This window comes from Corallococcus sp. EGB (assembly GCF_019968905.1).
Lineage (GTDB): Bacteria > Myxococcota > Myxococcia > Myxococcales > Myxococcaceae > Corallococcus.
Genome location: NZ_CP079946.1, coordinates 9027246 through 9082048, shown reverse-complemented (window position 1 = coordinate 9082048; position 54803 = coordinate 9027246). Strand labels below are relative to the sequence as shown.

52 protein-coding genes (2 of these 52 cut by a window edge) are annotated in these 54803 nt (G+C 70.6%); 23 read left to right on the top strand and 29 right to left on the bottom strand.

Annotation, left to right across the window (positions count from 1 at the left end; translation table 11 throughout):
- Together KYK13_RS37160 and KYK13_RS37155 are read left to right on the top strand one after the other, a co-directional pair.
- A protein-coding gene (locus KYK13_RS37160; RefSeq protein ID WP_223639827.1) for a non-proteolytic archaemetzincin-like protein crosses the window boundary here: on the top strand, positions 1-32 show its 3' portion. It extends 526 nt beyond the left edge of the window; the window shows 32 of its 558 coding nt (coding positions 527-558); its start codon lies beyond the left edge, outside the window; the stop codon is at positions 30-32.
- A gap of 133 nt (positions 33-165) precedes the next feature.
- The gene (locus tag KYK13_RS37155) at positions 166-1128 is read left to right on the top strand and encodes a hypothetical protein (RefSeq protein ID WP_223639824.1); all 963 of its coding nucleotides are present in this window, start codon (positions 166-168) and stop codon (positions 1126-1128) included.
- Here the strand turns inward: KYK13_RS37155 and KYK13_RS37150 are convergent.
- Genes KYK13_RS37150 through KYK13_RS38980 form a run of 3 tightly spaced genes read right to left on the bottom strand, consistent with a single transcriptional unit; the run spans position 1125 to position 2330 of the window.
- On the bottom strand, positions 1125-1661 hold the full coding sequence (locus KYK13_RS37150) for a hypothetical protein (RefSeq protein WP_223639821.1): 537 nt from the start codon (positions 1659-1661) through the stop codon (positions 1125-1127). The two genes, KYK13_RS37155 and KYK13_RS37150, sit on opposite strands and share 4 nt — an antisense overlap.
- Complete coding sequence (locus KYK13_RS37145; RefSeq protein WP_223639818.1) at positions 1658-2188, bottom strand: DUF3592 domain-containing protein; 531 nt, start codon at positions 2186-2188, stop codon at positions 1658-1660. The genes KYK13_RS37150 and KYK13_RS37145 overlap by 4 nt, the downstream gene beginning before the upstream one ends.
- Positions 2189-2195: 7 nt before the next feature.
- Positions 2196-2330 (bottom strand): hypothetical protein, encoded by a 135-nt coding sequence (locus KYK13_RS38980; protein ID WP_255654119.1) that lies wholly within the window; start codon positions 2328-2330, stop codon positions 2196-2198.
- Between the two features lie 188 nt (positions 2331-2518).
- Here KYK13_RS38980 and KYK13_RS37140 point away from each other — a divergent pair, with 188 nt between their 5' ends.
- Positions 2519-3007 (top strand): ankyrin repeat domain-containing protein, encoded by a 489-nt coding sequence (locus KYK13_RS37140; RefSeq protein WP_223639815.1) that lies wholly within the window; start codon positions 2519-2521, stop codon positions 3005-3007.
- An 86-nt stretch (positions 3008-3093) separates the two neighbouring features.
- Here KYK13_RS37140 and KYK13_RS37135 read toward each other — a convergent pair whose 3' ends face one another.
- Complete coding sequence (locus tag KYK13_RS37135; protein WP_223639812.1) at positions 3094-5307, bottom strand: (Fe-S)-binding protein; 2214 nt, start codon at positions 5305-5307, stop codon at positions 3094-3096.
- A gap of 458 nt (positions 5308-5765) precedes the next feature.
- Between KYK13_RS37135 and KYK13_RS37130 the strand changes: the two genes are divergently transcribed.
- The 4 genes from KYK13_RS37130 (at position 5766) to KYK13_RS37115 (ending at position 10931) form a co-directional block, all read left to right on the top strand.
- Positions 5766-5930 carry a hypothetical protein gene (locus tag KYK13_RS37130; protein ID WP_223639809.1) on the top strand — a complete coding sequence of 55 codons (165 nt, stop codon included), beginning with the start codon at positions 5766-5768 and terminating at the stop codon, positions 5928-5930.
- A 510-nt stretch (positions 5931-6440) separates the two neighbouring features.
- Positions 6441-7790, top strand: coding sequence for a VWA domain-containing protein (locus KYK13_RS37125; RefSeq protein WP_223639806.1), 1350 nt, complete (start codon positions 6441-6443; stop codon positions 7788-7790).
- A gap of 167 nt (positions 7791-7957) precedes the next feature.
- Entirely contained in the window at positions 7958-10279 is a 2322-nt protein-coding gene (locus tag KYK13_RS37120) for a protein-disulfide reductase DsbD (protein ID WP_223639803.1), read from the top strand.
- 64 nt (positions 10280-10343) lie between these two features.
- On the top strand, positions 10344-10931 hold the full coding sequence (locus KYK13_RS37115; RefSeq protein WP_223639800.1) for a redoxin domain-containing protein: 588 nt from the start codon (positions 10344-10346) through the stop codon (positions 10929-10931).
- Between the two features lie 59 nt (positions 10932-10990).
- Here KYK13_RS37115 and KYK13_RS37110 read toward each other — a convergent pair whose 3' ends face one another.
- Positions 10991-11971 carry an oxygenase MpaB family protein gene (locus KYK13_RS37110; protein WP_223639797.1) on the bottom strand — a complete coding sequence of 327 codons (981 nt, stop codon included), beginning with the start codon at positions 11969-11971 and terminating at the stop codon, positions 10991-10993.
- Between the two features lie 158 nt (positions 11972-12129).
- On the opposite strand from KYK13_RS37110, the gene KYK13_RS37105 reads away from it, so the two are divergent.
- Positions 12130-12366, top strand: coding sequence for a hypothetical protein (locus KYK13_RS37105; RefSeq protein ID WP_223639795.1), 237 nt, complete (start codon positions 12130-12132; stop codon positions 12364-12366).
- A gap of 25 nt (positions 12367-12391) precedes the next feature.
- Here the strand turns inward: KYK13_RS37105 and KYK13_RS37100 are convergent, their stop codons facing one another.
- The 6 genes from KYK13_RS37100 to KYK13_RS37075 form a co-directional block, all read right to left on the bottom strand.
- Positions 12392-13120, bottom strand: coding sequence for a phytanoyl-CoA dioxygenase family protein (locus tag KYK13_RS37100; RefSeq protein WP_223639792.1), 729 nt, complete (start codon positions 13118-13120; stop codon positions 12392-12394).
- A 71-nt stretch (positions 13121-13191) separates the two neighbouring features.
- Positions 13192-14106, bottom strand: coding sequence for a S1C family serine protease (locus KYK13_RS37095; protein ID WP_223639789.1), 915 nt, complete (start codon positions 14104-14106; stop codon positions 13192-13194).
- Between the two features lie 12 nt (positions 14107-14118).
- A complete protein-coding gene (locus KYK13_RS37090; RefSeq protein ID WP_223639786.1) occupies positions 14119-15009 on the bottom strand; it encodes a S1C family serine protease in 891 nt (296 codons plus the stop codon).
- 107 nt (positions 15010-15116) lie between these two features.
- The gene (locus KYK13_RS37085) at positions 15117-15980 is read right to left on the bottom strand and encodes an ROK family protein (RefSeq protein WP_223639783.1); all 864 of its coding nucleotides are present in this window, start codon (positions 15978-15980) and stop codon (positions 15117-15119) included.
- Complete coding sequence (locus tag KYK13_RS37080) at positions 15977-17170, bottom strand: glycosyltransferase (protein ID WP_223639780.1); 1194 nt, start codon at positions 17168-17170, stop codon at positions 15977-15979. Before KYK13_RS37080 ends, KYK13_RS37085 begins: the two co-directional genes overlap by 4 nt.
- Entirely contained in the window at positions 17171-18673 is a 1503-nt protein-coding gene (locus KYK13_RS37075) for an asparagine synthase-related protein (RefSeq protein ID WP_223639776.1), read from the bottom strand.
- A gap of 144 nt (positions 18674-18817) precedes the next feature.
- Here KYK13_RS37075 and KYK13_RS37070 point away from each other — a divergent pair, with 144 nt between their 5' ends.
- Positions 18818-20731, top strand: a complete 1914-nt coding sequence (locus KYK13_RS37070; RefSeq protein WP_223639773.1) for a RecQ family ATP-dependent DNA helicase — start codon at positions 18818-18820, stop codon at positions 20729-20731.
- Between the two features lie 70 nt (positions 20732-20801).
- Entirely contained in the window at positions 20802-21596 is a 795-nt protein-coding gene (locus KYK13_RS37065; protein WP_223639771.1) for a radical SAM protein, read from the top strand.
- On the opposite strand, the gene KYK13_RS37060 is transcribed toward KYK13_RS37065, so the two are convergent.
- The 7 genes from KYK13_RS37060 to KYK13_RS37030 all read right to left on the bottom strand — a co-directional run bounded on the left by KYK13_RS37060 (position 21597) and on the right by KYK13_RS37030 (position 30816).
- Positions 21597-23645 (bottom strand): ATP-binding protein, encoded by a 2049-nt coding sequence (locus KYK13_RS37060; RefSeq protein WP_223639768.1) that lies wholly within the window; start codon positions 23643-23645, stop codon positions 21597-21599.
- 140 nt (positions 23646-23785) lie between these two features.
- On the bottom strand, positions 23786-24796 hold the full coding sequence (locus tag KYK13_RS37055) for an aldo/keto reductase (protein WP_223639765.1): 1011 nt from the start codon (positions 24794-24796) through the stop codon (positions 23786-23788).
- Between the two features lie 87 nt (positions 24797-24883).
- Positions 24884-26185: an AMP-binding protein gene (locus KYK13_RS37050; RefSeq protein ID WP_223639762.1), complete on the bottom strand. Its 1302-nt coding sequence runs from the start codon at positions 26183-26185 to the stop codon at positions 24884-24886.
- Positions 26182-26745 (bottom strand): hypothetical protein, encoded by a 564-nt coding sequence (locus KYK13_RS37045; protein WP_223639760.1) that lies wholly within the window; start codon positions 26743-26745, stop codon positions 26182-26184. The genes KYK13_RS37050 and KYK13_RS37045 overlap by 4 nt, the downstream gene beginning before the upstream one ends.
- Entirely contained in the window at positions 26745-28454 is a 1710-nt protein-coding gene (locus tag KYK13_RS37040) for a M48 family metalloprotease (protein WP_223639756.1), read from the bottom strand. The genes KYK13_RS37045 and KYK13_RS37040 overlap by 1 nt, the downstream gene beginning before the upstream one ends.
- A complete protein-coding gene (locus tag KYK13_RS37035; protein ID WP_223639754.1) occupies positions 28451-29278 on the bottom strand; it encodes a hypothetical protein in 828 nt (275 codons plus the stop codon). Before KYK13_RS37035 ends, KYK13_RS37040 begins: the two co-directional genes overlap by 4 nt.
- Positions 29275-30816, bottom strand: a complete 1542-nt coding sequence (locus KYK13_RS37030; RefSeq protein WP_223639751.1) for a MoxR family ATPase — start codon at positions 30814-30816, stop codon at positions 29275-29277. Before KYK13_RS37030 ends, KYK13_RS37035 begins: the two co-directional genes overlap by 4 nt.
- 117 nt (positions 30817-30933) lie before the next feature.
- Here KYK13_RS37030 and KYK13_RS37025 point away from each other — a divergent pair, with 117 nt between their 5' ends.
- From KYK13_RS37025 to KYK13_RS37005, 5 genes are read left to right on the top strand one after another with little or no spacing between them, the layout of a single operon-like run.
- The gene (locus KYK13_RS37025; RefSeq protein ID WP_223639748.1) at positions 30934-32226 is read left to right on the top strand and encodes an AAA family ATPase; all 1293 of its coding nucleotides are present in this window, start codon (positions 30934-30936) and stop codon (positions 32224-32226) included.
- 40 nt (positions 32227-32266) lie between these two features.
- On the top strand, positions 32267-32884 hold the full coding sequence (locus KYK13_RS37020) for a hypothetical protein (protein ID WP_223639745.1): 618 nt from the start codon (positions 32267-32269) through the stop codon (positions 32882-32884).
- Positions 32885-32904: 20 nt separating this feature from the next.
- A complete protein-coding gene (locus KYK13_RS37015; RefSeq protein WP_223639742.1) occupies positions 32905-33231 on the top strand; it encodes a hypothetical protein in 327 nt (108 codons plus the stop codon).
- A complete protein-coding gene (locus KYK13_RS37010; RefSeq protein WP_223639739.1) occupies positions 33228-33650 on the top strand; it encodes a type II toxin-antitoxin system death-on-curing family toxin in 423 nt (140 codons plus the stop codon). Before KYK13_RS37015 ends, KYK13_RS37010 begins: the two co-directional genes overlap by 4 nt.
- Positions 33647-34942: a hypothetical protein gene (locus KYK13_RS37005; protein ID WP_223639737.1), complete on the top strand. Its 1296-nt coding sequence runs from the start codon at positions 33647-33649 to the stop codon at positions 34940-34942. The genes KYK13_RS37010 and KYK13_RS37005 overlap by 4 nt, the downstream gene beginning before the upstream one ends.
- A 4-nt stretch (positions 34943-34946) precedes the next feature.
- On the opposite strand, the gene KYK13_RS37000 is transcribed toward KYK13_RS37005, so the two are convergent.
- The gene (locus tag KYK13_RS37000) at positions 34947-35576 is read right to left on the bottom strand and encodes a response regulator transcription factor (RefSeq protein ID WP_223639734.1); all 630 of its coding nucleotides are present in this window, start codon (positions 35574-35576) and stop codon (positions 34947-34949) included.
- Between the two features lie 122 nt (positions 35577-35698).
- Here KYK13_RS37000 and KYK13_RS36995 point away from each other — a divergent pair, with 122 nt between their 5' ends.
- Entirely contained in the window at positions 35699-36883 is a 1185-nt protein-coding gene (locus KYK13_RS36995) for a S41 family peptidase (RefSeq protein ID WP_223639730.1), read from the top strand.
- A gap of 4 nt (positions 36884-36887) precedes the next feature.
- Here the strand turns inward: KYK13_RS36995 and KYK13_RS36990 are convergent, their stop codons facing one another.
- A complete protein-coding gene (locus KYK13_RS36990; protein WP_223639727.1) occupies positions 36888-37964 on the bottom strand; it encodes a dipeptide epimerase in 1077 nt (358 codons plus the stop codon).
- Between the two features lie 201 nt (positions 37965-38165).
- Here KYK13_RS36990 and KYK13_RS36985 point away from each other — a divergent pair, with 201 nt between their 5' ends.
- Positions 38166-40157, top strand: coding sequence for a PAS domain-containing protein (locus KYK13_RS36985; RefSeq protein ID WP_223639724.1), 1992 nt, complete (start codon positions 38166-38168; stop codon positions 40155-40157).
- Positions 40158-40178: 21 nt separating this feature from the next.
- Here the strand turns inward: KYK13_RS36985 and KYK13_RS36980 are convergent, their stop codons facing one another.
- From KYK13_RS36980 to KYK13_RS36970, 3 genes are all read right to left on the bottom strand, one after another.
- Positions 40179-40874 (bottom strand): suppressor of fused domain protein, encoded by a 696-nt coding sequence (locus KYK13_RS36980; protein ID WP_223639722.1) that lies wholly within the window; start codon positions 40872-40874, stop codon positions 40179-40181.
- A 95-nt stretch (positions 40875-40969) separates the two neighbouring features.
- Positions 40970-42157 carry a GNAT family N-acetyltransferase gene (locus tag KYK13_RS36975; protein WP_223639720.1) on the bottom strand — a complete coding sequence of 396 codons (1188 nt, stop codon included), beginning with the start codon at positions 42155-42157 and terminating at the stop codon, positions 40970-40972.
- A gap of 94 nt (positions 42158-42251) precedes the next feature.
- Positions 42252-42662, bottom strand: a complete 411-nt coding sequence (locus KYK13_RS36970; protein ID WP_223639718.1) for a helix-turn-helix domain-containing protein — start codon at positions 42660-42662, stop codon at positions 42252-42254.
- Between the two features lie 108 nt (positions 42663-42770).
- Between KYK13_RS36970 and KYK13_RS36965 the strand changes: the two genes are divergently transcribed.
- Together KYK13_RS36965 and KYK13_RS36960 are read left to right on the top strand one after the other, a co-directional pair.
- On the top strand, positions 42771-43628 hold the full coding sequence (locus KYK13_RS36965) for an SDR family oxidoreductase (protein ID WP_223639716.1): 858 nt from the start codon (positions 42771-42773) through the stop codon (positions 43626-43628).
- A 49-nt stretch (positions 43629-43677) separates the two neighbouring features.
- Complete coding sequence (locus KYK13_RS36960) at positions 43678-44535, top strand: SDR family oxidoreductase (RefSeq protein WP_223639714.1); 858 nt, start codon at positions 43678-43680, stop codon at positions 44533-44535.
- Positions 44536-44543: 8 nt separating this feature from the next.
- On the opposite strand, the gene KYK13_RS36955 is transcribed toward KYK13_RS36960, so the two are convergent.
- Both KYK13_RS36955 and KYK13_RS36950 read right to left on the bottom strand, forming a co-directional pair.
- Entirely contained in the window at positions 44544-44924 is a 381-nt protein-coding gene (locus tag KYK13_RS36955) for a DUF3969 family protein (RefSeq protein ID WP_223639712.1), read from the bottom strand.
- Between the two features lie 81 nt (positions 44925-45005).
- Positions 45006-45803 (bottom strand): acyl-CoA desaturase, encoded by a 798-nt coding sequence (locus KYK13_RS36950; protein WP_223639710.1) that lies wholly within the window; start codon positions 45801-45803, stop codon positions 45006-45008.
- A 279-nt stretch (positions 45804-46082) separates the two neighbouring features.
- Here KYK13_RS36950 and bioA point away from each other — a divergent pair, with 279 nt between their 5' ends.
- Positions 46083-47414 (top strand): adenosylmethionine--8-amino-7-oxononanoate transaminase, encoded by a 1332-nt coding sequence (gene bioA, locus KYK13_RS36945; protein WP_223639708.1) that lies wholly within the window; start codon positions 46083-46085, stop codon positions 47412-47414.
- 128 nt (positions 47415-47542) lie between these two features.
- Complete coding sequence (locus KYK13_RS36940; protein WP_223639704.1) at positions 47543-48991, top strand: FAD-binding oxidoreductase; 1449 nt, start codon at positions 47543-47545, stop codon at positions 48989-48991.
- A 10-nt stretch (positions 48992-49001) separates the two neighbouring features.
- On the opposite strand, the gene KYK13_RS36935 is transcribed toward KYK13_RS36940, so the two are convergent.
- From KYK13_RS36935 to KYK13_RS36920, 4 genes are all read right to left on the bottom strand, one after another.
- Positions 49002-49595: a sensor histidine kinase KdpD gene (locus KYK13_RS36935; RefSeq protein ID WP_223639701.1), complete on the bottom strand. Its 594-nt coding sequence runs from the start codon at positions 49593-49595 to the stop codon at positions 49002-49004.
- Positions 49596-49610: 15 nt separating this feature from the next.
- A complete protein-coding gene (locus tag KYK13_RS36930) occupies positions 49611-50108 on the bottom strand; it encodes a hypothetical protein (RefSeq protein ID WP_223639698.1) in 498 nt (165 codons plus the stop codon).
- A 278-nt stretch (positions 50109-50386) separates the two neighbouring features.
- Positions 50387-51001, bottom strand: coding sequence for a DedA family protein (locus KYK13_RS36925; protein WP_223639695.1), 615 nt, complete (start codon positions 50999-51001; stop codon positions 50387-50389).
- Complete coding sequence (locus KYK13_RS36920) at positions 51001-52083, bottom strand: AI-2E family transporter (RefSeq protein WP_223639692.1); 1083 nt, start codon at positions 52081-52083, stop codon at positions 51001-51003. The genes KYK13_RS36925 and KYK13_RS36920 overlap by 1 nt, the downstream gene beginning before the upstream one ends.
- Positions 52084-52497: 414 nt before the next feature.
- On the opposite strand from KYK13_RS36920, the gene KYK13_RS36915 reads away from it, so the two are divergent.
- Positions 52498-53019: a hypothetical protein gene (locus tag KYK13_RS36915; RefSeq protein WP_223639690.1), complete on the top strand. Its 522-nt coding sequence runs from the start codon at positions 52498-52500 to the stop codon at positions 53017-53019.
- A gap of 48 nt (positions 53020-53067) precedes the next feature.
- On the top strand, positions 53068-54803 hold the 5' portion of the coding sequence (locus KYK13_RS36910) for a S9 family peptidase (protein WP_223639688.1). It continues 322 nt past the right edge of the window; the window shows 1736 of its 2058 coding nt (coding positions 1-1736); its start codon is at positions 53068-53070; the stop codon falls past the right edge of the window.

Sequence of the window (54803 nt, the reverse complement as noted above, 5' to 3'; positions counted from 1 at the left end):
GCCGCAACGAGCTGAACCGCCTCAACCGCTGAAACGCTCCGTGCGCGCTCCCGGATACGGGCGCGCGTGAATGCCCCGTGTGCGTTGACGTCCTGTCCCGCGGGCCCTGTAGTGTTCGGGCAGGAAGCACGTGTGACAGGGCCGGCACAGCGGGAGAGACAGCGAATGAAGGGCATGCGGCGATGGCTCGGGGGCGTGGTGGCGGTGGGGTTGTTGGGGGCGTGCGAGCCCCTGGACGCGGGCGGTGGTGGCACCATTGGCGACGTCCTCTTCGACAAGGGCTTCGTCTTCGTACGCGATGACCGGAACGTCTACGTGGTGGACGACGACGGCGACCCCAACAGCCCGCAACGGCTGACGACGGGTGGCGGCGCGTACACGCCGTCCATCTCCAAGAACGGCAACAGCGTCGTGTTCGTGCAGCGCTCCGGCAGCACGTCGTCCATCCGGACGGTGCCGACCTCGGGCGGCCCGGTGGCCACGTTGATCAGCAGCAACGACGCGGCTTGCGGCGGCTGCACCAACTTCCGCGGGCCCACGTTCAGCCCGGATGGGCGCACCATCGTGTTCGCGTTCGACCGGGGCTCGGGTTCGCAGAGCTCGCTGGGGCGCATCGCGGTGGATGGCAGCGGCTTCGTGGACCTGACGCCCGGCACCACCATCGCGTACGGCGCGCCATCCTTCTTCCCCAGCGGGAACACGGTGGTGGCGCCCGCGGGGACCAGCTCCTTCCAGTTCGATCAGCTGGCGTTCGTGCCGCTGAACGGTAACAGCCCCAGCTACGTGCGGTTGGGCAACGAGGTGCTGGCCATCGCGAACCGCGCGGTGGTGTCACCGGACGGGCGGCAGATCGCGCTGGACGGGCGGCTGTCGTCCGGCAGCACGCGCATCTTCGTGGGCAACGTGACGACCACGGGCATCAGCGGCAGCCTGCGGCGGCTGACGGACTACACCGCGAGCACGGTGCAGGAGAGCTTCCCCAGCTGGACGGGCAGCACGGGGCTGGGCTTCCTCTTCAACGACTCCGGCGGTGACCCGAGCATCTACCGTGCTCCGGTGTCCTCCACGGCCAGCTCCGTGACGCTCGCGGTGCCCACCGCGAACGAGCCCTTCTACGGGCCCAACTAGTACGCGCCCACCTGGTGCTTCTCCCGGGTGGGATGTGGCCTGGAGGGCGGGGTTGGCTCTTCGTAGGTGCGGAGCCTGCTCGGGGGCGTGGAGCCGCGCGCCTCCAGTGCTTGCTGCTTGCGGTGGTCCACCACCAGCAGGTGCACGGTGAGGATCATGACCAGCCCCAGTCCCACCACGTCGACCACCAGCTTCGCCAGCTTGACGCCCATGCCCACGACCTGGTGGCGCTGGGGATTGTGAGGGAGGTAGAGCGCCTCCAGCGCGTCTCCCACGGCGGGGTAGGGCTTCAGTGCGCGGGGATGCCCGTATTCGCCGCGGACCTCCGAGCCGTCCTCCAGGTGCAGGACGTACTTCACGACCAGGTCGCTGTGTTTGAAACCCCAGCGCGTGTGGAGCACCTCACCTCGGGCGCGCAGTCCCACATCCCGGAGCTTCAAGGTGAGGTCGTACTGGCGGAACTCCCACACCAGTGCCGCCAGGGGGACTCCCACGAGGGCCACCACCGCCAGGACTGTCTCCGCTGTGCTCATGGCGCCCTCGATGGAATCGGTTTCCCGTGCGTCCGCGGCGCGTCGGGGTTCCGCAGCCTGCCCGCGGGCGTGGGCCCGCCGCGCGGCGCAGGGGCCTTCTTCACGGGCGCGTTCATCACCACGATGGCCGCCAGGACCAGGAACACGCCCGCGCCGAACAGGCTGCTCACGACCATGAGCGGCCCGGGCTCCGTGCCCACGCGCTGGTGCCGGTGGGGGTTGTCCGGCAGGTAGTGGACCTCCAGGGCGTCTCCCACGGAGCTCTGCCTCCCTCCGAACAGCCCCCACCGTCGTTCCCGGTACTCGCCCTGGATCTCTCCGCCCTCCGGAAGCGGGAAGACGTACTCCACGATGTTGTCCTTCCAATCCAACAGGCTGCGGCGGACGGAGACCACCTCGCCGTAGGCGTGCAGGCCCTCCTCGCGCAGCTTCACGGTGAGCCGGTACTGAAGCAGCATCCGCGCCAACAGCCACAGCGGCGCTCCCACGAAGAACACCACCAGCAGCATCGCGTTCATGGGGAGCATGGCGGCCTCAGGATGACGGGGTTGGAACCCCAGGGGCGACCCGGGGGGACTTCGGCACGGCCTTCGCCAGCAGCGCCACCCGCCGGATGACGGTGAAGAACATCCGCACCTCGCTGAAGAAGAGGGCGAGCCCCAGCGACATCACCTCATGGCCCTCCGGGTTGCTGCGGCGCGGTTCGTCCTGGCTGGAGAGGACCTTAAGCGGGCACCCGGCGACGCGAAACGGCAATGCCTTTCATGCCCGGCCGTAGAGCCCGCGTGCGGGGCCCTCCCTGGCGTCGCGTGCGCCAAAACGCCATGCTCCCGCGCGTCCTGCCGGAGGTACGCACCGTGTCCCTGTTCGATGCCGTCGCCGCGGGTGACCGCGCCGCCCTGAGCGCCCAGCTCGACGCGGGGGCGGACCCCAACCCCTTCGACGCGGAAGGGCGCACGCCGCTGATGGTGGCCGCGCGCGCGGGCCGTGATGACCTGGTGAGCGTGCTGCTGGAGGCCGGCGCGGACCCCACGCTGCCGGACGCCGTGGGCGAGACGCCCTACGTCTCCGCCGCCGCCTACGGCCACGTCCAGGTCTGCGCGCTCCTGTCCCCTCACGCCACCGCGGACGAGAAGGACATGGCGCGCACGCTGCTCAAGAACCAGGGCCTCGATGAGATCCCCGCGCGCCCCTCGCGCCCGTCCGAGGTCCCGCCCGGCGGCTTCCGCCGCAAGCTCGCCTCCGCCGGCGCCTACGTCGCGGGCAAGCTGGGCGACGACGGCGCCACGAAGCGCCTGGAGCGCGTGCTGCGCTCGGAGGGCAACGCCCCCAAGGGCCGCAAGTAGCCGCCCACCTCCGGAAAGGCGAAGGGCCCGGCCGCTCCCACCAGGGGGAGCCACCGGGCCCTCGTCACATCAGGAGCCGGACTGCGCTACTCCGGCTTGGCGCTCACCACGGGGCTGGGCGCCACCGTGCCGCCCTTGTTGCTGCTGACCTCCATCGAGTCAGCGACCAGCTCGGTGATGTCCTTGATCTGGATCTGCTCGCGGCCGGTGTCGTTCTTCGCGTCGTTGAGCATCGTGGAGCAGAACGGGCAGGCCACCGCGACGATGCCCTTGCCGCCCGGCTCCTTGTAGTCGCCCACCATGCCCGGCTTCTTCTTGTCCGTGGCGTCGGGGAAGGGCGTGTTCGGATCCTCCGCGTGCTTCAGCGTGAGGGCCGCCTCGTTCATGCGGTTGTGGTTGATGCGCGTGCCGATGTGCTCCTCCATCCACATCCGGCCGCCGCCGGCGCCGCAGCAGAAGCCCTCGCGCTTGCTGCGCTGCATCTCCACCACCTCGAGGCCCGGGATGCTCTGGAGCACTTCACGGGGCGCGTCGTACACGCCGTTGTGCCGGCCCAGGTAGCAGGGGTCGTGGTAGGTCAGCTTCGTTCCGGCGTTCATCACCGAGGACAGCTTGATGCGCTTGTCCTTGAGCAGCTCGTTGATGAGCTGCGTGTGGTTGATGACGCGGTACTCGCCGCCGAACTCCGGGTACTCGTTCTTGATGGTGTTGAAGCAGTGCGGGCACTGCGTGATGACCGCCTTCACGCCCATCGCGTTCCAGGACTCGACGTTCGTCTTGGCCAGCGTCTGGTACAGGTACTCGTTGCCCATGCGGCGCGCGGAGTCGCCGTTGCACATCTCCTGCTTGGACAGCGTCGCGAAGGACACGCCCGCCTCGCGCATGATCTTCACCAGCGCGCGGCTCACCTTCTTCTGCTTGTCGTCGTAGCTGCCCGCGCAGCCCACGAAGAACAGGTACTCGTACTCGCCGCCGTCACCCCAGGTGGGCAGCGCCAGGTCCTCCGCCCACTCGTCGCGCCGGTCCTGGCCCAGGCCCCAGGGGTTGCCCTGGCGCTCCATGCCCTCGAACACGCGCTGGATTTCGGGCGGGAACTCCGCCTTCACCTGCACCTGGTAGCGGCGCATGTCGATGAGGCGCGGGACGTTCTCGATGAACACCGGGCAGGCCTGCTCGCACCAGCCGCAGCTCGTGCACGCCCACACCGTCTCCGCCTTCAGCGCGGTGCCGACAATCTCAGGCAGGGGCTCCTTCGCGCCGCTGGGGCCGTAGCCCTCCTCCACCCAGCGCTCGTTGTCCCAGATCCAGTGCTTCAGGTCCTGGTTCACGCCCTTGTGCGTGAGCGGCTTGCCCGTGATGTACGTGGGACAGTGCGTCTGGCACCGGCCGCACTCCGTACAGGAGTACAGGTCCAGGCCGTTCTTCCAGGTGAGGTCCTTCACCGTGGCGGCGCCGAACTCCTCCTTCTCCAGGTTGGGCGTGGGCAGCTTGCCGGTGGAGTGCGTGCGCTGGAAGAAGACGTTGGGCAGGCCCGTGATGATGTGGAAGTGCTTGCCCAGCGGCAGGAAGTTCAGGAACGCCAGGATGATGGTCAGGTGGGTGAAGAAGCCCGCCACGCCCAGCACGTGCGCCGCCGAGTGGCCCAGGGGCATCATCGCCAGGCCCGTCAGGCTGGTGAGCGGCTCCCACCAGACCATCGCGGCCGGAGCGGCCGGCACCTGCGTGGCGCCCACCGGCACCTGCTGCGCGGCGGCGTGCGCGGCCACCATGTGGCTGCCGCCGAACATGAACTCGGTGATCATCAGGCCCGCGATGAAGCCCAGGATGAGGTAGGCCTCCCAGGACTGGGACATGCGGTCCGGCTTCACCTTCCAGCGCGTCCACACGAAGAACGCCACGCCCAGCAGCGCCAGCCCCGCCACGATGTCCTTCGTCAGCAGGTAGACCTTGTAGAGCAGCAGCAGCGGCGGCGCGGCGTCCCACGCCGGGTGGGACAGGTCGGTGAGCACGTCCAGCGCCGTGGACGAGAACCCCATCACGAACAGCATGATGGTGCGCAGCGCCAGCACCATGAACGCCGCGTAGATGAAGATGTGGAACAGGCCCGGCGTGAACTCCTCCGGGTCCACCATGCGCTTCTGGCCCAACCCGAAGCGCACCAGCTGCGCCACGCGGTAGGGGATGTGGTCCAGCCGGTTCTCCTTCTTCATCGCGAGCAGCACGCCCACGCGGCCGGACATCGTGATGACGAAGATGGAAACAAAGCCTGCGAGGAGCAGGCCGGTGATGATGGGGTTCATGGAACCTCGGGACCCTCTGGGGCCGCACGACGGCAACGCAGGGTTGCTGCGACGCGGCAATTCTGGAGTGTGGGTCAACCCTAGCAAGGGTGATTCGTGAATCAAGCACCGAGCGGACGCCGTGTCCTGCAGCAGTCCCTCCACCGCGTCCGGACCTCCCTCCGGGGCAAGGGCTCCCCACCCTCGCTGACCCCACCGCGCATGCGTGCGAACGCACCCTGCCTGGCACGCCGGACAGCAGGCGGCCGGATGTGCCGCGCCGGACGCTCCCGGAACTTTGCTGTCCCGAGGGCTTTACAAAACAGGGGGCGGGTCTCACCATGTCCGTAAATCGGTCAAGATGAGCTTGTAAAGGGGCTCGCATGGGGCGGCTCCGATTGACTGACGCAGGGCGTCCAGGGGGACGCGAGCCATCACAGGCCGTACACCCCGTGAACTGGAGCGCCGAGGAGCCGGACATGAGCCACGACGAGAGCACGTACCTGGACGAGGGGCGGGACGACCTGGAACTGACGGCCGAGGGCGAATCCGGACGGACGGTGAAGCCGGTGGAGCCCACCGAGGACGGGCGCTGGAGCCACCTGCCCGAGGAGGCCTGGGGCGGCTGGACCGTGGCGGAGTGAGGCCCTGCCCCCGCGGCCCGTGGCCTGCGCGGGGGCCTTCGTCGACGAACCTGTCGGACAGTCGGACAGGTCCCGGGACTTGCACTCCCGGACGCTGATGCAGTGCGCTGGATGCCGTGACGCTCCCCGCCCTCGGGCCGGGTCGAGCCTCCGGACGCAGGCCCCCGGATGACCGGTGGCGAAACCTCCTGGAGTAAATCCGTAAAGGCCTGAACGCTCCTGTGGAAAAGCAGGTGTTTGTGGGTGACGCGAGGCGTCCACCCGGGGCGCGGCGGCGTGGGAGCGCAGGGTGATCGCCGGAGGTGGGCGGGCCGTTGAAGAGGGAGGCCCCGGTCGGGCCGGACACGTTGCTTTCACGCCTGGAAACCCGACATCCTCCGGGCATCAGCGACAGGCTTCCGGGGAGACGGGCGCGGGCCCGTGCACCGGGGCGTTCCGGGGCTCCAGGGCGTCGTCGCGACAGGACTGGCGGGCAGGCAGCATGGACCCCCCCACCATGCGGGAGCGCGGATGAAGCAGACGGCCTGGGCAGTGGAGCGCGACGCGGAAGGCGGCCGCGAAGTGCTGCTGCTGGTGACCCTGGAGGCCGAAGCGGAGACGCCTCGGGCCCCGGTGGCGGTGAACCTGGTCATCGACCGGAGCGCGTCGATGCGGGGCGCGCCATTGGCGGCGGCGGTGGAGGCGGCGCGCGCGCTGGTGGAGCGGGCGGGCTCCAAGGACTACGTCGGCCTGCTCACCTTCGACGCGGACGCGGAGCAGGTGCTGCCCGTGCGCGCCATGGAGGCGGGCGCGAAGTCGGCCTTCCTGAAGGCGCTCTCCCGCCTGGAGTCCGGCGAGGGCACCGCGCTGCACGAGGCCGTGGAGCATGGCGCGGAGGCCGTGCGTCGCGTGCTGGTGCCGGGCGCCCGGCCGCAGCTGCTCATGCTCACGGACGGCGAGCCCTCCGTGGGGCCCACCGCGCTGGGCGAGTTCAAGGTGCTGGGCCAGCGGGTGCACGACTCCGGCGTGGCGCTGCACGCGCTGGGGCTGGGCAAGCACTACCTGCCGGAGATCCTGGAGGCCCTCACCGGGCCGTCCGGCACGGGCTTCACCCACGTGGACGACGCGGAGGGCTTGCCGCTGGCGGTGGGCGCGCTGGGCGCGGAGCTGTTCGGCGAGGTGGTGGCGGACGCGCGCGTGTACGTGCTGCCCACGGGCTTCGCGGACCTGCGCTGCCGCCACCGCTACCCGTCGCGCGTGGAGGGGGACGCGATGAGCGCCGCGCTGGGGGCGGTGTCGCATGCGTTCCCGCGCCGCGTCCTCTTCGCGGGCGTGCTGGAGAAGGGCGACTGGAACCTCACCGTCACCGCCTCGTATACGGAGAACGGCGACACGCGGAGGCTGTCCGTGCCGGTGACGCGCCTGTTGCCGGAGAGTGACGAGGGCCGCTTCGTGCGCGCTGTGTCCGCGGAGCTGGAGCTCGTGTCTTATGAGGCCGCCGCCTGGAAGGCGCTCTCCCGCCGTCAGCAGGACGCGGCCGAGCGGGCGCTCGAAGGGGCGGACAAGGGGCTCTACAAGCTGGCGCGCCTGGGCTCCGCGGAGGTGCCCGCGCAGCGGCACGTGGACCGCCTGGCGGACCTGCGCAGGGCGGTGGAGCGCCGGGCCGCCCAGCCGTCCGCGCTGGGGGTGCGGCGGGCCCAGTCGGAGGTGTCGCGCATCACCATGAGCCGCATCGGACCGGCGCTCCCCATGCCGGCCCCGGCGGCTCCTGCTCCGGTCCGGGCGGCCCTCCCCGCCGCGGCGAACGGCGGGGCACCCCCGGCGGGAACCCTGGACAGCGCGGCGATGCTCCCCTGGAAGACGGGCAACACCGAGTCGTAACCGCCTGGAGTCCTTGAGCGTAGAGAGGCTGCGCGGGGGCCCGGGGTGGCCCCCTGATGCCGGGCGTGCGGGCATGCGGAATGCCCGGCCGCCTGGAAGGTTGAGTGCACCCCGCGGGGACGCATCCCAGGTAGCACGGCGTTTCCAGGTGGATTAACGGGAGTCGCATGACGCATCCGTGGAGCAAGAGGTCTGGAAGCCGGCTCGGTGGGCTGGGGGTGGTGGGCGCGTTGCTCCTGGCGACGTGGGCCCAGGCCGCCGCGCTGCCCGCCACCGCCGTGGGCAGCACCGCGCCGGACGAGGGCGACCCGCGCCTGGAGGGCGCGCTGCTGCTGGACGCCACCCAGGTGAAGGCGGGCGGCGATTTCCGCGTGGGTGTGCGCCTGAAGCTGGACCCGGAGTGGCACGTCTACTGGAAGAACCCGGGCGACTCCGGCCTGGCCACGGACGTGTCGTGGGACGTGCCGGGCGTCACGGTGGGGGACTTGCGCTGGCCCTTCCCCAGCACGTTCCGCACGCCGGACGGCTTCATCACCACGCACGGCTACCACGACGAGGTGCTGCTGTTCGCGCCCGCGCACGTGTCGGAGAACGCCAGCGGCACGTTGAACGTGTCCGCGGCGGTGGACGCGCTCGCGTGCAAGGTGCACTGCATCCCCGCGCAGCTGGTGCTGACGCGCACGCTGCCGGTGGGGCCGGAGACGGTGTTGGATCCGGAGTACGCGCCTCGGTTTGATGCCTCGCAGGCCGAGGTGCCGGCGCCGGTGGGTGCCCAGGGCGCTCCGCGCGTGGCCGTCAAGCTGGATGGCGCGACGCTGACCGCGGGCAAGCCCTTCACCGGCACGCTCACCGTGACGGGGGCGGACGGCAAGCCCTTCGCGAGCGGCGTGGAGGGTGACTTCTTCGTGCCCGGCCGCATCGCGGGCGTGGACAGCGTGGCGCTGACGCAGACGGCGCCGGGGACGTTCGCGCTGAAGGGGCAGGCGTCGTCGGTGGTGCCCCGGGGCGAGCCCCGGCTCACGGGCGCGCTGCGCCTGGGCACGAAGGCGCAGGGCTACACGGCGGTGGACGTGGACACGGCGCTCGCGCCGGTGGTGGCCGCGGACGGCGCGGTGGCGGGCGCGGCGCCCTTGAAGGTCCCGTCGGTGAAGGACGCGGTGGGCAAGGTGCAGCCCGCGGCGGCGCCTCCGGTGGCGGGCGAGTCGCCCCTGGGCCTGGGGCTCGCGCTGGTGTTCGCGTTCCTGGGCGGCGCGCTGCTCAACCTGATGCCGTGCGTGTTCCCGGTGCTGGCGCTCAAGGCATACGGCTTCACGCGGATGGTGCAGGAGGAGAAGGGCAGGGTCGCTCCGCACGCGGCGGCGTACGCGGGCGGCATCCTGGCGACGATGCTGCTGCTCGCGGGCGCGGTGCTGGCGGTGCGCGCGGGTGGCGCCAGCGTGGGCTGGGGCTTCCAGTTCCAGGAGCCGCTGTTCGTCGCGGGCGTGAGCGCGGTGCTGGTGGCGTTCGCGCTCAACCTCTTCGGCGTCTACACGCTGGGCGCGGACGGCACGGCGCTGGCGGGCAAGGTGGACCAGAGCCACGGCCTGCTGCGCAGCGCGGGCGAGGGCGTGCTCGCGGTGGTGCTGGCCACGCCGTGCTCGGCGCCGCTGTTGGGCACGGCGGTGGGCTTCGCGTTCGCGGCGGGCCCGGCCACGGTGCTGTTGGTGTTCATGGCGCTGGGGTTGGGATTGGCGCTGCCCTTCTGCGTGCTGGTGCTGGTGCCGGGGCTGGCGAAGAAGCTGCCCAAGCCGGGCATGTGGATGGAGCGCGGCAAGCAGTTCCTGGGCTTCGCGCTCCTGGGCACGACGGTGTGGCTGGTGTGGGTGATGGGCGGGCTGGCCGGCGTGGACGGGATGGCGCGGCTGCTCGCTTTCCTCATCGCGGTGGGTCTGGGCACGTGGCTGTACGGCCAGTCGCAGGGGCTGGAGGGCGGGCGCCGGGGCGTGACGGTGGCGCTGGCGGTGCTGGTGCTGGTGGGCTCGGCCGCGGCGGCGCTGCGCTTCGACGAGGCGCAGGCGTCCCTGGAGACGCGTGGCGCGGTGGCGTCGTCGCACGGTGGGGCGCAGGCGTGGGACGAGGCGGCGGTGTCGGCGGCGCTGGCGGCGGGGCAGCCGGTGTTCGTGGACTTCACGGCGGACTGGTGCCTCACGTGCAAGTTCAACGAGCGCACCGTGCTGTCGCGCGACGACGTGCGGCAGGCGTTCCTGAAGCACAACGTGGCCTTCTTCGTGGCGGACTGGACGCGGCGGGACGCGCGCATCACCACGAAGCTGGCGGAGCATGGCCGCGCGGGCGTGCCCATGTACCTGGTGCTGAGCCCGGGCGCGCCGGACAAGCCGGAGGTGCTCAACGAGCTGCTCACCGCGGACAGCGTCATCCAGGCGGTGCAGCGCGCGGCGGAGTGCGGGTCGCCGTTGAAGGGTGGCTCGGTGGTGTGTGCCCGGCCATGAGCCGGGAGTGAAGTGGCGGTAGGGCTGTTCGTTGCGCGGCGTTCAACTCATTGGAGGTTCCGTCATGAAGCAGGTCTTCAAGGCTCTCGCTCTCACCGCGGCTTTCGTGTCCGCTCCCGTCTTCGCCGCGGACACCGCGGAGGTGGGCAAGCCCGCTCCGGCGTTCACGCTGAAGGACGAGGCGGGCAAGGCCCACTCGCTGTCCGAGTACAAGGGCAAGGTGGTGGTGCTCGAGTGGACGAACCCGGAGTGCCCGTTCGTGAAGCGGCACTACGAGGCCAAGACGATGCAGAACACGCAGAAGGGCTTCGATGCGAAGAAGGTGGTGTGGCTGACGGTGGACTCGTCCTCCACGCACAACGCGAAGAGCGCCGCCGAGTGGAAGAAGAAGGAGGGCCTCAGCCAGCCGGTGCTGCTGGACACGGACGGCACGGTGGGCAAGAGCTACGCGGCGAAGACGACCCCGCACATGTACGTCATCGACGGTGAGGGCGTGGTCCGCTACGCGGGCGCCATCGACAACGACCCGCGCGGCAAGGAAGCCACCAAGGTGAACTACGTGCAGACGGCGGTGGACGCGCTCCTCAACGGCAAGCAGGTGGCGACCCCGACCTCCGAGCCGTACGGCTGCTCCGTGAAGTACAAGAGCTGAGCGACCGCCCACGTCGTGAGGTTCGAGGCCCGTGTCCCTGGGAAGGGACGCGGGCCTTTTCATTCCGCGTCGCGGTGGGCGTAGTCCGGGCCCAGGCCTTCAATGCGGTAGGTGTTGCCGGGGTAGGTGCGGTTGCGTGTCGTCTCCAGCGTGGACGGATAGCGCTCCAGGGACACGTGGCGTTTGACCCGCTTGCGCAGCTTGAGCGCGCCTCGGACCAGGTTGCCGACCCAGACGGGTGGGGCTTCGAACTGGATGGCGGGCAGCAGTCGCGGTGGCACCAGGCTGAGGCTGATGGGCGCCACCAGCGGACGCAGCGGGCCCGGCACCCAGCCGGCGAGGATGTCCACGGTGGATTGCGCCACGCGGTGGCTCGCCTCGTTGGGGACGAACTCGCGGGCTTCGTAGTCTCGGATGAAGGCGTCGTAGGCGGCCTTGTCCTCGGGGATGTCCTTCAGGCCCATGCGGCGGCCAATCTCGCACCAGTAATGGAACCAGGCCTCCTGCTCGTGCGCGGTGAAGGGACGCCAGCCGAAGTCGTTCATCCACTGGATGGGGAAGTCGATGAACGTCCACAGCACGAAGAGGAAGTCCTCGTTCGGGATGCGGAAGAAGGAGTGGATGTGATTCATCTGCTCCAGCGAACGGCGCCCCTCCGCCCCCTCCCAGCCACACTCCATGAAGCGCGCGATGAGCAGCCGCGTGTCGTCGTAGCGCTTCTGGCCGCGCTTGCGGAACTCGCCCGTGCGGTCCAGCAGGCGGGAGACGGAACGGCTGCCGTAGGTGTGGAAGAGGGCGATCTCCGTGGACCGCACGATGTCGAACGAGAACTCGTAGTTGGTCAGCAGGTGCACGATGCGCTGGCAGTCCCGCCGTGCGTCCAGGGTGGCGATCTCCCGGCTCACTTCGGGCAGCCGCGCCCGCCAGAAGGGCTTGCGATAGGCGGGACCGGGCACGCTGGCAGCAGGAGGTTTCCCCGCGCCGCTGAAGGGGCAGCCCGAGGAAGCAGCGTCCTCGGGAGGAGAGGCCGGGTGGGGCATGGGGGAAACTCCGGGAAGCGAGGCGGCTGGGGATGTTAGCCCGCTCCGTGACGGCACGCCGTGGCCTTGAAGGGCCGGTGGGCGGAAGGCCTTGTCCGAGGCGGCGGTGCGCCGGACCTTGTCTTGAAGCGCACGACATCCAGACAGGAGACGCGACCATGGCCAGCAACAAGGGGCCGCCGGTGAAGGGGCCCGAGCGCACGGACACTCAAAGCGCGGAGGAGCTGGAGCGGGAGGCCCGACACCAGCGTCCAGACAGGGAGCGGGGCGACGTGACGGACGAGGACGTGGGCGAGGATCGCATCCTCCAGAAGGGGATTGGCGGCTACGGCGCGCAGAAGGGCACGGAGCCCGCGAGGGAAGCGCCGCCCCTCAGTGACGACGGCGAGCGGTAGCGCCGGCCACCGCACGGCTTGCGCCTCAGACGCGCGCGTGCCATTCGAGCCCGCCGGGCAGGGGCCTCGCCGCGAACTCCAGATGGATGACCCGACGGTGCGCGGGCACGCGCGCCGGTGACGAGGCGTGCAGCAGCAGGGGCCTCATCACCAACAGGCCGCAGCGAGGCACGAGGCAGTCCACGGGAGGACTGCGTTCGAGCCAGCCCGGGATGAGCGAAGAGTGCAGGCGTCCCTCACGGTGTGAGCCCGCGAGCACGCGCACGGGGCCGTTGTCCTCGCCGCAGTCGTCCAGGTGGACGCGCACCGCGACCATGTCCTCCAGGACGGACGTGGGCGGCTGCACGCAGGGCACACCGGCCTTCTCCGACCAGGGGCCGAAGCCAGGCACGTCGCGGCGCTCGCGCACGGCGAGGGTCAGGTCCTGGTGCCAGATGACCTTCCAGTTCGCGTCCGGGGTCTTGTCGAACAGCAGCCCGCGCACCGCGAAGCAGTGCGAGCCCAGGACCGCCTCCGCGGCTTCGCGCACGTGGCCCGAGCGGGCCAGCTCCCGGACGGCGGGCACGTTCTCCAGCAGGTTTCGCACGCCGCCACGCCGCTGCGAGGCCGCTGCGTCTTCGCTCACGGAGTGCAGGGCCTGAAGCAGCGCATCCGCGGCGTCGGGCGTGATGCCGTGCGGGAGGATGGCGAAGCCCTCGCGCTCGATGCGCTCGGCCAGCTCCGCGGTCACGTCATGCGTCGTCGATGGGGACATCGCGGCGCGCAGCATAGCGGAGGCTGGTTCCACGCGGGCACGGGCCCACGTGGAACCAGCCCCGCGAGGGCTCACGCCGCCACCGGCTCGCGGCGGTGGCGGGCCCGGGCGGAGACGTCCCTGCGGCGGCCCTTGCGCAGCACGTCCAGGTGCACCTCCTCCTCGGTGGCGAGCGCCATCAGCCGCTGAAGGTCGTCCACGCTGCTCACCGGCCGGCTGTTGATGCCGAGCAGCAGGTCGTCCGGCTGGAGGCCCGCGTCGTCGGCGGGAGTGCCCTCCTGCACCTTCAGCACTCGCACGGCGCGGGGCTGTCCGGTGTCCTTCGCGAGCGCGGGCTCCAGGTTCACCGCCGTGGCGGCGATGCCCAGGAACTTCCGGTCCACCCGGCCGCGCTGGATGAGCAGGCCCGCGACCCAGGCCGCCGTGGTGGCGCTCACCGCGAAGCCGATGCCCTGCGCGAACGGCAACACCAGCGTGTTGAGCCCCACCACGCGCCCGCGCGTGTCGAGCAACGGCCCGCCGGAGTTGCCCGGGTTGATGGCCGCGTCCGTCTGGAGCATCCCCTCCAGGATGACGCCGTCGGGCAGCGTGATGGAGCGGTTGATGGCGCTCACCACGCCCAGCGACACGGACTGCTCCAGGCGGAAGGGATTGCCGATGGCCATCACCAGCTGCCCCACCCGCACCGTCTCCGGATCCGCGAGCGGCAGCGTGGGGAAGTGGTCTCCCTCCGCGCGCACCACCGCGAGGTCCGTGGGGGCGTCCGCGCCCACCAGCGTGCCCCGGCGCTCCTCGCCGTTGTGGAGCTGCACGGTGAGGCGCTTGGGCGAGCGCATCACCACGTGCCGGTTGGTGAGCACGTAGCCGTCCGGCGTGAGGAACAGACCGGTGCCGTGGCCTCGCGCGTGCTCCACGCCCACCACCGCCGGAGCCGCGCCGGCCACGAGTCCTTCCAGGTCATCCGAGAGCTGCTGCAACAGGTTCATCGCCGGCTCCTTTCAAGAACGCTTGCCCACGGTGATGGGCACCTCGCGCAGCTCGCCCGCGCGCAACACCTTCGCCGGGACGGACGTGCCCACCTTGTCGTCGCCCAGGTAGCCCAGCAGGTCCTCCACGCCGCACAGCGTCTGGCCGCCCAGGCTCACCAGCACGTCGCCCATCAGCAGCCCTGCTTGCTGCGCGGGCCCGCTCGGATCCACGGAGAGCAGGATGAGGCCCGCCTTCGTGCCCTCGATTTCGCGCGGCAGGCGCACCGGGTAGGCGCCCACGCCCAGGTAGCCGCGGCGGATGCCTCCGTGCTCGCGCAGCGAGTTCGCCACGCGCGTCAGCGTGCCACCAGGGATGACGACCGCGGCGGTGCGCGAGAAGGCCGCCGTGGGGATGCCCAGGAAGCGGCCCTGCGCGTCCACGAGCGCGCCGCCGGAGAAGCCCGGAGGCAGGTCCGCGTCGGTCTCCAGGTAGCGGTCCACCTGTCCGCCCGCGTGCGTGCGCCAGTTGCCGCCGAACGCGCTGACGATGCCCAGCGTGGCCCGCGCCGTGCGCCCCGGCCGGCCCAGGGCCAGGACGATGTTGCCCACCTTCACGTCATCGAGCGGCGCGGGCGTGAGCGCGGTGAGCCCGGTGGCGTCGGCCTTGAGGAGCGCGAGGTCGGTGCTCGGGTCGCGGCCGATGAGCTCGGCGGACACCGAGCGCCCGTCCGCGAGGCCCACCTGGATGGAGCCCTCGTGTTCGACGGCGTGGCTGGTGGTGAGGATGTGGCCGTCGGCATCCCAGACGACGCCGCTGGCGCCCCGGCGACGGCGGGCCTCGACGCGGACGAGGGAGGGAGCGATGCGCTCGACGACGGTGGAGATGGACTGCGAGAGGGATTGGAGGGTGTCGGTGGACATGGCGTGTTCCTTTCGAGCCAGAAACTAAAGGGCTCGAAAGCGCGCCACATCGGCGGACCGGGCAGGACGGCGACCTCCCCATTCGGGCAGGTCTCCTCTCCGTCGGGTCAGGGGCCTGGCTTTTCGAGCAGCGCGCCACCCGGGCCGAAGCCCAGGGTCAGGCACAGCACGCGGCGCCCCTTCACCTGTGGCGCCCGCCGCGCGGATTCGGCCGCCAGCTCCGCGTCGTTGAGCACGAGCACCGGACCTCCCCTGTCAGGCAGGCCCGCCTGGGCGAGGATGTCGGGGACCAGGGACGCCGCGCCCTCGAAGCCGTAGGTACAACCCCCGGGCATCAGGTGCTCATCCAGCGGACATGGCAATGCCAGACACAGCGCGTCCGGAGGCTCGCCGGTGCCTTCCGCGAGGAACATCCGCAGCGCTCCCGCGATGAACGCCACCGTGTCCCGGATGTGATGTCCATCCGCGGGACGCGGCTGTCCGATGAACAGTGGCGGCAGGGTCTCGAGGTTCCGTTCGACGACGCGCGTGGCGCCGGGACGCGCGAGCTTGATGCTCGTCTGCCCCACGTCCACGCAGAGCGGACTCCGCGCCCCCTTGGCTTCCAGCATGCGCAGCCCCGCGCGCACGGGAGCGAAGCGCGGTGACAACGCGATGTGCACCGGGCAGCGCAGCGACACCGTGGCCTCCCTCAACGCGGCGGGAAAGCCATCCAGCTCCGCGAGTCCTCCACTCAGGTACGCCGCGTCCGGCGCGTGTTTCTTCACCAGCAGGAAGAGCGCTTCCGCCAACGGAAGCATCACGCGGGCAGAGAGCGTGGCACCAGGAACGCCCGCGCGCCGGTCGGCCTCCACCCACGGCGAGCCCAACACCTCCCACAGCTCGCGGCCGAACACGGGCAGGTTCCACACCTCCAGCGAGGTGATCCCCTCGGGGTGGTGCCGGCGAGCATTCCACTTCGAGCGACTCATACCGCGAGCCCGGCGACGCGCTCAGCGGTGGTCCTCGCGCCGTCGTGCGCACGGTAGGAACGGGAGATCTCCGCCACGCGGTCGCGCATCGGGGACTTCGGCTCCAGCAGCTTCGCGATGGCTTCACGGCACGACTCCACCGTGAGGGTCCTCGGGTCCCTGGCGAGCCCCGCTCCGGCCCTCTCCAGGAAGTGCGCCTGCACGGGCTGGTCGTTGCACACGGGCAGCAGCAACATGGGCACGCCCGCCGTCATCGCCTCCATCACGGAGTTGGCGCCACCGTGCGAGATGAACGCCGCCGCGCGCTCCAGCACCTGCCGCTGCGGCGTGTAGCGCACCGCCACCACGTCGCCGGGCAGCGTGCTCGGGAAGTCCGTGTCCGCCAGCTCTCCCGCGCACAACACCAGCGTCACGTCGAACGGCTTCGCGGCCTCCGCGATGAGTCGGAACAGCTCCGGCTGATACGAAATCTGGCTGCCGAAGGACACGTACAGCACCGGCTTGTGGCCCAGGCGCTCCCAGGGGAAGGACACCTCGTCTCCCCGGGGCTCGGGCGGTACGGAGGGGCCCACGAGCAGCGTGTTCGGAGGCACTCCCGCGTCCGGCCCCAGGAACGCCTCGGTGGCGAAGACGATGTTGAGGCGGGGGGACAGGCACTCGCAGGTGCGGAAGCTCGCGTCGAAGCCGTGACGGCGGAACAGCGCCTGACGGTCGTCCCTCAACGCCCCCACGTTGCGCAGCAGGGGAATCTCCGGCCGTGGCTCCAGCAGCGTGAGCGCGGAGGACACGCCCGCCCAGGGGATGCCCTCCAGATGCGCCGCGAGCACCGCCGCGTACTGCATCCCGTCCAAGGCCATCACGTCCGGACGAAAGGCGTGCACCACTTCGCGTACAGGCTCCAGCATCGCGGGGACCGAATCCAGGAGCAGGCCCCGGATCCACTTCCCCAGCGCCACGTCATCGAGCACCAGCTTCGCCAGCGCCTCGCCCCCGGTCTCGATGCCGGGCGGCGCGGCCTCGACGTGCGGCAGGCGCAGCACCTCCACGCCCAGGGCCTCGAGCTGCGGCGCGGGTTCGGGGATGCACAGCCATCCGACGGTGTGGCCCAGGCGGCGCAGCCACTGGGCCACGCCGACCATCGGGTTGAGGTGGCCCTTCTCGGGAGAGGTGGCGATGAGGACTCGGGGCATTCAGGAGGGCGCCTTGGGGTGGACCTGGAGCATGGCCAGGGACACGAGGCGCATCAACAGGCGATCCATCGGTCCTGCCCTCAAGTCATCCGGAGGCAGGCGGGTGTAGCGCTCCAGCAAGCCCCTCACCGCTCGCGAGTCGATGACCTGGAGGGGCTCCAGCCTCTCGGGGGACAGCCACGCGCGATACAGCTCCAGCCAGCGAGAGCGCACCGGACTGGAGAGCGCGGTGTGCCCATACCGGGGCGTCTTGCGCGCGAGGCGGACCTCCTCCGGCACCAGCGACCGCACCGCGTGCCGGAACAGCCACTTGCCGAACCCTTCCCGCAGCAGCACGGACTCCGGCAGGGCCAGCGCCATTCGCGCGAAGCCTTCATCCAGATAGGGCGTGCGGACCGTGAGCCCATGGGCCCGGGCGCCTCGCAGCTCGGGCGGGAGGATGAGCTCGGTCAGCACCCACTTCGCGTAGCGCAGCTCCTCGGAGAGGAGCGCATCCTCCGATGGTAGCTCCCACGGCGCGGCGAGCCCGGTCCCCAGGTTGTCCACAGGGGGGGCGCTTGGGGCGTGATCGCTGTCTTCGCCCTCGGAAACAGCCCTCAAGTTGTCCACAGGCGCGGAGGTCCCGCGACGGGCTCCGGCTTGATCGGCACCCGGGTTCTCCGGCGCCGGTGCTCCCGTGGCCGGCCGCGTGGATGGCTTTGATTCCTGATCGCGATGCGGCGCTCCGTCCCCAGGCCTGTCTGACTTGTCCACAGCCTCCTGGGCCGCTCGGGGGAGGTCCTCATGATCGCGCGAGTCCGCTCGGAACGTCGCCCGCGAGTTATCCACAGCCGCCAGGACCTGCGCGGCCAGGGCCCGGTCCTCGTCTACGCGGGCCTTCGCGGATGCGATGGCGACAGGGTTGCCCCGCAGCACTTCATCCGCCCCCGCGCCGCTCAGGAGGACGGGCCCCGCGCCCTGCCGCCGGGCCTCCAGGTAGAACACGTAGCTGGCCACGGCCCGGGCGTTGAGGATGACGGTCTGGTTGGCGAGGACCGCGTGCTCGAACAGGTCCGGGAGCACGGCGTCCGGGATGAGCACGTCCACCAGCTCCGCACCCGTCACCTTCGCCATCCGCCGTGCGTTGCTCCGCTCCACCGCGTCCGCGAAGTGCACGTCCATGGTCCACGCGCGCACCTTCCCGGGGGCGTGCCGCGCGGCCATCGCGCACAGGGCCGCGCTGTCCACGCCGCCGCTCAGGCTCACTTCATGCGTGCCTGCCTCCACATGCGCTCGCACGGTGTCGGACCAGGCGGACAACAGCCGCGCCGCGAGCCCTTCCTCATCCCGTGTCTCCGCTTCCCGGAGGACTCGAGGCAGCGCCACCCCGATGGGCTCCACTTCCGGCCGCAAAGGCGTGTTGGACGCACGGGCATGGCGCAGCAGGTCGCTCACCGCCCGAGGAACCAGGCCGCGCGCGGGAGCCCTGCGTGAAGGCGACGCCTTGGGATCGCGGGTCGGCATGGAGCCGCATCATAAAGGCGATGGCTCGCCGTATCAGGAGGAAGCTGGGGGACGGTGACGGTCCTCCGGGGAGGGTGGACTATCCTCCCGGGAAACACTTCGCTTCAGATGAGCAGGGAAGGGCGGGACATGCGGGAGGCTGCGATGGACGTCGTGTTGCGGGAGCTCTTCGGACTGGAGTCCTTCCGGCCCGGACAGCGCGAGGTGATCACGGCGTTGCTCGAGCCCCATGGCTCCGCGCTCGCGGTATTCCCCACGGGGGGGGGCAAGTCGCTGTGCTACCAGCTCCCCGCGCTGCTCCTCGAAGGGCTCACGGTGGTGGTGTCACCGCTCATCGCGTTGATGAAGGATCAGATCGACGCGCTGGAGCGGCGGGGCATCCGCGCTGCTCGACTGGACTCGTCCCTGTCGCTGGAGGAGTCCCGCGAGGTGACGGAGTCCCTGCGCGACGGAACGCTGAAGCTCCTCTACGTGGCCCCGGAGCGCTTCAACAACGAGCGCTTCATGGGGCTCTTGAGCGAGCTGCCCATCTCCCTCTTCGCGGTGGACGAAGCGCACTGCGTCTCCGAGTGGGGCCACAACTTCCGGCCGGACTACCTCAAGCTCGCGCAGGCGGCCCGCACGCTCCAGGCCGAGCGCATCCTGGCGCTCACCGCCACGGCCACGCCGCAGGTGGTGCACGACATCTGCGAGGGCTTCGGCATCCCGGAGTCACACGCGGTCGTCACCGGCTTCTACCGGAACAACCTCACGCTGGAGACCACCCCCACGGGCCCGGAGGCACGCGATGCCCTGCTGGTGGAGCGGCTCAAGTCGCGGCCACCTGGCACCACCATCGTCTACGTGACGCTGCAGAAGACGGCGGAGCGCGTGGCGGCGCTGCTGAGCGCGGAGGGCCTGCCCGCGAGCGCCTATCACGCGGGGCTCGAAGCCGAGGAGCGCGAGCGGGTGCAGGATGCGTGGACCCGCTCCGCGAAGGGCATCGTCGTGGCGACCATCGCGTTCGGGATGGGCATCGACAAGGCGGACGTGCGCGCCGTGTACCACTACAACCTGCCCAAGGGCCTGGAGAGCTACAGCCAGGAGATCGGCCGCGCGGGCCGTGACGGCAAGCCGTCCGTGGTGGAGTTGCTCGCGTGTCCGGACGACGTGCCCACGCTGGAGAACTTCGCGCTCGGGGACACGCCGCTGCCGGAGGCACTGGCTGCGCTGGTGAAGGAGCTGCTGTCCTCGGGACCCGAGCTGCACCTGGACCTGTACGCGCTGGGCAACCGCCACGACCTGCGGCCCCTGGTGCTGCGCACGGCGCTGACGTACCTGGAGCTGGAGGGGGTGCTGCGCCAGGGCACGCCGTACTACGCGGGCTACAAGGTGCAGCCCGCGGGCTCGGTGGATGCGCTCGTAGGGAAGTTCCAGGGCGAGCGTGCCCGCTTCGTGAAGGACCTGTTCGCGCAAGCGAAGAAGGGACGCACCTGGTACACGTTCGACCCCACCGAGGTCGCGAAGGCGCTGGGCCAGCCGCGAGACCGGGTGGTGAAGGCGCTCGATTACTTCCAGGAGCAGGGCTACGCGGAGGTGCAGGTGGCCGAGCCGCGCCAGCGCTACACGCGGCTGCGCGAGCACGAGGACGCGAAGGCGCTCGTGGCCCTGTTGCAGGGGCGCTTCCAGAAGCGCGAAGCCCAGGAGGTGTCGCGGGTGCGCGATGTCCTCCGGCTCGTCACGCACGACGGCTGCCAGAGCAACGCGCTGGTGGCCCACTTCGGTGAGCAGCGTGAAGCGCCTTGCGGCCACTGCACCTGGTGCCGCACGGGCGTGGCGCGCGTGCTGCCACCGCCGTATCCCCGGCCGGAGCTGCGGGAACAGTTGGAGGTGGCCACGGTCCGGTCGCTGATGGCGAAGCACCCGGAGGCGCTGGGGCATCCCCGGCAGGCGGCCCGCTTCCTCTGCGGCCTCAGCAGCCCCGCGCTCTCCAAGGCGAAGCTCAGCGGGCACAAGCTCTTCGGCACCCTGGCCGAGTATCCGTTCGCCCAGGTGCTGGCGTTCTGTGCGGCGCGGTGAACCTCCAGCCCCGGCGCATGGAGAGGGATACGGGCCCCAGGGCTGGGGGGGGCGGTTAGACTCCCGCCCCGTGCGCTACGAGCTCCACGACAGCCGCGTCCTCACCTGGTCCCTGGAGACGCACGTCACCACGCACTGCAACCTGCGCTGCGCGCAGTGCTGCCCGCTGTCGCCGCACCTGCCCGCGTGGGCCGTGTCACCGCAAGCGCTCGCCGAGGACCTGCGCCGCCTGTCGCGCGTGCTCAAGCCCAACGTCTTCAAGCTCACCGGCGGTGAGCCCTTCCTCCATCCGGATCTGCCCGCCGTACTGGACGTGGTGCGCGCCTCTGGCCTCTCCGAACAGGTGTCCGTCACCACCAACGGCTTCCTCGCCCAGAGCGCCCCCGACGCCGTGTACGAACGGCTCGACCGGATGACCCTGTCGTTCTACACGTCCGCGCCCCTGCCCGAGCGCTCCATCGCCCGCATCACCGAACGCTGCGACCGGCACGGCGTCCACCTCACGGTGAAGGCCATCGACCGCTTCCAGCGCATCACCCCGGACGCGCCGCTCGCGTCCGACGCGGAGGTCCAGGACGTCTTCGCGAAGTGCTGGCTCAAGCAGCGCTGCCACCTGGTCCACCAGGGCCGCTTCTACCTCTGCACCCGGCCGCCCCACGTCGCCACCGTCCTCGCCGCGGAGCACCCGCACCTGCCCTCGCTCGCGGAGCGCGACAGCGTGTCGCTCGATGAGCCGGACCTGCTCACCCGCCTGCTGGCCTACCTGGAGCGGGACGCGCCGCTCGCCACCTGCCGCCACTGCCTGGGGTCCAGTGGCCCCTGGGAACCCCACGCGCAGCTGCCGCGTGTCCGCGCCGCGACCTGATCAGGGCGCCGGGGCCCCAGCCTCCGCGGATGGCTGGGGCAGGGGCAGCTCCACGGTGAAGATGGAGCCCTGGCCCAGGCGGCTCTCCACGTGCACCGTGCCGCCCATGGCCTCCACCAGCGTGCGGGTGATGTAGAGGCCCAGGCCCAGGCCGCCGTAGTGCCGGTCGCTCACTGCTCGCTCGAAGCGGCCGAAGAGGCGCGGCAGCGACTCCTCCGCGATGCCGATGCCCTGGTCCCGCACCGTGAGCGCCGCCTTGCCGTTTCGCGTCTCCAGGCGGACCTGGATGGGGCGCCCCTGGCCGTACTTGATGGCGTTGTCCACCAGGTTCACCACCACCTGCTCCAGGCGCGGCCGGTCCCAGATGCCCACCATCACGGCGCCCTCGCACTCCAACTGGAGCGCGGAGCCGGTGCGCGCGGCGGGGCCCTCGTAGGCGGCCACCACGTCTCGCACCAGCTCCACCAGGTCCACGGGCGCGCACTCCAGCGACAACCGTCCGGCCGCGATGCGCGACACGTCCAGCAGGTCGTTCACCAGCTCCGCCAGCTTCTTCAGCTGCCGCGAGCCCACGTCCAGGTATCGCTCCACCAGCTCCCGCGGCACCGGGCCGGGGGTGCGGTCCAGCTCGCGCCGCAGCGCCTGCAGCTTGAGGTTGAGCGGCGTGAGCGGCGTCTTCAATTCGTGGCTCGCGATGCCCAGGAACTCGTCGCGCAGGTGCACCGCTTCGCGCGCCTCGCGGTACAGCCTCGCGTTCTCCATGGAGAGCGCGGCGCGGTTGGCCAGCTCCTGGAGGAAGGGCAGGTCCGCGGCCGTGTAGCTCCGGCCGGAGCGGTGCGTGGTGACATAGCTGAGCAGCCCCAGCAAACGCTCCCCGGCCACCAGCGGCACCACCACCAGCGAACGGATGCGCAGCTGCCGGAGCAACGCGATGCGCTCCGGGTCCTTCGTGAGCTGCGGGAGGAGGTCGTCGCTGAAGTTCTCGATGAAGAAGGGCTGGCCGTGCAGCAGCGGGACCGTGCCGACCAGTTGGGAGAGGCCCGACACGTACGTCATGCGCAGTCGCAGCGGCTCCGCGAGCGACGCCGGCTCCGTGTCCGCGTGCTCCACCTCCATGCGCTGGAAGGAGCCGTCCTCCAGCGCCGAGTCGATGAGACACCAGTCCGCCAGCGTGGGCACCGCGAGGCGCACCACGTTGTGCACCGTGGCGTGATAGTCCAGCGACGTGGCCAGGAAGGAGCTGGCCCCCGCGAGGATGCGCAGGTGCTCCTCGTTGTGCGACAGCTCGCGCGCCAGCTGCTCCGCCCGCGCGCGGGCGCGCACCACGTCCGTCATGTCGAAGCCGAAGCCGGCGATGCCGTCCACCTGCCCGTGCATGTCGTGCGTGGGCGTGTACGTGACGTCGAAGATGTACTCGCGGATGGAGCCATCCGGCTGCGGCAGCTTGAGGTGCACCTCCCGGCCCACGAAGGCCTCTCCCGTCGTGTAGACCTGGTCGAGGATGCGAGCCACCTGCTCCGCTTCCTCCCTCGGACCCACCTCGCGCGCGGGCAGGCCCAGGATCCGCTCCGGATTGCCCAGCAGCGCGGAGTTGAGGGGGTTGGACAGCTCGAAGACGTGCTGGGGGCCGCGGAAGATGGCCAGGTGCGCGGGGGCGTGCATGAACAGCTCATGCAGGCGCGCGCGTTCGTACTCGGCGGCGGCGCGGGAGGCGCGCTCACGCTCCAGCAGGTCCGCTCGCTCCGCGTTCGCCCTGCGCAGGCGCGCGTTCAGCGTCATCGCGAACAGGCACAGCGCGAGGAAGAAGAGCAGCGGGACGAGGGTGCCCGGCGCCAGCCGCCATTCATCCAGGGGTTGCAGGAAGAAGTACTGCACCAGGAGCAGCGACAGCCCGGTGGTCACGAGCCCCGGTCCCCAGCCTCCCCGCCAGCTGGAGAACACGACGGCGGCGAAGAAGGCCAGGTACGGGGTGTTCACCATGAAGGGCCACAGGGCCCTCTGGACGACGAAGGCCACCCCCACGCTCACCACGGCCAGCGCGTAGCGCACCCATGCGGGGCCCTCCTCCTTCCGGAGCACCCGAGGCGTGTCCGGAGGCCCGGGAGAAGGCGGCGCCGGAGGATGCGGCGGGGCGGATGGGATGGGGGCATTCATGGATGCGCGGGGCGGATGGGCCTGCGGGGCCTCCGTCAGCGTGCCTCCTTCTGCTTGTCTGCCTGGACGAAGCCCTGCATGGCGGTGGGGTAGCGCTCGCCCGCGGCCACGCCCGGTGGCGCGATGGCTTCGATGTCCGCCAGGTCCTTCTGCGTGAGCTTCACGTTCAGCGCGCCCAGGTTGTCGTCCAGGTACTTGCGGCGCTTGGTGCCGGGGATGGGGACCACGTCCTCGCCGCGCGACAGCACCCAGGCGAGCGCGAGCTGCGCGGGCGTGCACCCCTTCTGCGTCGCGAGCCGGTCGATGTGCTCCACCAGCTTCAGGTTGCGCTGGAAGTTCTCCCCCTGGAAGCGGGGCGAGTGGCGGCGGTAGTCGTCCTCCGGCAGGTCCTCGAAGCGCTTGAACTGGCCGGTGAGGAAGCCGCGGCCCAGCGGGCTGTAGGGCACGAAGCCCACGCCCAGCTCGCGGCACGTCTGGAGCACGCCGTCCTCCGGATCGCGGCTCCACAGCGAGTACTCCGACTGGAGCGCGGTGATGGGGTGCACGGCGCACGCGCGGCGCAGCGTCTCCGAGTTCACCTCCGACAGCCCCAGGAAGCGCACCTTGCCGGCCTTCACCAGGTCCGCCATCGCGCCCACCGTGTCCTCGATGGGCGTCTTCGGATCCACCCGGTGCAGGTAGTACAGGTCGATGACGTCCATTCCCAGGCGCTTCAGGCTCGCGTCGCACGCCTGCTTCACGTACTCAGGCCGGCCGTTGACGCCGCGCGACTGGGGATTGGCCGGGTCGCGCACGAGGCCGAACTTCGTGGCCAGGACGATGCGCTGGCGGTGGGGGCCCAGCACGCGGCCCACCAGCTCCTCGTTGCGGCCGGGGCCGTAGGCGTCCGCCGTGTCGAAGAAGGTGATGCCCCGCTCCAGCGCATGGAGCAGCGTGGCCTCCGACTCCGCGTCGTCACGGCCCGCGTAGAAGTCCGACATGCCCATGCAGCCCAGGCCCAGCGCCGAAACGGTGAGGCCCTGCCTGCCCAGCTTCCGAGTCTCCATGTGACCTCCGTGCGGGTGCACTTCCCCAGGGAGAATCTTCACGCGGGGCGCGGGAATCCAGGGCAAACGGCCGGGCGGAGGCCCGGCTCATCCAGGAGGCGCCAGCTCGCAGCGGAAGGGGAGCGGCTTGGCGGCCGGTGCCAGCCCCCCCGCCACGGGAGCGGCCTCCACCACGGGCGCTTCCCACCCCAGGTTGCGCAGCGCCGCGGTGAGCCGCTCGCACAGCGCCGCCACGCCGTCCGGGGGCGCGCCTGACAGCTCCAGCGTGAAGCGCTCGCGCGTCACCTGCGTCAGCCGGAACGCGCGCAGCGGATGATGCTTGAACACCCAGGCCAGCGACCACGCGTCCACCGCGCGCCCCGAGGGCGTATGGAACGCGCAGGCCCCGCGTCCACCGAACCCCGTCAGCGTCCAGCCGTGGAAGCCGCAGGCGCACGCGTCGCGCCGCACGGTGCCGGTGTCTCCGGGCCGGTAGCGCAGGAGCGGCAGCACGCTGGGCCGCAGCCGCGTCACCACCACCTCGTCCCCGTCCGGCTCCAACCAGACGTCCGGCGTGAGCACGTGGAAGCGGCCCGGGTTCGCGTCCTCCAGGCACTCCCACGCGAGCGGTCCCGTCTCCATGGCGGCGTAGTAGTTGAGGAGGGGCACGCCGCGCTCCCGCCTCCACGCCTCGCGCAGCGTCCGCGGCAGGTGCTGCGCGGAGGTGAGCGCCAGCCGGGGCGAGGGCACCTCCGGATGGGCCAGGAGCCACCGCAGCCCCTCCGGGTCGGAGAAGACGACCGAGGCCTTCACCCGCTGGAGGCGCGCCGCGGCGTCGTCGCGCAGCACGGAGACGCGGTGCAGGGCGCCGTCGTGGAACAGCGGCAGGCGCACGGAGTACTCCAGGCCTCCCGGCAGCGCGTCCAGCAACACCACGCGCGGACGCGGGGGCGGCGCGGTGCGGGTGCGCTCGGTGAAGAAGCGGAGCACGGCCCACATGAGCAGGCAGTCTCGCCGGTCCCGCAGCACGTTCACCGGGTCGCCGGTGGTGCCGGAGCTCCTCACCACCACGCATTCGTCGGACGTGGCGGGCAGCACGGGCACGTCCTCCCAGTGGCGCGCGAGCGTGGCGCGGTCCAGCGCGGGGAAGTGCCGCAGGTCCTCCAGGCGGCGCAGGTCCCCCGGGTGCAGGCCGGACTCGCGCAGCACGCGCACGTAGTAGGGCGAGCCCCGGAGCGCTTCGCGCAAGGCCGGCAGGCGCGCTTCCAATTCCGCGCGGGCGGCGGCTTCGTCCACCGTGGCCACTCCGCGCGCCAGGCCCTCCGCCACGTCCAGCGCCCAGGGCAGGTGCGGGCGCTGCGTGTGGCTGTCGCGGCGGATGCGGGCCTTGGGCGCGACCCCGAGCGTCACTCGCGCCAGCCCCGGGCCTCGGCTTCCTTGCGCTGGGCCTCTTCGAGCATCTGCTGGCGCCGGTCCGCCTCCTTCTTGCGCGCCTCCTCCACCTTGCGCAGGTCCGTCACGGCCTGCCGGTAGTCCAGGTCCTTGAGGCGGCGCCTCGACTCGGCCTCTGTCTCGCCCTCGATGTCCGCGCCCAGGGCCGCCAGCCACTTGCGCAGGAACTCCTCCTGGCGGAAGGCGTTGGAGCGCACCATCTCCGCGGTGAGCGGGTGCACCTCCTCGAAGAACTGCTGGAGCCGCGCCTGCGGGGTGCGGTCCGGGCCGAGGTAGAGCGCCGTCTTCTTGCGCAGGTCCGAGGACACCAGCACGTGCGCGAGCATGCCCACCTGTTCGCGGAACAGCGGGTTCTTCAGGCGCTGCTCCAGCTTCTCCCACTCTGCCTCGGACGGGGGGCGCTGGCTGGCCATGCGGAAGGTGTCGCAGACGATGGCCACCGCCAGGTCATACGGATACGGCGACACGATGGGCGTGGCCGCGAGCTGCTCACGGAGGTGGGGAATCGAGACGGCCATCATTTCTCCAACAGGGCATCGGCCAGCGCCGCGGCGGCACGGCCAAAGTCAGACATCCATTGCACGGTGGCGATCCGGAAGCGCGGGCTCCCCACCACCGGCGCCAAAGCCTGCCGCGCGGCGGCGTCGTCCGGTAGCGCGAGGAAGGCCACCACCCGGCGCGAGCGCTCCATCGCGCGGGCGAACCCCGGCAGCGCTCCCTCCTGCCGCATGTTGTGCAGGAAGTCGCTGTCGGAGATGACGACCCGCAGCGCGTCCGGCTCCTCTTGGGACAGCTCCTCCATCACCTCCACCGGGAACCACGTCCCTCCGCCGATGTAGTGGAAGAAGAAGTCGCGCGCCGTCTCCTCGTCGTACATCCACGGGGACACGATGGGGTTGTCCGCCGAGTAGACGATGCCGCGCACCCGGGCGCCCTTGCGCAGCGCGGAGGCCGACAGCACCTGCGCGGCCAGCGTCATCGCGTTGAGCTGCTGCTCCGGGTTGGGCATGGAGCCGCTGGTGTCCAGGTAGATTTCGAGCGCGGGCACGCCCAGCTCCGACGGCGGCGGCAGGTCCGCCTCCAGCTCGCGGCGCAGCGGGGACACCGCGGCGAGCGGGCCCTGCGAAATCACCGTGAGCGTCCAGTCGATGGTGGACGGGTCGTCGCCGTACTCCCACGCCTCCGGAATCGTGCGCAGGTAGGGCTCAGGCTTCGCGGGTGAGGCGGGCAGCTTGAGGATGTACTGGTCCACCAGCCGCCGGTAGTACCGGGCCACCAGCGCCCGCCGCAGCCTGCCGCCATCCTTGCCGGGCAGGTGCGCCGTCACGCGGCGGATGGTCTCCAGCGGATCCGACTCCTTCGTGTCGTGCGAGTCGTCCAGCCAGCCCTTCGCGCGGGCCTCGTCCAGCACGTCCCCCCACCGCTCGCCGGACTGCACCGCCGCGTCCAGGTCGCCCTCGTCCGGAGGGGAGATGTCTCCGCCCATGGGCAGGCAGAAGGCCACTTCAGAGGGCACGTCGATGAAGCGGATGAACGTGGCGCAGAAGTAGAGGAACTGCAGGCGCGGGTCGGGCAGCGCGTAGAAGGTCTGCACGAACATGCGCGCCTGCGCGCGGAAGCCCGGGTAGGCCTCCTCCAGCTTCGGCAGCAGGTCCTCGGGCACCAGGTATCCGGGCTCGCGGCGCCACAGCTCCTCGTAGATGGCCAGGTAGAAGCAGAACAGCGGGGATGGGCCTCCCGTGCCGCCATCCTTCTTCTTTCGCGGGTCCTTGTTCTTCTCTCGCCCGTCGGGCGTGCGCAGGAAGCCCCGGTACACCTGGCACAGCGCTTCCGCGTGGGTGCGGCCCACGAACTCATTCACCTGGAGGTCGAAGAACAGGTTGGTGAGCGACTGGCCCAGGCCGGGGATGAGGCGCTGCTCCATCACGCGCAGCTCCGCGTCCCAGCCCAGCGTGTGCGGGAAGCGCACGTGGTGGCCAATCTCGTGGGCCAGCACGGCGGTGAGGCTGTCGCGCGCGCCCATGCGGACGAGCAGGTCGAAGTGGACGAACACCTGCCGGCGCACCAGGTCGATGTACGCGAGCGGTTCATCCGGCGCGGCCTCGCCGGGAGGGAAGGGCTGGTGCGGTTCGGGCGGGCTCAGCTGCACGTGCACGTCCCACAGCGCCAGCGCGTCGCGCCAGCACCGCTCTACATCCTCTGGCGTGAAGGCCGCGCCCGCGCTCATGTCGGCAGGATGACCGCCAGCCACTGGGACGTCTGCATCGTGGCCACCGCGCGCCATTCGTTGTGAAGGGTGCTGTACCAGTCCCCCGCGCGAGGGTCTCGCTGCGCCAGCGAGGTGAGCGCCTTGGAGGGCTTGCCCGTCGCGGGCTCCAGCCGCTCGGTGCAGCCCATGGAGCCCAGGAGCACGGGCTTCTCCACCAGCCACACGCCCTGCGTGGCCGCGTCGCGTCCGCCCGCGGCGGTGGCGCGGTGGCGGTCGTGCACGCAGACGATGGCGGGCGCCAGGAAGTGCATCTCCCCGGGCATGAAGCGCGCGTCCTCCTGGGACAGGTCCACCCACTTCGCGGTGGACGTGTCGCCCAGCGCCTGGGTGGGAGGCTCCATCGCCGCGTTGGCGATGCCGTGCAGGTGGCCCTCCAGGTTCTCCAGCGAGGTCAGCTTCGCGCCCAGGCGGCAGAACAGCCGCTGCACCCAGGGCGGCGCGGACTCCAGGTTCTCGCTGAGGTTCCACATGCGCGCGAGCGCCCGGGCCTGCTCCTCCTGGCGCAGGGCCGGCAACAGGCGCGGCAGCAGCTCCCGCCACGCGAGCGTGAAGAAGTTCTCCCGCCCGGCGGACTCCGGGTACAGGTAGCCCAGCCCGATGCCCTCCGCGCCCAGGCGCATGTAGTTGCGCAGCACCTCCTCGCCGGCAGCGGCGTCACCGCTGGCCAGTCCCCGGCCCATGCGGACCACGGGCCCGTTGAGGAAGGCGCTCCACAGCGCGCGGTCCCAGCGCACGAACCGGCCGCGGGCTTCGTTCTCCAGGTCCTTGACGAAATCGCTCATGGCTGCCCCTGACCGCCCGGGTTCTCCTTCAGCCACGTCGCGTAGTTGCGGTAGCGGCTGTAGAGGGACTTCAAGTGGATGAGGTCCTCGTACACCGGGCCGGACAACTCCTGGCGGGTCATCAGTTCGTTCATCAGCGCGGTGACGGTGGACAGGCGCTTCTCCGTGGTGCGCAGGTCCACGCCGGACAGGCCCTGGTCCAGCTCGGTGCGCAGGGCTGCGACCTTCTGGCGCACGGGCGCGTGGGTGCCGTAGCGGGCCATGGCCATGTCGAACATGTTGCGGATCCACGCCACGCGGTCCTGGAGCAGCATCTTGTTGCCCTTCACCTCGAAGAAGGGGCTGCGCGCGTTGGGGGTGAGCTTCTCGTGCAGCACCCAGGGGATGATCTGCCGGAAGTCCTCCAGCTCCGCCACGCGGTGGCCGCGGAAGAACGCGAGCGCCTTCGCGAAGTGGAGGATGGTCTGATACGCGCGCACGCTGGTGCCGTTCTCCGTCTGCGTGCAGAGGTGCACCTTCTTGTCCAGCGGGCACTGCTCGTTGCACACGGCGGACACGGTCTGCCCGGCCAGCTTCAGCGTGTCCTTGTGCTTGAACTCGAAGCGCGGAGACGCCATGCGGCAGAAGTCCAGCTGGCCCAGGAAGAAGGCCACGCGCTCCAGCACGCCCTTGGGCACCTCCACGGCGAGGATGGCGTTGTAGGCCTTCTCCAGCTCGCCGGGCGTGAAGACGATGTCCTTGGGGAGCAGCTCCTCCGGGGACTTGTCGGACTCGATGCGCTGGAGCAGCGTGTCCACGAAGCCGGAGTTGAAGGGCACGGCGCGCACGACGACGTCCAGGCGGTCCTTGAGCGCCTCGATGACCTGGAACGTGCCGCCGCCCTGGTCGTCGTTGGCGGTGAGGAACCAGGACGAGCGGCCGGTGTAGACGTACTGGTCCATCATCTCCGCGTAGCCCTCGCCCAACAGCGACAGCAGGGCGGACTGGGTCTTGGTGGGGATGCGGTTGTATTCGTCGACAATCTTCACGCGCTGGCCAATCCACTTGCGCCAGCTGACCTTCACGGCGGACAGGTCCTCCGCCTTGAGCATGTCGGACGGCAGCGGCGCGCCGAGCAGGTCCGCGATGGACAGCTGCGGATGTCCGCGCTGGATGCCCCGGTGCACGTCCTCGCGGCCCATGCCGGAGAGCAGGGCCATGAGGATGGCGGAGGTGGTCTTCCCGCGGCCCGGGCCGCCCACGAGCAGCGCGCGGCGGCAGGTGAAGAGGGTGAGCAGCGGGATGAGGACGAAGGAGCTGTAGCTCATGTCCTCCGGGAGGTGGACCTCGTCCCCGGCGGTGTTCTTGAGCGCGGCGCTGCCGCCGAACTCGATGTCGTAGTAGGGGCAGATGACGGCGTTGTTGGTGATCCACCAATACGCCTGCCGCATCTTGTCGTGGAGGCTGCCGCCGTCGCGCTCGGAGAGGTGGACGCTGAGGCCCTTGTCCGCCGACGCGCGCCCGGTGAGCAGGCGCGAGACCCAATCCTGGTTGGCCATGGAGGCGCGGAGTGTAGCAGCGGGAGGGTGAGGCGGGTGTGCGCTGGATGGGTGCTCCCCCTCCATCCGGGCTTTCGGAAGTGGGCGGTACGGACGGGATGCGCTAAGTGTCGGCGCATGCTCCGAGCGCTTCACCTTCAGGGGGTTGGCCCCGCGCCTCGCCTGGACGTCGAGTTCGCACCTCGGCTGAACGTCCTGACGGGCGACAATGGGTTGGGCAAGAGCTTCCTGCTCGACGTGGCATGGTGGAGCCTGACCGGAACGTGGCCCGGTTTGCCGGCGTGGCCGCATCGCGGCGCGAAGCGGCGTCAGATTGAATGGACCCTGACGGGTAAGTCGCAGCGAGCGTCGACCAAGACGAGCCACTTCGATCCGGAACGGCAGCTGTGGCCCTGGCCAGAAGGGCGCCCGACCATGCCGGGCCTGACCGTCTATGCGCGTGTCGACGGAAGTTTCTCCGTCTGGGACCCTGCGCGGAACTACTGGCACAAGACGTCCCGTTCGGATCCGGACCTGCTGCGCAGACCTGATGCCTTCCACTTCTCTCCGCAGGACCTGTGGGGGGGCCTGAAGTTCGAGGGCAAGACGGTCTGTAACGGGCTCGTCCGGGACTGGTTGACCTGGCAGTTGCAGGACGATGGCTCGGCACGATCGCCGTTCCAGATGTTGCAGCGAGCCCTGGAGCAACTCTCACCCCGGGATGAACCCATTCGGCCTGGACGGCCTACGCGCCTGGCAGTGGAAGACGTCCAGGACTACCCGACCATCGACATGCCCTATGGCACCATTCCGGTGGTGCACGCTTCGGCGGGGATGCGGCGCATTCTCGGATTGGCCTATCTCATCGTCTGGGCATGGCACGAACACACCCAGGCCTCGGAGTTCCTCGGGAGGCCGCGCGACCCCCGCTTCATCCTGTTGGTGGACGAGGTGGAGACCCACCTGCATCCACATTGGCAGCGCCGCATCGTGGGTTCGCTCATCCAGGTCATTGATGGTCTTGCACGCGAAACCTCAGTCCAGACATTTCTGACAACTCACTCCCCCCTGGTTCTGGCATCGTTGGAGCCATTCTTCGACGACGAGCAGGACGCCCTCTTCCTGTTCCAACTCGACAAGGGACACGTGAACCTGCGGCAGCTCCCCTGGGCGAAGCAGGGAGATGCGAATGACTGGCTCACGTCGCCTGTCATGGGGCTGACTCAAGCGCGTGCCTTGGAGGCTGAACGCGCGGTGGAGGCCGCCGAGGCCTACATGCGAGGCGAGCGCGAGGGCGTGGGGACGCTGAAGGAGATCGACGCTGAGCTGAGACGCCTGCTCCCTGAGCAGGATCCGTTCTGGCCCCGGTGGGTCGTTGCTCGCGATGGGGGAGGCAACCGTGGTCCGGTGCGTTCCAGGAAGAGAGCCTGAGGACTTCGACTCGCGGGTGCGAGGGCCCGGACTTCAATGGTTGCGCCGCAATCCGAAGGCTCCTGGCCGGCCACCTGCCTACTGGCAGCGCTGCAATGCGCAACTCGCGGAAGCCTTCGTCGAGCGTTGTGCCTACACCGCGATGTACCTGGGCTCGCCAGGCACCGTCGATCATTTCATCTCTATCGATGAGAACCGGCGGCTCGCCTACGAATGGAAGAACTTCCGGTACACCGCCGGATGGCTCAACAGCCGGAAGCAGGCACTGGTCTCCACTCGCCTGCTGGATCCCTTCGCCATCAAGGATGGTTGGTTCGCGCTCCTCCTCCCATCGCTTCAGCTTCAGGTGACAGCGAGCTGCCCGCCCCGATTGCGGAAGCGGGCCGCCGACACGCTTCGCCTGCTGGGGTTGGACCACGATGAGCGAGTCGTCCGGTATCGGAGGCAGTGGCTGAAGGAGTACGAGCAGAGACGTGTGACGCTCGACTATCTGGAGGACAAAGCTCCCCTGGTGGCTCGGGCGGTACGTGCTTGGGAGTCGCGCGAAGGCCGAAAGTGGTCCGCAGGCAGCAACCAGGTGGGCCTTGCTCGTGCGGAAGCCTCGTCTGCTTTGGGGACGCGGAAGACTCAGTCTGGGGCCCGCAGGAAGAAGGCGTAGGTTGGCTCAAGTCCAGGCCGATGACGCTCAAGGAGGGAATCGTGGTGTTGCCTCACCTGGAAGTGGTTCACGGCATCGTCGAAGGGATCGATCCCGGCGTGTCGAACACGCCAGCGATCCAGATTGCGCGGCCGGAGGGCGGGAGCCTCACGGTGACCGTCACGGCGCAGCAGGTGGAGCAGGCCTCCCGCTTGCGAGAGGTCTCCGCGATGGTCGTCATGGGGCCCAAGCCCCGGCTCATCTGGATCCGCGAGCAAGGCGCCGACGTGCCGGTTCCTCCCGCGGAGGAGCGGGACGCGCACGCTTTGCGGAAGTGGAGTGAACTGCTGCGGAGGCTTGCCCAATGAGTGACGCCCAGCCGTATGACCGGTTCTGCAGTCTGCCCCGGCTTCAGGAGTTGCAGGCCAAGGGCATCGCAGCGCACGGTGGAAGGGTGGGCGTCCGCGATGCGCTGGGCCCTGGCGCGACCCTGGGCGCTGCCTGGACGGCGGAGGAGTATGGCGCCCCGCCGGAAGCGGTCCCGGGGCTCATGTACGCTGTCTACCTGCTCTTCTACATCGCGACGAAGCAGGTCTTCGTGGATGGGAACAAGCGGATCGCCTGGCTCGCCATGTGCGAGGCCCTGGCGTGCATGGGCCTGGAGGTGGACGCCACGATTGATGAAGCGGAGGCGCTGGTGATGGCCATCTCCGACAATCGCGTCAAGGACGTCGAGGCGGTGTTCCTCTGGGTCGTCGAACATCTCCGCGAGCTTCGCGTCCGATGAAGGCTCTGATGCGGGCCCTGTCCCTGCTGGCCCTGGGCCTGCTCCTCGTCGGTGTCGCCTGGTGGCGCTCGGTCGCGAATGCAGAAGCGCTCCAGAAACGCGCCGACGCAAAGGTCCAGCAGGCTGTGACCCATGTCTGGGCGGGTGAGTTGGTATTGGCTCTCACGGAGCTTGCCGTGGTGCTGGAGGAGGCTCCCCAGCATTTGGGGGCGCTGAAGGTCCAGACCTGCGTGCTGATGGAACTGGGGGCGCTGGACGAAGCCGCCCGAACGGTGGCCCGGCTTCGTGCGCTGGCCCCCGAACAGCCGGAGATCGTGGTGCTCGCGGAGCTCGTTGAGCAACGTCGCCAGGTGCTGGCGCCGGGCTGGCGAGAGGCTTTGATTGAGGCGTGGAATCGCGCGGGACGTCCGGACCTCAGGGACGCCAACGGGTTTCCGGAGCCCCTTCCTGACCTGAAGTCCTTCGTCGACAAGGTGTGGGAACGGTCTCAGTCCATGGAGGTCCGCTTCACGGCGGCGCTCGCGGACAAGGCCTCGGACGCACAGCAGCAGTGGCTCGCGGCGCATGTCTCGGAACTGGAGGACCGCGACCTGCTGCTCGCCGCCCATGATTATTTCCGTTCCCGTTCCGGCGAGGACGCACTGGCGGAGGTGCGGCATCAAGCTCGCGAGGTGGTGCGGCGCAAGCTCGACGCGCTCCCCTCCGAAACGGGCGCATCCGAGGGACCGTTGCTCCTTCTGCTGGGGGAATCATCGCAAGAAGCGCCGCTCACACGCGAGGACATCCAGGCGCTGGAGCGGATCGCGGCCCTCCCGCACTTTCGCCGCACCTCACTGGCCCATGCGGGTGCCGCCGCGAAACGACGCCTGGAGTCCACGGGCATCACTCCGCGGCCCTCCCTCCTCTTCCAGGCAGCCGCGGTTTCGTTGTCCCTGGATGCGACCTTGCACCTGAAGAAGCGGGTGGAGGCGACGAAGGAGCGTCTCTCCACCGAGGAACGGATCCGACTGGGGCAGGTGCTCTTCGCCCTGGGAGAGCGCACCGTCGCGGGCTCGGCATTGGTGGACCACTTCGCGGGACTCAACCAGATGCAGCAGGGCGCGGAGTTGATGGACGACAAGGCGAAGCTCGCCCAGGTGGCTCGGGACTACGAACATGCCCGGGCTATGCTCCAGGCCGTCTCCTCGCTCCCAAGGGGGGAATCGTGGCCCCTGCCATCCGTCGTTCGTGAATTCGTGCAGGCCTCCCTGGATGATGAATGGAAGAGCCTGAACGCCCTCATCGCCCCCTGAGCGCTTAGAGCGTCACCAATCCCATCCGCGCCGCCCGCACCACGGCTTCCGTGCGGCGCTGGACGCCCAGCTTGGCCAGCACCGCGTTCACGTGGAACTTGGCGGTGTGCTCGCTGATGTCGAGCCGGTCCGCGATGGCCTTATTCGACAGGCCCTCCGCCAACAGGCCCAGCACCTCGCGCTCGCGCGGCGTCAGCGTGTCCGGGCCTGGGGCTCCCGACGGGGCCGTGCTCCTGGGCGCGGCGCGCACCTGGGCCAGGCCCGGCTCGAACACGGTGAGGCCTCGCGCGACCGCGTGCAGCGCGGCCCCCAGCATCCCCGGCGCCACGTCTCGGAACAGCAGCCCCTTCGCGCCCGCGCCCAGCGCCAGCTCCCCTGCCGCCTCGTCCGCCACCAGCGCCAGCACCGGCGCGCCCAGGTCCGGCGCCGCGCCTTCCTCCAACCGCAGGCCCGTGTCCCAGAGCACCACGTCGGGCGGCTCGCCCCTGGCCGACTCCAGCTCCTCCTGCGTGCCGGCCGCCACCACCGTCCAGGCCTCCGCCTGGTCGCTCAGCACCCGTGCGAGCGCACCCCGGGCCAGGGGGTCCTCCGACACGAGCATGAGCCTGGGCGATGACGAGGGCGCATCCAACATGAGCCCCTCATCCCTAACCGCGCCCGCACCGTTCGCCACACCGCACGGCGCCAGGACGCCCTCCCTTCCCTCCGGGACGCGCTCTTGTGAAGAATCGTGAAGTCCTCACGGGAGGTGTGCGCATGGCGGTCCGGACAGCGCGGTGGTGGGTGGCGGGGCTGCTCTTCGTCGGGAGCAGTGCCCAGGCCGCGACATCCCCCTACGCGAAGCGAGGCGAGGAGATCGTCACCCTCGTGCGCACCCGCTTCCTCGACGCCGCGAAGGGTGAGGCCTGGGCGGACGCGCACCAGGACTACGCCGCCGGCGCGAAGGACGCGGAGGACTTCGCCCGGCGCACGAACGCGGCGCTCGCGGACCTGAAGGCCTCGCACACGGCCTACTACCCCAAGGAGAGCCCCGGCCACGCGGAGGTGTCCGCCATCTTCCAGACCTTCCTCAAGCAGAAGAAGGTGGAGGCCACCGGCATCGGCGTGGACGTGGTGGAGACCCCGGAGGGCTTCTTCGTCCGCCACGTCTTCGCGGAGGGCCCCGGCGCCAGGGCGGGCCTCCTGCGCGGGGACCGGCTCGTCGCCGTGGAGGGCGCGCCCTTCCATCCCTGGCACTCCTTCACGAACCGCGCGGGCAGGGCCACGCGCCTCACCGTGGAGCGCGTGAAGGGCGCAGAACCCCTGTCGCTCACCGTCACGCCCCACCGCGTGAACCCGCGCCAGGAGTGGCTCGCGTTCCAGAAGGCCAGCGGGAAGGTCGTGGAGCGCCAGGGCCACCGCGTCGCCTACCAGCACGTCTACGCGTGCACCGGCGACGAGTACCAGCAGGCCCTGGAGGAAGCACTCCAGTCCACGTTCGCGGAGGCGGACGCGCTCGTCGTCGACTTCCGCGACGGCTGGGGCGGCTGCAATCCCGCCTTCGTCAACCTCTTCAACCCGCAGCTCCCCCAGCTTGTCAGCACCAGCCGCGATGGAAAGGCACACCCCTTCACGCCGTCCTGGCGCAAGCCGGTGGTGCTGCTCGTCAATGGCAACTCGCGCAGCGGCAAGGAGTTGGTGGCCTTCACGATGAAGCGCCACCAACTGGCCACGCTCGTGGGACAGCGCACCGCGGGCGCGGTGCTGGGCGGTGGGCCGCAGAAGCTGTCCAATGGGGACCTGCTCTACCTCGCCGTCATGGACGTGAAGGTGGACGGCGAACGGCTGGAGGGCGTGGGCGTGCCGGTGGACGTGGAGGTCCCGGACGCGCTGCCCTACGCGGCCGGCGCGGATCCGCAGAGAGAGAAGGCGCTCGACGTGGCCGCGTCCCGGGTGAAGTGAGGTCTCAGCGCAGCGTGACGCCGTGCCCCGGCGCGTCCGGGTCCAACGTCAGCCGCGAGCCCGTGTACCGGCCTCCGCCCTGGAACGGGTGGCTCGCGATGAACAACGGCGTGTCCAGGTCCGCGTAGGTGAAGCCGCCCAGCCCCGCCGCCAGGTGCGCGGACGCGCTCATCGCGAGCACGCTCTCCACCATGCCGCCCACCATCAGCTCCAGCCCCGCCGCGCGGGCCAGGCTCCACATCGTCACCGCCTCCACCATCCCGCACTTCATCGTCTTGATGTTGATGCCGTGGCACGCGTTCTCACGGATGAGCCGCAGCACGTCCTTCACCGACCGCGCTGACTCGTCCGCGCACACCGGCACCTTCGAGCGGCGCGTCACCTCCGCCAGCCCCGCGACGTCGGACGGCGGCACCGGCTGCTCGAAGAGCGACAGCGGCACCTCCGCGCGCTCCAGCTCCTTGAGGAACGCCAGCGCCTCCGCCACGTCGTAGCCCCCGTTCGCGTCCGCGAAGAGCCGCGCCTTCGGGGCCTCCTGGTGGATGGCCACCAGCCGCGCCGCGTCCGCGTCCGGGTCCAGCGCGCCCACCTTCACCTTCAACGTGTCGATGCCCCGCCCCAGGATGGCCCGCGTGGACGCCACCGCGTGCGCCACATCCCCGGCGGTCACCGTCATGTCGATGTCCAGCTCCGTCCCCGCCCCGCCGAAGAAGGCATACAGCGGAAGCCGGTGGTGCCGCGTGAGCGCATCCAGGAGCGCCATCTCCACCCCACACCGCGCGGCCGGCGCCAGCGCGAGCACATCCCCCAGCGCCTCCGACGCGGGCCGCCACGCCCGGGCATCACGCCCCACGAGCAGCCCCCGCACCGGCTCCAGCGCGGCCAGCGTGCTCGCTTGCGTCTCCCCGCTCACCGCGGTGAAGGGCGCCGCCTCGCCCAGCCCCACGGTGCCGTCCGCGAGCGTCACGCGCACGAGCACGTTCTCCGCCGCGTGTTGCGCGCCCGTGGCAATGGCGAACGGCTCCGTCAGGGGCAGGTGCAGCGCTTCGAACGCGACGTGCGTGATGTACGTAGGGCGCATGGGCGGGAAGGAGTGTGGCTGACGCCCATACCCGGAAGGGAGCCCTTCGTGGAATCACCTCCAGACTCAAGTGATTTTCCTAGCAATTCACGAAGGTTAAGAAAGATACGAAGACTGGGGTTGGCTTGAGCCGCCGTCCGATTCGTGACGACATGCGGGCTCCCCGGGGGTGGGCAGTCGCCGGGGCCTCGAGGAGCTGGGATGTCCGCGACCGAGACGACCGTGGCCCTGCCGCTCCCGGATGCGCTCCTGGCCGCGTTGGAGGAGGCCGAGCGCGAACACCCGGAGGCGTGCATGGTGCTGCGCGCCGTGCGCTCGCCGGGAGGACCCATCGTCGACTTCGAGTGGCTGTGGGCGAACCCCGCCGCTGCCCGCGCGCTGGGGCAGGGGCCGGAGCTGCTGCGCGGCCGGCGCCTGAGCGAGGTGTCCTCGAAGGACGGCATCGCCGGACACATGGACCTGCTGCGCCAGGTGGTGGAGTCCGGCCGGCCGCACGCGGACCACTTCAGCGAAGGGAACGCCCTGCTGCAGGGCACCGCGGTGCCGCTGCGGGACGGGGTGCTGTTGCGCCTGCGCGACATCACCAGCGCCCAGCGGGTGGAGGAGGGGCTGCGCGAGACGCTGGACTGGGTGCGCGACGTGCTGGAGAGCATGCCGGACGCCTTCTTCACCGTGGACACGGACTGGCGCCTCACCTACGTGAACCGCAACGCCGCCGCGCTCACCGGCCGCACGCAAGAAGCGCTCTTCCGCCGCGTGCTGTGGGATGTGTGCCCGGAGCTGTGCGGCACCCCCTTCGAGCGCACGCTGCGCGAGGTGGCCGCCGAGGAGAGCTACCGCCTCTTCGAGCTGCGCACCGGGCGCGACCGCTGGCACGAGGTGCACACCTGGTCCAGCGGCCGCAACGTCTCCACCTACGCGCGCGACATCACCGACAAGAAGCGCGTGCAGGCGGAGCGCGACGCGCTGCTCGCCCGTGAGCACTCCGGCCGCCTGGAGGCGGAGGCCCTGGCCCAGCGCCGCACGCACGAGCTCATGGCCGCGCGCGAGCGGCTGGTGCAGTCGGAGAAGCTGGCCATGGCGGGCCAGCTGGCCGCGGGCGTGGGCCATGAAATCAACAACCCCCTGTCCTACGTCACCGGCAACCTCCAGTTCGCGGTGGAGCAGCTCACGCCGCTCGCCCGCCGCCCCGGCCTCCAGGACGTGCTGGGGGAGGCGCTGGAGGCGCTGCGCGAGGCGCGCGAGGGGGCGGAGCGGATCCGCGTCATCGTGCGCGACCTGCAGAGCTTCGCCCGCGCGGACGAGCTGCGCCTGGAGCCCGTGAACGTGCACGCGGCGCTGGAGTTCGGCATCTCCATGGCGATGACCCACCTGCGAAGCCGCGCCCAGGTGGAGCGCCACTACGGCCAGGTGCCGCACGCGCTGGCGCACGAGTCGCGCCTGGGCCAGGTGTTCCTCCACCTGCTCATCAACGCCGCGCACGCCATCCCCTCCGGCGCGTTCGACCGGCACCGCGTGACGCTCACCACCCGCCGCGAGGGCGCGTGGGTGCTGGCGGAGGTGTCCGACACCGGCCTGGGCATGACGCCGGAGGTGCTCCAGCGCGCCTTCGAGCCGTTCTTCACCACGCGCCCCGTGGGGGAGGGCAGCGGCCTGGGGCTGTCCATCTGCCTGGGGCTCGTGCGCAGCATGCACGGCGAGCTGACAGCCACCAGCATCCCCGGCCTGGGCAGCACCTTCCAGGTGAGGCTCCCCATCGCGGAGCAGTTCATCCACCCGGTCGCCCCCGCGGTGCGCGCGCACGGCGCGGCCGCGCGCAAGCGCGTGCTGGTGGTGGATGACGAGCCGCAGCTCACCTCGGTGCTCCGGCGCATCCTGGGCAAGCAGCACGACGTGGTGGTGGCGCACAGCGGCCGGGAGGCGCTGACGCTGCTGGAGGAGGACGACGCCTTCGACCGCATCTTCTGCGACCTGATGATGGCGGACCTGACCGGCATGGACGTGCACGCGGAGCTGTCACGGCGCCGGCCGGAGCTCCTGTCGCGCTTCGTCTTCATGACCGGCGGCAGCTTCACGGAGCGCGCCCGTGCCTTCCTCCAGGCCGTGCCGCTGCCGCGCATCGAGAAGCCCTTCGAGCCGGGCCTCCTGCACTCGCTGGTGGAGTCCTCGCCGCCGCGCACCGGTACCGGCTGACGCGGCGGCGAGCCGGGGGCACTACAGCTTCACCTCGTCGCGCTCCGGCCGCGTGATGTACGCGGTGCTCGGGTTCGCGGGGTCGGCCAGCTTCTTCATCAGGCTGTCCATGCCGTTGGAGCGCGCGAAGGCCATCTCGTTCTTCGTCACGCCCACCAGCGTGAGCAGCTCCACCTGGCCGCTGGGCAGGGTGAAGTGGCTGGGGCGGTTGGCGTCCTTCACGAACACGAAGCCCGCGAGCTTGGTGTCACCGCCGGTGAGCGTGCCGTCCACCGGGTAGCGGTGCCCCATGGCGAACAGCCGCGCGCACACGAGGTTGTAGGCCATCATGTCCAGGAGGCGCAGCACGGGCCAGCGCTCCTCCTCGGGCGTGTGGATGACCATCTCGTAGCCCAGGCCGCTGGGGGCGTCGTCCGCCAGGTCCTGCCCTGGGACCACCGTGAAGGGGTTGGACAGGCCGCTCGTCACGTAGGTCCAGTACGGGTACTGCTCACTGGGAGGCGCCACGCGCACGCCCATGGGCAGCCAGTTGGGGTCCAGCTCCTGGCCCTGGGCCAGCTCGCTCTCCAGCCACCCCTCCAGCACGCCGGTGCCCTCGAGGAGGTCCACTTCCTCGCGGATGGCACCGAACAGCTTGGGGTACTCCACCTCGTCGCGGTCAGCCCAGCAGTCTTCGTACCACTGGATGAAGTCTTCGTCGGTCTCCGGGACTTTCATGGGGGCGGACTCTAGAGGTTCACCCCGATTTCACAACTTCAACCGAGCCCCGATGCGCTCCGGCCGGTGGGCTGGCGGACAGACGTTCAGGTTTTTCAGGTGCCGGTGGACCCGGGAGAGGCCGCACCCCACGGCTTGAGGCCGCAGATGCGCTCCGCCTCTTCCACCGCGGGTGCCAGCCGCGCGTGCTCCATGCGCAGGAAGCTCCGGACGGCCTTGTCCAGGCGCTTGTCGAAAATCAGGTGAGCGCTGTGCACGGCGGTGGGCTCGAAGCCGCGAGACACCTTGTGCTCGCCGCCCGCGCCGGGCTCGAACACCTTGCGGCCCGCGCGGATGCAGTCGTCCACGGAGTGATACAGGCAGACGTTGAAGTGCAGGAAGGGGTGCTCCTCCGTGCAGCCCCAGTAGCGGCCGTAGAGCCGCTCTGGCGTGGCCAGGTTGAAGGCCCCGGCGATGACCTCCCCGTCCCTCACCGCCTCCACCATCTCCACGGTGTCAGGCAGGTCGCGGAAGACACGCTCGAAGAAGCCCGGGGTGAGCTGCACCTGGCCCCAGGCATGGCGCTCGCAGGTGGACGTGTAGAAGGTGTACGCGCGCCGGGCGTGCTCTTGCGTCAGGTCCGCGCCGCGCACGGTGCGCAGCTGGATGCCCTGGGTGGCCGCGGCGCCGCGCTCGCGCTTGAGCTGGTTGCGGCGCTTGGAGTCGAAGCGGGCCAGGTAGTCGTCGTAGCGCTGGTAGCCCGGGTTCTTCCAATGGAACTGGAGCGTGATGCGGCGCGCGAGCCCGGCCTCCTCCAGGAAGTCCGCCTCCTCGTCCGTGGGGTAGAGCACGTGCACGCCGGAGCAGTCCTGCTCCTGGGCTGTCTGGACGGCGGCCTCCAGGAGCGCGCGGCGCAGCTTCGCGGCGTCCTCGCCGGGGGCGGTGAGGAAGCGCGGCACGGTGGCGGGAGACAGGGGGCCGCCCACGAGCAGCTTCGGGTAGTACTCCACGCCCAGCTGGGCGGCGGCGTTGGCCCAGCCGAAGTCGTAGATGTACTCGCCCATGCTGTGGAACTTGAGGTACGCGGGCGCGGCGGCGACGAGCTTCTTCCCGCGCCACAGCGTCAGGTGGTGCGGGGCCCAGCCGGTGTCCTCGGTGGCGCTGCCGCTCTCCTCCATGGCGGACAGCCACGCATGGCGCACGAAGGGGGGCGCGCCGTCGGTGACCAGGGCATCCCATTGGGCGGCCGGGACATCGCGGATGGCATCGAGAATGCGGACCTTCAGAGGGGTGTCGGCGGGCACGGGAGCAGTCTTAACGCGGGCCTGTCTCCTTCGCTCCCGTTCGTCCTGTTGGAGGGCATCCGGGCAGGGAGGCCCGGGGCCGCCCGGGGGGCTCTCAGGAGGCTTTCTTGCGAGGTGGGGCCTTGGTGCGGGCGGACATCACCCGGGCCACGTTGTCCTCGATCCAGGTGGTCAGCGCCTCCACGTGGACGGCGACCTCCTCGCCCAGGGGCGTGAGGCTGTAGTCCACGTGGGGAGGAATCACGGGGTGGGCCTCCCGGTGCACGAAGCCGTCCTGCTCCAGGGACTGGAGCGTCTGGGCGAGCATCTTCTCGCTCACCCCGCCCACCTTGCGGCGCAGCTCGCTGAAGCGGTGGGTGCCCTCCTCCTTGAGCGCGACGAGCACCAGCACGCCCCACTGGCTGGTGACGTGCTCCAGGACACCGCGCGAGGGACACGCCGCCGCGTACAGGTCCCCGCGCTGCTTCACCTTCTCCAGCAGTGGACTGCCCTTGCGTGTCTTCATGACGTGATACTTACCATGAGGTACGTACTTACGGAAAGTGAGTACCCCCGTTAGGGTAAGTGCCAGTTCGATTTCGCGCCTGGGGCGCGGGAAGGAAAGGGCGGAGCCATGTTCATTGTCACGGGAGCCACGGGGAAGCTGGGCCGGTTCGTCGTCGAGGGGCTGCTGAAGAAGGTGCCGGCGAGCCAGGTGGCGGTGGCGGTGCGCAACCCGGAGAAGGCGAAGGACTGGGCGGCGCGTGGGGTGCAGGTGCGCCAGGTGGACTACGACCACCCGGAGACGCTGAACGGGGTGTTCGGGAAGGGGGACTCGGTGCTGCTCATCTCCGCGAACGAGGTGGGCAAGCGCTTCCCGCAGCACAAGGCGGTGATCGAGGCGGCGAAGAAGGCGGGCGTGAAGCTGCTGGCCTACACGAGCATCCTGCGCGCGGACACGAGCGGCCTGTCGCTGGCGGGGGAGCACAAGGCGACGGAGGAGGCCATCCGCGCGTCGGGCATCCCGTACGTGTTCCTGCGCAACGGCTGGTACGTGGAGAACTACACGGAGCACATCGCGCCGGCGCTCCAGTACGGGGTGGTGCAGGGCAGCGCGAAGGACGGCCGGGTGGCGACGGCGACGCGCGAGGAGTACGCGGACGCGGCGGTGGCGGTGCTGACGGGCGCGGGCCACGAGAACCAGGTGTACGAGCTGGCGGGTGACGCGGGCTTCACGCTGCCGGAGTACGTGGCGGAGCTGTCGCGGCAGTCCGGCAAGCCGGTGAAGTACGTGGACCTACCGGCGGCGGAGTACTCCGCGGCGCTGCAGCAGGTGGGCGTGCCCAAGCCCTTCGCGGACACGCTGGCGGACGCGGACGTGGGCCTGTCGCGCGGGGAGCTGAACGACACGAGCCGCACGCTGAGCCGTCTGATTGGCCGGCCCACGGCGCCGTTCGGGAACGCGATTGGCGCGGCGCTGAAGCAGGGATGATTGCGGATCCTCTCCTCCCGCCCTGGCTCACTCAGGGTGGGAGGACGCGATGATCGTCGTCACAGGAGCAACGGGAAGACTGGGCCGTTTCGTCATCGAGGGCCTGTTGAAGAAGGTCCCTGTGAACCAGGTCGCGGTCGTGGCGCGCAATCCGGACAAGGCAGGGGATTGGGCCGCGCGCGGCATCCAAGTGCGCCAGGCGGACTACGGCCACCCGGACACCTGGGACGGCGTGTTCTCGCAAGGAGACACGGTGCTGCTCATCTCCTCCAGCGAGGTGGGCCAACGCCGCAAGCAGCACCGGACCGTGGTGGACGCGGCGAAGCGGGCCGGCGTGAAGCTGCTGGCCTACACGAGCATCCTGCACGCGGACACGTCGCGGATGCTGCTGGCGGGGGAGCACCTGGACACGGAGAAGGCCATCCGCGCGTCAGGGCTTCCGTTCGTGCTCCTGCGCCACAGCTGGTACCTGGAGAACTACACGGAGGCCGCGAAGCGCACGCTGGCGCAGGGCGTGCTCCGAGGCTGCGCGAAGGACGGCCGCGTCGCTCCCGCCACCCGCCAGGACTACGCGGACGCCGCCGTCGCGGTGCTCACCGGCACGGGCCATGAGGACCAGGTGTACGAACTCGCGGGCGACACGGGCTTCACGCTGGCGGAGTACACAGCGGAACTGTCCCGCCAGTCCGGCAGGACCGTGACCTACCAGGACCTGCCACCCGCTGACTTCGCCGCCGCGCTCCAGCAGGCAGGCCTGCCCAAGGGCTACGCGGACGTGCTGGCGAACTCGGACGAGGGAATCGCCCGGGGCGACCTCAACGATACCAGCCGCACGCTCAGCCGACTCATCGGCCGCCCTACCAAGACCCTGGCCGAGGAACTGTCCGCCATGCTCAAGCAGGCGTGACGTCGCACTCACGTGCCCTGCACAGAGGGCTTCACGAGCCACTTCGCGGCATCACTCGACGGAGGAGGAAGGCTCGCGAGCACCTGATGGAGTTTTCCCTCAATCTCCGCGATGGAGCCGGACAGGGCTTCCGGTGCCAGCCGGGCCACATCTCCCAACTCCGTCGCCAGATGGATGGCGTGACGGAGTTCGGGGTGTACCTCCATCGCTTCGAGGCGGGTCAGCAGCGCAGGCCCGAAAAGCCGCTCGCAAGCGTAGGTCGGTGACAGGGTGCCCAGCGTCAGCGCTCGGCACATCCCCAGGGCAGTCACTGCGATCAGCCGCTGGGCCTCTTCAGGCCCGGTCGCCTCAAGGGTCATGGTTGTTGGCTGGGGCAACGTGTCCTTCATTGGAGTCCTCTCCGGAAACACCACGGGGGAGCAGTCCCTGACGGACGGCTCCCCCGCGTTGCTTCACATCTGGATCCTACGTCAGGCCACCTGTGCTCCGGCGCCGCTCTGCCGCGCCACTTCCCGCGGCTCCGGGTACACCGCGCGCTGGGGCGTGGTGATGCGGATGACGCCCAGCTTGGACAGCACGCGCATCACCTGCCACGTGGGGTCGATTTCGAAGGCGCGCGCCGCGAAGTTCGGGCTGCTGCCGTACTTGTGGTGGTTGTTCTGGAACAGCTCACCCATGCACAGCACGTCCACCGGCAGCGTGTTGCGCGACTTGTCGGCGCCCTTGAAGTTCCGGTAGCCGTACTTGTGCCCGCACCAGTTCACGATGGCGCCGTGCACCGGCCCCATCACGAAGTGGATGGGCAACAGCAGGAACATCCAGGGCGACGTCGCGAACGTCACGTAGAACGCCGTGTACAGCGCCACCCAGCCCAACACCGCCCACCAGGACTGGCCCAGCGTCTCGTCCACCAGCTTCCACTCCGGGAAGCCACCGTCGAAGCGCGGCTCCGGCTGGATCTTCCGCGTCACGAGCCCGGAGTAGCGCTCCTTCGTGTGCCACATCATCCGCAGCACGTCCTTGAAGTAGTGCGGCGAGTGCGGATCCTTCTCCGTGTCCGAGTACGCGTGGTGCTCGCGGTGCAGGATGGCGTAGGCGCGCGGCGACAGGTACGACGAGCCCTGCACCAGGTAGGTGAGCAGGTGCATCACCTTCTCCGTCCGCGGACCCATGCTGTACATCCGGTGCGCCGCGTAACGGTGCTGGAAGAAGCTCTGGAAGAAGACGCAGAGCAGCCAGTGACTGATGAAGAAGATGATGATGGCCATGACTCTCCCGTGTTTACAGACACAGGGCTAACACCCCCCCTGTCACGGCAATGTCAGCGCTCCCCATGTCACCGGCACCGTCTCCCCATCCCCCCTCCACAGCGGACGCACGCCACTGAGCGTCCCCCTCCCCACGCCTGTCCGCTGGTGGATAAGGCGCGGTGCGGCCAGCCATTCATCTCCATCTCCCGTGTCGCACCGCGACGTTGCGGGCCGCCCCCGGGGAGGGCAGAAGGGCATGCGGCGCGTCACCCTCAGTGCGCCCAGGAGCCTTCAACCGTGGATCGGGCCACCCTCGTCGGACTCGACAAGCAGCATGTCTGGCACCCCTACACCGCCATGGAGGCGTACATCGCGAAGACGGATCCGCTCGTCATCGTCCGGGCGGAGGGCGTCTGGCTCCATGACGCGGACGGACGGCGCTACCTGGACGCCAATGGCTCGTGGTGGGTGTCCACCCTGGGACACCGCCACCCGCGCCTCGTCCGCGCGCTCACCGAGCAACTGGGCAGCCTGGCCCACGTCTCGCTCGCGGGCATCACCCACGGCCCGGCGGCCCGGCTGGGCGCGGAGCTGACCGCGCTGGCCCCGGGCGCGGACCGGGCGGACGTGCCCTCGGCGCAGAAGCTGTCGCGCGTCTTCTATTCGGACAACGGCAGCACCGCGGTGGAGGTGGCCATCAAGATGGCCGCGCAGTACTGGGCGCAGAACGGCCGGCCCCGCCGCACCCGCTTCATCACCCTGACCGGCGCCTTCCACGGCGAGACCATTGGCTCCACCAGCGTGGGCGGCGTGCATGAGTTCCGCGACGTCTTCGGCCCGCTCCTCTTCGACGTGGTGCACGTGCCGTCCCCCGCGGAAGCCGGAGGCCACGCGCGCGCCCTGGAGGAGCTGAAGGCCGCGCTCGCGGCGGATCCGGACGGCATCGCCGGCGTCATCCTGGAGCCCGTCATCCAGGGCGCGGCGGGCATGTGGATGTCGTCGCCGGACTTCGTGCGCGAGGTGCGCGCGGCCACCCGCGCGGTGGACACCTTCCTCATCGCCGACGAGGTCTTCACCGGCCTGGGCCGCACCGGCGCGCGCTTCGCGGTGGACCTGGCCGGCGTGGTGCCGGACCTCCTGTGCCTGGCCAAGGCGCTCAGCGGGGGCCTCATGCCCTTCGCCGCCACGCTCGCGTCCGAGCGCATCTTCCAGGGCTTCCTGGGGGCGAAGGACCGGGCGCTCTATTACGGGCACTCGTACTGCGGCAACCCGCTGGGCGCGTCCGTGGCGCGCGAGGTGCTGGCCGTGTACCGGGACGAGGACGTGCTGGGTCAGGTGCAGCGCAAGGCGCCGCGCGTGAAGGCCGCCTTCGAGCGCATGGCCGCCACCCTCCCCGGACTGGAGCGCCCGCGCGCGGTGGGCATGGTGGGCGCGGTGGACCTGGGCGGCGGCGGCTACTTCGCGGACAGCGGCTGGCGCGTGTACGAGGCCGCCCGCCGCCGCGGCCTCTACCTGCGCCCCATGGGCAACACCGTCTACATCGCGCCCGCGCTCACCATCCCGGACGCGGACCTGGACCTGCTGCTGCAGGGCGTGGAGGACAGCCTGCGCGAGGTGGCGGCGGGCTGAGGCGGCCCTTGCTGGCGGCGCGTGCCGGGAAGCCCCCTCCTGCTTCCCGGTGCCACGCGGACCTTCCGCGTGCGCATCCGTTGGGGCAGGCGCCGTGCCGGTGCCGTCTCCTGGAGGAGGGAATCGCCGTGACACTCGAAAGCCATCGCCCGCAGACAGGCCCCAGCCTGCCCGCCGGGCTGACGCCGGACAGCGTGGAGCTGTTCCGGGCGCAGCTGCGCGGCGCGCTCATCCAGCCGGGGGACATCGACTACGCGGAGGCGTGCCAGCTGTACAACGCGATGATCCACAAGCGCCCGGCCATGGTGGCCCGGTGCGCGGACGTGGCGGACGTCATCGCCGCGGTGGCCCTGGCCCGCGAGCGCAAGCTCCCCCTGGCCGTGCGCGGCGGCGGCCACAACGGCGGTGGCCTGGGACTGGTGGACGACGGGCTGGTCATCGACCTGTCGCGCATGCGCGGCGTGCGCGTGGACCCGGAGGCCCGCACGGTGCGCGTCGCGGGCGGCGCCGTCTGGGGGGACGTGGACCACGCCACCCACGCCTTCGGGCTCGCGGTGCCCTCCGGCATCATCTCCACCACGGGCGTGGCCGGGCTCACGCTGGGCGGCGGCCTGGGCTACCTCACGCGCCGCTTCGGCCTCACCATCGACAACCTGCTCGCCGTGGACATGGTGCTCGCGGACGGCCGCTTCGTCACCGCGAGCGCGGACAAGCACCCGGACCTGTTCTGGGCGGTGCGCGGCGGAGGCGGCAACTTCGGCGTGGTGACGTCGTTCCTCTTCCGCGCCAACCCCGTGGACATCGTCGTCGGAGGCCCCACGCTCTGGCCCCTGGACCGCGCGGTGGAGGTGATGCGCTGGTACCGCGAGTTCCTCCCGGCCGCGCCGGAGGAGCTCAACGGCTTCTTCGTCTTCATCACCGTGCCGCCCGCGCCGCCCTTCCCGGAGGAGCTCCACCTCCAGAAGATGTGCGGCATCGTGTGGTGCTACACGGGCCATCCCTCGCGCGCGGATGAGACGTTCGCGCCCGTGCTGGCGATGCAGCCCGCGCTGCACGGCGTGATGGCCATGCCCTTCCCCCTGTTGCAGACCGCCTTCGACGCGCTCTATCCGCCGGGGCACCAATGGTACTGGCGCGCGGACTTCGTGCGCGAGCTGCCGGACGCGGCCATCGAGCGCCACATCTCCTTCGCGCAGCGGCTGCCGTCCATGCAGTCCACCATGCACCTGTACCCCATCGACGGGGCGGTGCACCGCGTGGGCCCGCATGACACCGCCTTCCGCTTCCGCGATGCGCGCTGGTCGGAGGTCATCGTCGGGGTGGACCCGTCACCCGAGCGGGCGGCGGACATCACCACCTGGGCGAAGGAGTACTGGAGCGCGCTGCATCCGTACTCGGCGGGCGGCGCCTACGTGAACTTCATGATGGACGAGGGCCAGGAGCGCGTGCGGGCCACCTACGGCGACAACTACCCCCGGCTGGTGGACGTGAAGCGGAAGTACGACCCGGAGAACCTCTTCCACGTGAACCAGAACATCCAGCCAGGCCCGGTCCAGCCCCCGAGCGTCAAACACTGAGGGCCCGGGCTCAGGCCTGGACCCTGGGCGGGAGCGGCAGGTCGATGATGAGGGTGGCGCCCTGGCCGGGGGCGCTCCGCAGGACCAGCTTGCCAGGGTGGCCCTCGACGATCTGCCTGGCGATGAAGAGGCCCAGCCCCAGGCCGTGCACGGAGCGGGGCGGGCCGCCGCGCTCGAAGCGCTCGAAGACGCGGTCCTGGTGCTCCTGCGGGATGCCCGGGCCGCCGTCCGACACGGAGAGGATGAGCCGGTCGCGGTGCCTCCTGAGCCCGATGTCGAGCGCCGTGCCCGGCGCGTACTTGATGGCGTTGGACACCAGGTTCGTCAGCGCCTGCTGCACGCGCGAGCGGTCCCACCACACGCGCAGGCCCAGCTCCGCCCGCAGCTGGAGGACGCAGCGGGCCTGCTCCATCTGCTCGTGGAAGACGTCGAGGACCTCGTGCACCAGCTCCATCGGGCCGCTCTCTTCCATGTGGAGCTCGAGCTTGCCCGAGCGGATGCGTGAGACGTCCAGCAGCGAGTTGACCAGCTCGAGCAGGCGCAGCGCGTTGCGGTGGGTGAGCTCCTGGCGCGCGCGCTGCGTCGGCGGCAGCGGCGCGTCCATGTCCGCGAGCGACTCCTAGGCGCGCACGCTGACGACGGCGTGGGTGACCGTGGCCTGGAGCTGTTCGTAGAAGTTGCGGTAGGCGTCATCCAGGGCGCGCCGGGGGCTCATCCGCCGCCTCCGGACTCCACGCGGTGCCCGGGGGCAGGCCCATGCCGGACACCCACCGGACGCGCGGGGCGGACTCATCGCGGCGGTAGAAGAAGAGGAAGGGGACGTGTCGAGCACGGTGTCCGGCTGCAACTGCGTCAGCGCGGCGCCGATGTCCTCCACCGCCTTCACGTTGCCCAGCAGGGCGGACAGCTCGCGCAGCGTCTGCGTGCGCCGCGCGCTGAGCAGCTTCTCCGTCACCTCCGCGATGGGGTGGAAGAGGCCGCCCACGCCCCCGGACTCGTCGCGGATGGGGCTGAAGGAGAAGGTCATGAAGGCCTCCTCCAGGTAGCCGTGCCGGTCCAGGAACATGCGCTGGTTCTCGATGGAGGAACCCGTGCCCGTGCCCGCCTTCTCGAACACGGGCCCACCGCCGCCAGCGCCGTGGCCCAGCACTCGCGGAAGCGCTGGCCCATGGACTCCGGGGGCTTCGCGCCGCAGATGGGGCGGTCGCTGTCGTTGGAGAGCTGCACGCGCTCCGGCCCCCACGCGATGAGGATGGGGAAGGTGGAGGACAGGCACAGGCTGACGGTCGTGCGCAGGCTCTGCGGCCAGGTGTCCACCGGCCCGAGCGGCGCCTCCGGTGTGAGCTTGCTTGCTTCACTCCCGGGTGGGGTGGTGGGGACCGCCCCGTGCGCGACTCAGGGGGACGGGCGAGGCTGCCGCTTCTCGCGGACATGCCGCACCGCGAGCACCACAAGCAGGGCGGCCACGCCGGCCAGCGCGATGAAGTGCTCCACGCGGCCCACGCCCCTGGCCACGCGGTCCACGCTCGCGGACCCCACGTAGCCCAGCATCACCACCAGGGGCGAGCTCAGGCACAGCGCCAGCCCGTCCCAGAAGAGGAAGCGGCGCAGGGGCATCCCTTCCGCCGCGGCCATGGCGAACACCGGGACGCGCAGCACGGACATGAACCGGCCGAAGAAGACGACCCGGGAGCCGTGCTTCGCGTACAGCCGCTGGATGCGCTCGCGGCGCTCGGCAGGGAAGAGGCGGCGGGTGCGCCGGTGCGTGTACAGGGCGTTCCCCAGGCGGCGCGCCGTGAGGAAGAGGACGGTGTCCCCGCTGAGCACGCCCGCGAAGCACAGCGCGAGGGCGACCGGCAGCGGCATGGCGCCCCGGTGCGACAGCACGCCCGCCGCCAGCTGCACCACGTCCTCCGGGAACGGCAGCCCCAGCCCCCCGGCCACGAGCACCAGGAAGATGAGCGGGACAGAGCCGTGCATCAGCAGGAGCTGGAGGGGGGAGTGGCTCATCAGGGCTCGGGGAGGACGGCCGCGGCGCGGCGCTCCTGGCGGAAGAGGAGGACCTCGCGGACGATGATCTGCACGGTGGCCGCCACGGGCACGGCCACCACCGCGCCCACGATGCCCGCCAGCTCCACGCAGAAGAGGACCGCCAGCAGCGTGAGGAGCGGGTTGACGTGCACGGTGCGCTTGAACACGAGCGGCGCCATCACGTTGCCCTCCAGCTGGCCGTAGAGGAGGAAGTAGATGAACACCGCCAGCGCCTTCCACAGGCCGCCGGTGGCCAGCGTGAGCAGCGTGATGATGCCGCCCGCGACGATGGGCCCCGCGTAGGGCACCAGGCTGGAGAAGCCGCTGACCACGCCCAGGGGCAGGTAGAAGGGCATGCCCAGCACCGCCAGCATGGTGGTGGTGAGCGTGGCGTTGATGGCGCAGATGAGGGTGATGCCGGACAGGTAGCCGCCCGTCGCGCTGTAGATGTTGCGCAGCACGCGCACGTAGCGCAGGCGGTGGTCGGGGCGGGCCAGGTCGAGCAGGCGCTTGAGCACGCCGCCGCCGAACACCAGCATGAACACCACCAGGAAGAAGACGGTGACGATGCCGCCCAGCAGGCCCACCACGCCGCCAATGGCGCTCATCAGGAGCGAGGGCAGGGGGCCGGCGAGCGCGGGCGTGGCCTCCTCCAGCCGTTCATTCCAGCCCAGGCTCTGAAGCCGCTGGTTGAGCGCGCGCAGGAGTCCGGTGGCGCGCACCTGCTTCCACAGGTGCGGCCACTGCGTCACCAGCGCGTCCACCTGCTCCACCAGGTTCGGAATCACCAGCAGGCCCAGCGCCACGATGGCGATGAACAGCGCCAGCAGCACCAGGGCGATGGCCATCCACCGCTTCAGGCCGCGCCTCTCCAGGCGGGACACACCGTGCTCCAGCGCCAGCGCGATGAGCGCCGCGATGCCGGTGAGCGTGAGCGCCAGGCGCGTCCTGGCCACGAGCACCACCAGGACCAGCACGCCCAGCACCCCGAAGCACACGGTGAGCACCGTGCGGAGCGACACCTGGGACTTCGATTGCGGTGGGACGACGGATTCGGACACCGGCAGGGCTCCCGGGACGGGCCACCGGCTTCGGGCCCCATGTCTTGCGGATGCGTCCTCCCGGGCCTGTCGGCAACCACCGGCATCCACCAAGTGCGCGAGTGGGCGCCGCGCGCGGCCCAAGCGTCCTGCGGGTGACACCCGGCCTTGGCGAAGGGACGTTGCCGGACGCAATCACCGGCCGTGTGGTTCGTCACCCGGGCAGCCCCGAAATGCCCGGCCTGGCCGCCGGGCCGTCCGTCCCCCCGCGGACAGGTGCGCGTCCGGCATGCGACGGCGCCGCGCTTGGGCGTCCGGCACCTGACGCGCCGGGACGTCTTGGAAAAATGGGACTGCGCGGTTTGCCGGGTCCGAGCGTCAGACGAGGGTGGGAACCTTCGTGGGAAGGGACTTTCGCGGGCCGGAGAGGACACCATGAAAAAGACGGGCGAGCAGGAGTTGGAAGGGGTGCGGCGCGAGGCCCTGGAGACCGAGGCCCGGTGGCGTGGCCTGGCGCAGAAGCTGGCGGAGCTGGGCGGCGAGGAGATGGACGCGCAGCTCCTGGTGACGTTCCGGAGCGCGCGGGACGCGGGCGCGGTGCCGCCGGACGCGGGCTTCTTCCTGGTGGCGCACATCCTCACGGCGATGGCGGACGAGGCCATCGCGGAGGATCCGCGCGTGCGGATGCGGGCCCGGGAGCTGGACGCGATGGAGCGCTCGTACGGCCTCACCAGCGAGGGCTGGCCGGAGGGGGAGCTGCCACCGGAGGAGTGGGAGGCGCTGTGCGTGGAGTACGAGCGGGCGTGTGATGAAGCGCGCGCCGCGTTCTTCCGCGCGTACGGCGAGGAGGAGATGGCGCGGCTGTACCTGGATCAGCGCGTCACCTTCCACCATCGCTTCGAAAGTGGACGGCGCTTCTTCCACGGGCTGCCCATGCTGCCGACGCAGCTGCACTGAGCGGGCGGTTCGTTAGACTCTGCCCCGGTGCTTTTCGGGAGGCGGCGGATGCGAGCGGCAACCCTGGCAGTGGCGGTGGGCTGTTGGATGTGGGGCGCGCTGGCGTCCGGGGCGGTGCCCGCGCCCGCGAGGGTGGAGGTGAGCGCGACGTACGACGCGCTCCAGCGCATGGTGCGCATCCGCGAGGTGTCGCTGTCGCCGGACGGCACGCGGGTGGCCTGGGTGGAGTCGGTGCCGGGGACCGAGGACGCCGCGCGGCTCCAGGTGCGGGAGCTGGCGCATCCGGAGCGGGCGCCGGTGCGGGTGACCGCGTCGGATGACGGCGCGCCATGCGCGGAAGGGTCGCTGGCGTGGAGCCCGGACGGCCGTCAGCTCGCGTTCCTGTCCACGGCGGGCGAGGGCCGCGCGCGGCAGCTCTACGTGGCGGACGCGTCTGGAGCGGGCGGGCCCGCGCGGAGGCTCACCACGGTGACGGGGGTGGTGGCGGCGCCGAAGTGGTCGCCGGATGGGAGGTCCGTGGGGCTGCTCGTCATCGAGGGCGCGGAGGACGCGCTGGGGCCCCGGGGCCCGGCGGCGCGAGAGACAGGCGTGGTGCAGGCGTCTCCGCCGGTGAAGCGCTTCGCGACGGTGACGGTGGAGGACGCGAAGCTGCGGCTCGTGTCGCCCGCGGGGCTGTTCATCCACGAGTACGCGTGGAGCCCGGACGGCGCCCGCGTGGCGGTGGTGGCGTCGCAGCCGCCAGGGGATGCGAACTGGTGGACCGCGCGGGTGTACGCGGTGGAGGCCGGGTCGGGGGAGACGTCGCTGTTGCACGTGCCACGGTGGCAGGTGGCGAAGCCCGCGTGGAGTCCGGATGGCAGGCAGCTCGCGTTCATCGAGGGCCTGATGAGCGACGAGGGCAGCACGGGGGGGGACGTGCTCGTGGTGTCGGTGCCGGAGCGGCTGGCGGCGAAGGTGCGGTTGGGAGAGAAGGCGCGGCTGCCCGCGAAGGTGCCGCCCGCTCGCGACGTGACGGAAGGGATGAAGGCGACGGCCACGGACCTCTTCTGGCCCAAGGCGGAGCGGCTGGTGTTCGCGGCGCAGGCGCAGGGCGAGGCCGCGCTGATGGCGGTGTCACCGCGCGGCGGCGAGGTGACGACGCTGTGGCGGGGGCCGGAGCACGTGGCGGTGTCGCTGGGGAGGGACGGCGTGACGAGCGCGGTGGTGCGCGACGCCATCACCCAGGCGCCGGAGGTATGGGCGGGGCCGGTGGGGGCGTGGAAGCAGGTGACCCGCCTCAACGCGGATGTGCGCGTCACGGTGGGCGACGTGCGCAGCGTGACGTGGACGCGCGAGGGGCAGTCCGCGCAGGGCTGGTTGGTGTTGCCGGTGCCAGACGCGTCTGGCCGCAAGGCGCCCATGGTGACGGTGGTGCACGGGGGGCCCGCGGCGGGCGTGTTGCCGGGGTTCAATCCGCAGGTGGTGCTGTTCGCGGCGCGAGGCTACGCGGTGTTCATGCCCAACCCGCGAGGCAGCTACGGCCAGGGTGAGGCGTTCGTGCAGGCGAACCGCCGCGACTTCGGCTACGGGGACTTCGACGACGTGCTGGCGGGGCTGGATGCCGTCTTGGCGTCAGCGCCGGTGGACCCCGCGCGGCAGGGCATCACGGGGTGGAGCTACGGCGGCTTCCTGACGATGTGGGCGGTGACGCGGACGCAGCGCTTCCAGGCGGCGGTGGCGGGCGCGGGCATCGCGAACTGGCAGAGCTATTACGGCACGAACCACATCGACACGTGGATGCTGCC

Excerpts from the sequence above, each read along its gene's own strand:
- KYK13_RS37155 (WP_223639824.1), top strand. The coding sequence starts at position 166 with ATGAAGGGCATGCGGCGATGGCTCGGGGGCGTGGTGGCGGTGGGGTTG.
- KYK13_RS37150 (WP_223639821.1), bottom strand. The coding sequence starts at position 1,661 with ATGAGCACAGCGGAGACAGTCCTGGCGGTGGTGGCCCTCGTGGGAGTC.
- KYK13_RS37145 (WP_223639818.1), bottom strand. The coding sequence starts at position 2,188 with ATGCTCCCCATGAACGCGATGCTGCTGGTGGTGTTCTTCGTGGGAGCG.
- KYK13_RS38980 (WP_255654119.1), bottom strand. The coding sequence starts at position 2,330 with ATGTCGCTGGGGCTCGCCCTCTTCTTCAGCGAGGTGCGGATGTTCTTC.
- KYK13_RS37135 (WP_223639812.1), bottom strand. The coding sequence starts at position 5,307 with ATGAACCCCATCATCACCGGCCTGCTCCTCGCAGGCTTTGTTTCCATC.
- KYK13_RS37130 (WP_223639809.1), top strand. The coding sequence starts at position 5,766 with ATGAGCCACGACGAGAGCACGTACCTGGACGAGGGGCGGGACGACCTG.
- KYK13_RS37125 (WP_223639806.1), top strand. The coding sequence starts at position 6,441 with ATGAAGCAGACGGCCTGGGCAGTGGAGCGCGACGCGGAAGGCGGCCGC.
- KYK13_RS37120 (WP_223639803.1), top strand. The coding sequence starts at position 7,958 with ATGACGCATCCGTGGAGCAAGAGGTCTGGAAGCCGGCTCGGTGGGCTG.
- KYK13_RS37115 (WP_223639800.1), top strand. The coding sequence starts at position 10,344 with ATGAAGCAGGTCTTCAAGGCTCTCGCTCTCACCGCGGCTTTCGTGTCC.
- KYK13_RS37110 (WP_223639797.1), bottom strand. The coding sequence starts at position 11,971 with ATGCCCCACCCGGCCTCTCCTCCCGAGGACGCTGCTTCCTCGGGCTGC.
- KYK13_RS37105 (WP_223639795.1), top strand. The coding sequence starts at position 12,130 with ATGGCCAGCAACAAGGGGCCGCCGGTGAAGGGGCCCGAGCGCACGGAC.
- KYK13_RS37100 (WP_223639792.1), bottom strand. The coding sequence starts at position 13,120 with ATGTCCCCATCGACGACGCATGACGTGACCGCGGAGCTGGCCGAGCGC.
- KYK13_RS37095 (WP_223639789.1), bottom strand. The coding sequence starts at position 14,106 with ATGAACCTGTTGCAGCAGCTCTCGGATGACCTGGAAGGACTCGTGGCC.
- KYK13_RS37090 (WP_223639786.1), bottom strand. The coding sequence starts at position 15,009 with ATGTCCACCGACACCCTCCAATCCCTCTCGCAGTCCATCTCCACCGTC.
- KYK13_RS37085 (WP_223639783.1), bottom strand. The coding sequence starts at position 15,980 with ATGAGTCGCTCGAAGTGGAATGCTCGCCGGCACCACCCCGAGGGGATC.
- KYK13_RS37080 (WP_223639780.1), bottom strand. The coding sequence starts at position 17,170 with ATGCCCCGAGTCCTCATCGCCACCTCTCCCGAGAAGGGCCACCTCAAC.
- KYK13_RS37075 (WP_223639776.1), bottom strand. The coding sequence starts at position 18,673 with ATGCCGACCCGCGATCCCAAGGCGTCGCCTTCACGCAGGGCTCCCGCG.
- KYK13_RS37070 (WP_223639773.1), top strand. The coding sequence starts at position 18,818 with ATGGACGTCGTGTTGCGGGAGCTCTTCGGACTGGAGTCCTTCCGGCCC.
- KYK13_RS37055 (WP_223639765.1), bottom strand. The coding sequence starts at position 24,796 with ATGGAGACTCGGAAGCTGGGCAGGCAGGGCCTCACCGTTTCGGCGCTG.
- KYK13_RS37045 (WP_223639760.1), bottom strand. The coding sequence starts at position 26,745 with ATGGCCGTCTCGATTCCCCACCTCCGTGAGCAGCTCGCGGCCACGCCC.
- KYK13_RS37040 (WP_223639756.1), bottom strand. The coding sequence starts at position 28,454 with ATGAGCGCGGGCGCGGCCTTCACGCCAGAGGATGTAGAGCGGTGCTGG.
- KYK13_RS37035 (WP_223639754.1), bottom strand. The coding sequence starts at position 29,278 with ATGAGCGATTTCGTCAAGGACCTGGAGAACGAAGCCCGCGGCCGGTTC.
- KYK13_RS37030 (WP_223639751.1), bottom strand. The coding sequence starts at position 30,816 with ATGGCCAACCAGGATTGGGTCTCGCGCCTGCTCACCGGGCGCGCGTCG.
- KYK13_RS37025 (WP_223639748.1), top strand. The coding sequence starts at position 30,934 with ATGCTCCGAGCGCTTCACCTTCAGGGGGTTGGCCCCGCGCCTCGCCTG.
- KYK13_RS37015 (WP_223639742.1), top strand. The coding sequence starts at position 32,905 with ATGACGCTCAAGGAGGGAATCGTGGTGTTGCCTCACCTGGAAGTGGTT.
- KYK13_RS37010 (WP_223639739.1), top strand. The coding sequence starts at position 33,228 with ATGAGTGACGCCCAGCCGTATGACCGGTTCTGCAGTCTGCCCCGGCTT.
- KYK13_RS37005 (WP_223639737.1), top strand. The coding sequence starts at position 33,647 with ATGAAGGCTCTGATGCGGGCCCTGTCCCTGCTGGCCCTGGGCCTGCTC.
- KYK13_RS37000 (WP_223639734.1), bottom strand. The coding sequence starts at position 35,576 with ATGTTGGATGCGCCCTCGTCATCGCCCAGGCTCATGCTCGTGTCGGAG.
- KYK13_RS36995 (WP_223639730.1), top strand. The coding sequence starts at position 35,699 with ATGGCGGTCCGGACAGCGCGGTGGTGGGTGGCGGGGCTGCTCTTCGTC.
- KYK13_RS36990 (WP_223639727.1), bottom strand. The coding sequence starts at position 37,964 with ATGCGCCCTACGTACATCACGCACGTCGCGTTCGAAGCGCTGCACCTG.
- KYK13_RS36985 (WP_223639724.1), top strand. The coding sequence starts at position 38,166 with ATGTCCGCGACCGAGACGACCGTGGCCCTGCCGCTCCCGGATGCGCTC.
- KYK13_RS36980 (WP_223639722.1), bottom strand. The coding sequence starts at position 40,874 with ATGAAAGTCCCGGAGACCGACGAAGACTTCATCCAGTGGTACGAAGAC.
- KYK13_RS36970 (WP_223639718.1), bottom strand. The coding sequence starts at position 42,662 with ATGAAGACACGCAAGGGCAGTCCACTGCTGGAGAAGGTGAAGCAGCGC.
- KYK13_RS36965 (WP_223639716.1), top strand. The coding sequence starts at position 42,771 with ATGTTCATTGTCACGGGAGCCACGGGGAAGCTGGGCCGGTTCGTCGTC.
- KYK13_RS36960 (WP_223639714.1), top strand. The coding sequence starts at position 43,678 with ATGATCGTCGTCACAGGAGCAACGGGAAGACTGGGCCGTTTCGTCATC.
- KYK13_RS36955 (WP_223639712.1), bottom strand. The coding sequence starts at position 44,924 with ATGAAGGACACGTTGCCCCAGCCAACAACCATGACCCTTGAGGCGACC.
- KYK13_RS36950 (WP_223639710.1), bottom strand. The coding sequence starts at position 45,803 with ATGGCCATCATCATCTTCTTCATCAGTCACTGGCTGCTCTGCGTCTTC.
- KYK13_RS36935 (WP_223639701.1), bottom strand. The coding sequence starts at position 49,595 with ATGGACGCGCCGCTGCCGCCGACGCAGCGCGCGCGCCAGGAGCTCACC.
- KYK13_RS36925 (WP_223639695.1), bottom strand. The coding sequence starts at position 51,001 with ATGAGCCACTCCCCCCTCCAGCTCCTGCTGATGCACGGCTCTGTCCCG.
- KYK13_RS36915 (WP_223639690.1), top strand. The coding sequence starts at position 52,498 with ATGAAAAAGACGGGCGAGCAGGAGTTGGAAGGGGTGCGGCGCGAGGCC.